Origin of the sequence: Caulobacter sp. BE254 (assembly GCF_031457295.1) — a bacterium.
Classification (GTDB): Bacteria; Pseudomonadota; Alphaproteobacteria; order Caulobacterales; family Caulobacteraceae; genus Caulobacter.
Genome location: NZ_JAVDWJ010000012.1, coordinates 54,407 through 110,381 on the forward strand (window position 1 = coordinate 54,407; position 55,975 = coordinate 110,381).

51 protein-coding genes (1 of these 51 only partly in view) are annotated in these 55,975 nt (G+C 69.2%); 23 read left to right on the top strand and 28 right to left on the bottom strand.

The window, feature by feature from the left end; translation table 11 throughout:
* Nucleotides 1–725 carry the 5' portion of a Coq4 family protein gene (locus J2X41_RS19170; protein WP_310084438.1) on the bottom strand. 10 nt of this gene lie to the left of the window's left edge, so the window shows 725 of its 735 coding nt (coding positions 1–725); it begins with the start codon at nt 723–725; the stop codon falls past the left edge of the window.
* A 169-nt stretch (nt 726–894) separates the two neighbouring features.
* Here J2X41_RS19170 and J2X41_RS19175 point away from each other — a divergent pair, with 169 nt between their 5' ends.
* Nucleotides 895–1,122 carry a ribbon-helix-helix domain-containing protein gene (locus J2X41_RS19175; RefSeq protein ID WP_310084441.1) on the top strand — a complete coding sequence of 76 codons (228 nt, stop codon included), beginning with the start codon at nt 895–897 and terminating at the stop codon, nt 1,120–1,122.
* On the opposite strand, the gene J2X41_RS19180 is transcribed toward J2X41_RS19175, so the two are convergent.
* Nucleotides 1,119–1,355, bottom strand: coding sequence for a hypothetical protein (locus J2X41_RS19180; RefSeq protein ID WP_310084444.1), 237 nt, complete (start codon nt 1,353–1,355; stop codon nt 1,119–1,121). The two genes, J2X41_RS19175 and J2X41_RS19180, sit on opposite strands and share 4 nt — an antisense overlap.
* A 24-nt stretch (nt 1,356–1,379) precedes the next feature.
* The gene (locus J2X41_RS19185) at nt 1,380–1,583 is read right to left on the bottom strand and encodes a hypothetical protein (RefSeq protein WP_310084448.1); all 204 of its coding nucleotides are present in this window, start codon (nt 1,581–1,583) and stop codon (nt 1,380–1,382) included.
* A 127-nt stretch (nt 1,584–1,710) separates the two neighbouring features.
* Here J2X41_RS19185 and J2X41_RS19190 point away from each other — a divergent pair, with 127 nt between their 5' ends.
* The 3 genes from J2X41_RS19190 to J2X41_RS19200 all read left to right on the top strand — a co-directional run bounded on the left by J2X41_RS19190 (nt 1,711) and on the right by J2X41_RS19200 (nt 5,877).
* On the top strand, nt 1,711–4,131 hold the full coding sequence (locus tag J2X41_RS19190) for a UvrD-helicase domain-containing protein (protein WP_310084449.1): 2,421 nt from the start codon (nt 1,711–1,713) through the stop codon (nt 4,129–4,131).
* A gap of 73 nt (nt 4,132–4,204) precedes the next feature.
* Entirely contained in the window at nt 4,205–4,954 is a 750-nt protein-coding gene (locus tag J2X41_RS19195; protein WP_310084452.1) for an exonuclease domain-containing protein, read from the top strand.
* Nucleotides 4,955–5,025: 71 nt separating this feature from the next.
* Entirely contained in the window at nt 5,026–5,877 is an 852-nt protein-coding gene (locus tag J2X41_RS19200; protein WP_310084453.1) for an AraC family transcriptional regulator, read from the top strand.
* 144 nt (nt 5,878–6,021) lie between these two features.
* On the opposite strand, the gene J2X41_RS19205 is transcribed toward J2X41_RS19200, so the two are convergent.
* From J2X41_RS19205 to J2X41_RS19220, 4 genes are all read right to left on the bottom strand, one after another.
* Nucleotides 6,022–6,576, bottom strand: coding sequence for a sugar O-acetyltransferase (locus J2X41_RS19205; protein WP_310084455.1), 555 nt, complete (start codon nt 6,574–6,576; stop codon nt 6,022–6,024).
* A 73-nt stretch (nt 6,577–6,649) separates the two neighbouring features.
* Complete coding sequence (locus J2X41_RS19210; protein WP_310084457.1) at nt 6,650–6,916, bottom strand: hypothetical protein; 267 nt, start codon at nt 6,914–6,916, stop codon at nt 6,650–6,652.
* 89 nt (nt 6,917–7,005) lie between these two features.
* Nucleotides 7,006–7,488: a hypothetical protein gene (locus J2X41_RS19215; RefSeq protein ID WP_310084460.1), complete on the bottom strand. Its 483-nt coding sequence runs from the start codon at nt 7,486–7,488 to the stop codon at nt 7,006–7,008.
* 74 nt (nt 7,489–7,562) lie between these two features.
* Nucleotides 7,563–10,400, bottom strand: a complete 2,838-nt coding sequence (locus J2X41_RS19220; protein ID WP_310084462.1) for an ATP-dependent DNA helicase — start codon at nt 10,398–10,400, stop codon at nt 7,563–7,565.
* 104 nt (nt 10,401–10,504) lie between these two features.
* On the opposite strand from J2X41_RS19220, the gene J2X41_RS19225 reads away from it, so the two are divergent.
* Nucleotides 10,505–11,287, top strand: a complete 783-nt coding sequence (locus J2X41_RS19225) for an SIMPL domain-containing protein (RefSeq protein WP_310084464.1) — start codon at nt 10,505–10,507, stop codon at nt 11,285–11,287.
* Between the two features lies 1 nt (nt 11,288).
* On the opposite strand, the gene J2X41_RS19230 is transcribed toward J2X41_RS19225, so the two are convergent.
* Nucleotides 11,289–12,251: a tetratricopeptide repeat protein gene (locus tag J2X41_RS19230; protein ID WP_310084712.1), complete on the bottom strand. Its 963-nt coding sequence runs from the start codon at nt 12,249–12,251 to the stop codon at nt 11,289–11,291.
* Nucleotides 12,252–12,371: 120 nt separating this feature from the next.
* On the opposite strand from J2X41_RS19230, the gene J2X41_RS19235 reads away from it, so the two are divergent.
* The 3 genes from J2X41_RS19235 to J2X41_RS19245 all read left to right on the top strand — a co-directional run bounded on the left by J2X41_RS19235 (nt 12,372) and on the right by J2X41_RS19245 (nt 16,209).
* The gene (locus J2X41_RS19235) at nt 12,372–14,945 is read left to right on the top strand and encodes a ligase-associated DNA damage response DEXH box helicase (protein ID WP_310084467.1); all 2,574 of its coding nucleotides are present in this window, start codon (nt 12,372–12,374) and stop codon (nt 14,943–14,945) included.
* A 7-nt stretch (nt 14,946–14,952) separates the two neighbouring features.
* On the top strand, nt 14,953–15,672 hold the full coding sequence (gene pdeM / locus J2X41_RS19240) for a ligase-associated DNA damage response endonuclease PdeM (RefSeq protein ID WP_310084469.1): 720 nt from the start codon (nt 14,953–14,955) through the stop codon (nt 15,670–15,672).
* A 69-nt stretch (nt 15,673–15,741) separates the two neighbouring features.
* Entirely contained in the window at nt 15,742–16,209 is a 468-nt protein-coding gene (locus tag J2X41_RS19245) for a hypothetical protein (protein WP_310084472.1), read from the top strand.
* 6 nt (nt 16,210–16,215) lie between these two features.
* On the opposite strand, the gene J2X41_RS19250 is transcribed toward J2X41_RS19245, so the two are convergent.
* Nucleotides 16,216–16,695, bottom strand: coding sequence for a DUF3429 domain-containing protein (locus tag J2X41_RS19250; RefSeq protein ID WP_028040308.1), 480 nt, complete (start codon nt 16,693–16,695; stop codon nt 16,216–16,218).
* Between the two features lie 190 nt (nt 16,696–16,885).
* A complete protein-coding gene (locus tag J2X41_RS19255; RefSeq protein ID WP_310084475.1) occupies nt 16,886–19,807 on the bottom strand; it encodes a peptidoglycan-binding protein in 2,922 nt (973 codons plus the stop codon).
* A gap of 297 nt (nt 19,808–20,104) precedes the next feature.
* Here J2X41_RS19255 and J2X41_RS19260 point away from each other — a divergent pair, with 297 nt between their 5' ends.
* On the top strand, nt 20,105–20,317 hold the full coding sequence (locus tag J2X41_RS19260; protein ID WP_310084476.1) for a hypothetical protein: 213 nt from the start codon (nt 20,105–20,107) through the stop codon (nt 20,315–20,317).
* On the opposite strand, the gene J2X41_RS19265 is transcribed toward J2X41_RS19260, so the two are convergent.
* On the bottom strand, nt 20,277–21,950 hold the full coding sequence (locus tag J2X41_RS19265) for a bifunctional lysylphosphatidylglycerol flippase/synthetase MprF (protein WP_310084479.1): 1,674 nt from the start codon (nt 21,948–21,950) through the stop codon (nt 20,277–20,279). The genes J2X41_RS19260 and J2X41_RS19265 overlap by 41 nt on opposite strands.
* Before the next feature lie 197 nt (nt 21,951–22,147).
* Between J2X41_RS19265 and J2X41_RS19270 the strand changes: the two genes are divergently transcribed.
* The 5 genes from J2X41_RS19270 to J2X41_RS19290 all read left to right on the top strand — a co-directional run bounded on the left by J2X41_RS19270 (nt 22,148) and on the right by J2X41_RS19290 (nt 26,888).
* The gene (locus tag J2X41_RS19270; protein WP_310084481.1) at nt 22,148–23,356 is read left to right on the top strand and encodes an acyl-CoA dehydrogenase family protein; all 1,209 of its coding nucleotides are present in this window, start codon (nt 22,148–22,150) and stop codon (nt 23,354–23,356) included.
* 32 nt (nt 23,357–23,388) lie between these two features.
* A complete protein-coding gene (locus tag J2X41_RS19275) occupies nt 23,389–24,000 on the top strand; it encodes a 2-hydroxychromene-2-carboxylate isomerase (RefSeq protein WP_310084483.1) in 612 nt (203 codons plus the stop codon).
* A 1-nt stretch (nt 24,001) separates the two neighbouring features.
* Nucleotides 24,002–25,150 (top strand): acyl-CoA dehydrogenase family protein, encoded by a 1,149-nt coding sequence (locus tag J2X41_RS19280; protein ID WP_310084486.1) that lies wholly within the window; start codon nt 24,002–24,004, stop codon nt 25,148–25,150.
* 196 nt (nt 25,151–25,346) lie between these two features.
* On the top strand, nt 25,347–25,847 hold the full coding sequence (locus tag J2X41_RS19285; protein ID WP_310084489.1) for a pyridoxamine 5'-phosphate oxidase family protein: 501 nt from the start codon (nt 25,347–25,349) through the stop codon (nt 25,845–25,847).
* A 345-nt stretch (nt 25,848–26,192) separates the two neighbouring features.
* Entirely contained in the window at nt 26,193–26,888 is a 696-nt protein-coding gene (locus J2X41_RS19290) for a Crp/Fnr family transcriptional regulator (protein WP_310084492.1), read from the top strand.
* Nucleotides 26,889–26,895: 7 nt separating this feature from the next.
* Here J2X41_RS19290 and pyk read toward each other — a convergent pair whose 3' ends face one another.
* The 11 genes from pyk to fliL all read right to left on the bottom strand — a co-directional run bounded on the left by pyk (nt 26,896) and on the right by fliL (nt 41,067).
* Nucleotides 26,896–28,329: a pyruvate kinase gene (pyk, locus tag J2X41_RS19295; RefSeq protein WP_310084495.1), complete on the bottom strand. Its 1,434-nt coding sequence runs from the start codon at nt 28,327–28,329 to the stop codon at nt 26,896–26,898.
* 251 nt (nt 28,330–28,580) lie between these two features.
* Complete coding sequence (locus tag J2X41_RS19300) at nt 28,581–29,597, bottom strand: LacI family DNA-binding transcriptional regulator (RefSeq protein WP_310084499.1); 1,017 nt, start codon at nt 29,595–29,597, stop codon at nt 28,581–28,583.
* Nucleotides 29,598–29,728: 131 nt separating this feature from the next.
* The gene (gene glk, locus J2X41_RS19305) at nt 29,729–30,718 is read right to left on the bottom strand and encodes a glucokinase (RefSeq protein WP_310084503.1); all 990 of its coding nucleotides are present in this window, start codon (nt 30,716–30,718) and stop codon (nt 29,729–29,731) included.
* A 12-nt stretch (nt 30,719–30,730) separates the two neighbouring features.
* Nucleotides 30,731–32,542 (bottom strand): phosphogluconate dehydratase, encoded by a 1,812-nt coding sequence (gene edd, locus J2X41_RS19310; protein WP_310084506.1) that lies wholly within the window; start codon nt 32,540–32,542, stop codon nt 30,731–30,733.
* A 5-nt stretch (nt 32,543–32,547) separates the two neighbouring features.
* The gene (gene pgl, locus J2X41_RS19315) at nt 32,548–33,240 is read right to left on the bottom strand and encodes a 6-phosphogluconolactonase (RefSeq protein WP_310084715.1); all 693 of its coding nucleotides are present in this window, start codon (nt 33,238–33,240) and stop codon (nt 32,548–32,550) included.
* An 11-nt stretch (nt 33,241–33,251) separates the two neighbouring features.
* Nucleotides 33,252–34,715 (bottom strand): glucose-6-phosphate dehydrogenase, encoded by a 1,464-nt coding sequence (gene zwf / locus J2X41_RS19320; protein ID WP_310084509.1) that lies wholly within the window; start codon nt 34,713–34,715, stop codon nt 33,252–33,254.
* Between the two features lie 285 nt (nt 34,716–35,000).
* Complete coding sequence (locus tag J2X41_RS19325; protein ID WP_310084511.1) at nt 35,001–37,883, bottom strand: endoglucanase; 2,883 nt, start codon at nt 37,881–37,883, stop codon at nt 35,001–35,003.
* Nucleotides 37,884–37,904: 21 nt separating this feature from the next.
* Complete coding sequence (locus J2X41_RS19330) at nt 37,905–38,693, bottom strand: MotE family protein (RefSeq protein WP_310084513.1); 789 nt, start codon at nt 38,691–38,693, stop codon at nt 37,905–37,907.
* Nucleotides 38,690–39,307 carry a DUF6468 domain-containing protein gene (locus tag J2X41_RS19335; RefSeq protein WP_310084515.1) on the bottom strand — a complete coding sequence of 206 codons (618 nt, stop codon included), beginning with the start codon at nt 39,305–39,307 and terminating at the stop codon, nt 38,690–38,692. The genes J2X41_RS19330 and J2X41_RS19335 overlap by 4 nt, the downstream gene beginning before the upstream one ends.
* Nucleotides 39,304–40,431: a flagellar motor switch protein FliM gene (gene fliM / locus J2X41_RS19340; protein ID WP_310084518.1), complete on the bottom strand. Its 1,128-nt coding sequence runs from the start codon at nt 40,429–40,431 to the stop codon at nt 39,304–39,306. The genes J2X41_RS19335 and fliM overlap by 4 nt, the downstream gene beginning before the upstream one ends.
* Before the next feature lie 27 nt (nt 40,432–40,458).
* Complete coding sequence (gene fliL, locus J2X41_RS19345; RefSeq protein WP_310084520.1) at nt 40,459–41,067, bottom strand: flagellar basal body-associated protein FliL; 609 nt, start codon at nt 41,065–41,067, stop codon at nt 40,459–40,461.
* Nucleotides 41,068–41,291: 224 nt separating this feature from the next.
* Between fliL and flgF the strand changes: the two genes are divergently transcribed.
* The 5 genes from flgF to J2X41_RS19370 all read left to right on the top strand — a co-directional run bounded on the left by flgF (nt 41,292) and on the right by J2X41_RS19370 (nt 44,954).
* A complete protein-coding gene (gene flgF, locus J2X41_RS19350; RefSeq protein ID WP_310084523.1) occupies nt 41,292–42,029 on the top strand; it encodes a flagellar basal-body rod protein FlgF in 738 nt (245 codons plus the stop codon).
* A gap of 14 nt (nt 42,030–42,043) precedes the next feature.
* Nucleotides 42,044–42,832 carry a flagellar basal-body rod protein FlgG gene (flgG, locus tag J2X41_RS19355; RefSeq protein ID WP_310084526.1) on the top strand — a complete coding sequence of 263 codons (789 nt, stop codon included), beginning with the start codon at nt 42,044–42,046 and terminating at the stop codon, nt 42,830–42,832.
* Nucleotides 42,833–42,836: 4 nt separating this feature from the next.
* A complete protein-coding gene (gene flgA / locus J2X41_RS19360) occupies nt 42,837–43,595 on the top strand; it encodes a flagellar basal body P-ring formation chaperone FlgA (RefSeq protein WP_310084528.1) in 759 nt (252 codons plus the stop codon).
* 11 nt (nt 43,596–43,606) lie between these two features.
* Nucleotides 43,607–44,326, top strand: a complete 720-nt coding sequence (gene flgH / locus J2X41_RS19365; protein WP_310084718.1) for a flagellar basal body L-ring protein FlgH — start codon at nt 43,607–43,609, stop codon at nt 44,324–44,326.
* Nucleotides 44,327–44,444: 118 nt separating this feature from the next.
* Nucleotides 44,445–44,954: a hypothetical protein gene (locus J2X41_RS19370; protein ID WP_310084531.1), complete on the top strand. Its 510-nt coding sequence runs from the start codon at nt 44,445–44,447 to the stop codon at nt 44,952–44,954.
* An 81-nt stretch (nt 44,955–45,035) separates the two neighbouring features.
* Here J2X41_RS19370 and manD read toward each other — a convergent pair whose 3' ends face one another.
* On the bottom strand, nt 45,036–46,247 hold the full coding sequence (gene manD / locus J2X41_RS19375) for a D-mannonate dehydratase ManD (RefSeq protein ID WP_310084535.1): 1,212 nt from the start codon (nt 46,245–46,247) through the stop codon (nt 45,036–45,038).
* Nucleotides 46,248–46,392: 145 nt separating this feature from the next.
* Here manD and J2X41_RS19380 point away from each other — a divergent pair, with 145 nt between their 5' ends.
* The 3 genes from J2X41_RS19380 to J2X41_RS19390 all read left to right on the top strand — a co-directional run bounded on the left by J2X41_RS19380 (nt 46,393) and on the right by J2X41_RS19390 (nt 49,348).
* The gene (locus J2X41_RS19380) at nt 46,393–47,154 is read left to right on the top strand and encodes a FadR/GntR family transcriptional regulator (protein ID WP_310084538.1); all 762 of its coding nucleotides are present in this window, start codon (nt 46,393–46,395) and stop codon (nt 47,152–47,154) included.
* Between the two features lie 309 nt (nt 47,155–47,463).
* Entirely contained in the window at nt 47,464–47,904 is a 441-nt protein-coding gene (trxC, locus tag J2X41_RS19385) for a thioredoxin TrxC (RefSeq protein WP_310084540.1), read from the top strand.
* A 76-nt stretch (nt 47,905–47,980) separates the two neighbouring features.
* On the top strand, nt 47,981–49,348 hold the full coding sequence (locus J2X41_RS19390; protein WP_310084542.1) for a sorbosone dehydrogenase family protein: 1,368 nt from the start codon (nt 47,981–47,983) through the stop codon (nt 49,346–49,348).
* Here the strand turns inward: J2X41_RS19390 and J2X41_RS19395 are convergent.
* A complete protein-coding gene (locus tag J2X41_RS19395; protein ID WP_310084545.1) occupies nt 49,345–50,712 on the bottom strand; it encodes a dicarboxylate/amino acid:cation symporter in 1,368 nt (455 codons plus the stop codon). The two genes, J2X41_RS19390 and J2X41_RS19395, sit on opposite strands and share 4 nt — an antisense overlap.
* Before the next feature lie 533 nt (nt 50,713–51,245).
* Between J2X41_RS19395 and J2X41_RS19400 the strand changes: the two genes are divergently transcribed.
* On the top strand, nt 51,246–51,503 hold the full coding sequence (locus J2X41_RS19400; protein WP_028040338.1) for a GlsB/YeaQ/YmgE family stress response membrane protein: 258 nt from the start codon (nt 51,246–51,248) through the stop codon (nt 51,501–51,503).
* A 68-nt stretch (nt 51,504–51,571) separates the two neighbouring features.
* Here J2X41_RS19400 and J2X41_RS19405 read toward each other — a convergent pair whose 3' ends face one another.
* The 4 genes from J2X41_RS19405 to J2X41_RS19420 all read right to left on the bottom strand — a co-directional run bounded on the left by J2X41_RS19405 (nt 51,572) and on the right by J2X41_RS19420 (nt 55,931).
* Nucleotides 51,572–52,084: a CinA family protein gene (locus J2X41_RS19405; RefSeq protein ID WP_310084548.1), complete on the bottom strand. Its 513-nt coding sequence runs from the start codon at nt 52,082–52,084 to the stop codon at nt 51,572–51,574.
* A 46-nt stretch (nt 52,085–52,130) separates the two neighbouring features.
* Nucleotides 52,131–52,667: a hemerythrin domain-containing protein gene (locus J2X41_RS19410; protein ID WP_310084551.1), complete on the bottom strand. Its 537-nt coding sequence runs from the start codon at nt 52,665–52,667 to the stop codon at nt 52,131–52,133.
* Nucleotides 52,668–52,887: 220 nt separating this feature from the next.
* A complete protein-coding gene (locus J2X41_RS19415; protein WP_310084554.1) occupies nt 52,888–54,291 on the bottom strand; it encodes an MFS transporter in 1,404 nt (467 codons plus the stop codon).
* A gap of 284 nt (nt 54,292–54,575) precedes the next feature.
* Entirely contained in the window at nt 54,576–55,931 is a 1,356-nt protein-coding gene (locus tag J2X41_RS19420; protein WP_310084556.1) for an FAD-dependent oxidoreductase, read from the bottom strand.
* Between the last annotated feature and the right edge of the window lie 44 nt (nt 55,932–55,975).

Here is a 55,975-nt window from a genome sequence, read left to right on the forward strand (position 1 = left end):
CGGTTGAAGCGGTCGCGGTGCTGGGGCGGGATGGCCTGGTAGGCGGCGTTGGGCGCTAGCCCGAGAATCCGGCGCGCCTCGTCCAGCGGCAGGGCGAACAGCGCCGGGTAATCGACCGCCGGCAGCCAGGCCGCCGCCCGGCCGTTGCGCCAGGCCTCGCGCACCGCCCGGCCGTAGGGCTGGCCCCGTCCGGCCTTCCGCAATTGGCGCGCCCCGGCCAGGGCAATCACGGCGAAGCCCAGGCTGCGGGTCTGGGCGTAGGAAAAGGCCACCACGCAGACCTCGCCAAGCGCGTCCGTGCCGTAGCCGGTCAGCACGTGCCAGACGTCATGCACGTCGCGCATGCGCCGCGCGTACCAGGCCAGGGGATGGGCGGCGTCGACATCGGCCTCGGGAACCTTGCGGCTTTCCTCGGCCAGGCCTTCGGCGGACAGGCCGCGCGGGGCGATGAAGTCGCGATAGGCGGCGCCAACCGTGCCGGGACTGAACTGGGCCAGCCAAGCCGGATCCGACAGCCGCTCGGCGAACTCGTCGCGCTCGTAGGCGATGCGGCCGCCCTCGGGCGTGCTCATCAGCCGGCGATAACCTCTCGGGATCGCGTCGCCCGACAAGGCGCGCATGATCTCGAACACCTGGGCGGTGTCCTCCTTGTCGGCGATCAGGCGCCGGACGGCCCGGAACGCCCGCAAAGGCTGCAGGTTGAAGGTGTCGCGGGTCCGCGTCATCGGTTGACGTGGCCTTGGCCCACCGAGCACTTGCGTGGCGGCGATCATGAGGCATGCTCCTGCTGAACCCGACAAAGATGACATGGCGTCACTTTTATTCAAGAGGGCTCAGCGACCCCGATCCGGGAACCTTGGCGGACCGCCACATGGACAAATGGGGACTGGCGAGATGGGCAGTTTGAAAAAGCGTTCGATCAACCTGGCCGGCCACGCGACCTCCCTGGCCCTGGAGCCCGAGTTCTGGGCCGTGCTGCAGGCCGCGGCCGGCGCCGACAAGATTAGCATCGCCGGCCTGATCCAGCGGATAGACGCCGGGCGCGGCGAGCGGCCCCTGGCCTCGGCCTGCAGGGTGTTCGCCCTGCGACGGGCTCAGGCCGGCGAGGCGGGCGCCGTCTAGCGCTGCTCGACGCCCGGACCGGGCTTGGGCAGCGGCAGGGGCGCGGGATCGGGCGACCGCCGCGGCAAGGCCGGCCGATCCGGCAGCCGCATCGACAGGTCGGCCGGGCGTACGGTCAGCACGCCCGACCGCCAGCCGCCGATCACCAGGGCGGCGATCAGCAGCAGCACGCCCAGCAGGGTCAGGCCGGCCACGCCCAGGTGCTGCGGCCGAAGATCGTGGTGACGCGCCATGGCGTCCTCCTCAATGGCGGCGGCCTAGTTGGCGGGCTTGGGCGCGTCCGGAACCTTGGGCGCTTCGACCTGCGGGGCGGAGACGTTGATGTCGACCTTCTTCTTCTGGGTCACGCCGCCGGTGAAGACGAAATAGGCGATCACCGCCACGACCACCACCAGGGCGCCAACGATGAACGCCATGCCGCTTCCGCCACCGCCGCTGTTCGTATGGGTCTCTTCAGCCACGTCGGCCTCCTGCGTTGTCCGTCCCTGCCCCAGACAAACGGGAGGCGAAGGTCGAAGTTCCGACAACAAGGGGCGGCGGATCGGCGCAAGGGCTTAAGCCAGACGATCTTTGTGCTACATATGTTCCATGTCCCAAGGCTTCGACTCGTCCCCTTCTTCCGACGGCTTCCCCGGCGATCTTCCCGCCCCCCGCATCTCCGACCTGGCCCGCCCGCGCGGGCCGGAGGGTCCGGCGCGGGCCTATCTGGAGGGGCTGAACCCCGAACAGCGGGCGGCGGTCGAGGCCACCGAGGGCCCGGTGCTGGTGCTGGCCGGCGCGGGCACCGGCAAGACCCGGGTGCTGACCACCCGCCTGGCCCATATCCTGGCCACCGGCCGGGCCCGGCCATGGGAACTGCTGGTCGTCACCTTCACCAACAAGGCCGCCCGCGAGATGCGCGAGCGGATCACCCACATCATCGGCGACGAGGCCGAGGGCCTGCGCTGGCTGGGCACCTTCCACTCCGTGGCGGCCCAGATCCTGCGCCGCCACGCCGAGCTGGTGGGGCTGAAGTCCAGCTACACGATCATCGACACCGACGACCAGGAACGTCTGCTCAAGCAGCTGATCGAGGCCGCCGACATCGACGCCAAGCGCTGGACGCCGCGCGCCCTGGCCGGCCTGATCGACACCTGGAAGAACCGCGGCTGGACGCCCGACCGCGTGCCGCAAAGCGAGGCCGGCGAGTTCGCCAACGGCCGGGGGATCACCCTCTATCGCCAGTACCAGGAGCGGCTGCGCATCCTGAACGCCTGCGACTTCGGCGACCTGCTGCTGCACAACATCACCATCTTCACGGCCAATCCGGACGTGCTGGCCGACTTTCAGCGGCGCTTCCAGTACGTGATGGTCGACGAATACCAGGACACCAACGTCGCCCAGTACCTGTGGCTGCGCCTGTTGGCCCAAGGGCGCCAGAACGTCTGCTGCGTGGGCGACGACGACCAGTCGATCTATGGCTGGCGGGGCGCGGAGGTCGACAACATCCTGCGCTTCGAGCGCGACTTTCCCGGCGCCAAGGTCGTCAAGCTGGAGCGCAACTACCGCTCCACCGAGCACATCCTGGCCGCCGCCTCGGGCCTGATCGACGCCAACAAGAGCCGGCTGGGCAAGACCCTGTGGACCGAGGCGGCCGGCGGCGAGAAGGTCAAGGTCAGCGGCGTCTGGGACGGCGAGGCCGAGAGCCGGATGGTCGCCGACGAGATCGAGAAGGCCAAGCGGGCCGGCCGCAAGTACAGTCACATGGCCATCCTCGTGCGCGCCTCATTCCAGATGCGGGCCTTCGAAGAGCGGTTCGTGATGCTGCAGATCCCCTACAAGGTGGTCGGCGGCCCGCGGTTCTTCGAACGCGCCGAGATCCGTGACGCCCACGCCTATCTGCGCCTAATCCAGTCGCCCGACGACGACCTGGCCTTCGAGCGCATCGTCAACACGCCCAAGCGCGGCATCGGCGACACCTCGGTGCAGAAGCTGCTGCAGATCGCCCGGCTGGAGGGGATCTCCACGGTCGACGCCGCCCGGGTGATCATCGGCGGCGACGACCTGCCGGCCCGCACCCGCACGGCGCTGAGCAACTTCCTGCGCGACCTCGACCGCTGGCGGGCTCTGGCCGCCACCACCCCGCACCAGCGGGTGATGGAGGCGGTGCTGGAGGAGAGCGGCTATACCGACGCGCTTCGCCTCGACAAGGGCCCCACCAGCCAGACCCGGCTGGAGAACCTGAAGGAACTGGTCCAGTCGATGAGCGCCTTCGACACGCTCGAAGGCTATCTGGAGCACGTGTCGCTGGTCATGGACCTGGACAAGGGGGCCGGCGACGACGCGGTGTGGATCATGACCCTGCACTCGGCCAAGGGGCTGGAGTTCCCGCTGGTCTTCCTGCCCGGCTGGGAGGAAGGCGTGTTCCCCAGCCAGCGCAGCATGGACGACAAGGGCGAGAAGGGCCTCGAGGAAGAGCGCCGCCTAGCCTATGTCGGCATCACCCGGGCCCGCGAGGAGGCCCGGATCAGCTTCGTGGCCAACCGCCAGGTCTATGGACGCTGGACCAGCCAGCTGCCGTCGCGCTTCGTCGACGAACTGCCCCTGGCCCACGTCGATGCCGCCTCGGAGACCGGCTATTACGGCGGCGGCCCGGGCATGCAGCAGACGGTCTCGTCGCGCTGGGACGATCCGGGGACCAGCACGTTCACGGCCGGCAGCTATGACAGTCCGGGTTGGAAGCGGGCTCAGGAACGGACGGCCCATTCCGAAAGAGGGGGTTTCGGCGAGCGCGGGTCGACCTGGCGCAGCGGCGGCTCGGCCGCGCGCTCGGCTCCGATCGAGGGCGAGGGCAGGCTGGTGGCGGTCTCGGCCAGCTCAGCGGCCAGCGCCTACACGCGCGGCGACCGGGTGTTCCACGTCAAGTTCGGCTACGGCAAGGTCACCGGCGTCGAGGGCAACAAGCTCAGCGTGTCGTTCGACAAGGCCGGCGACAAGAAGGTCATCGACAGCTTCGTGGAAAAGGCGTGAGGCGACGGGCGTGGGCTCGGGCGCCGCGGCTCCTGCGTTTGGATCGCGGGCCGCCGGCGCCCATATTCCCCTCATGCTCCCTCCCCGCGTCCGCGTCGTCGATCTGGAGACCGCCGGAAATGGCCCGCACGAGGTCTGCGAGATCGGCTGGCAGGACGTCACGCTGGGCTCGGACGGCCTCTGGCGGGTCGATGAGGGGCGCGGGTCGCGACTGGTCAATCCCGGCCGCCCGATCACGCCCGAGACCATGGCCGTCCACCACATCATCGACGCCGACGTCGCCGACGCGCCGTTCTGGAAGGACGTGGCGGCCGGCGTCCTGAAGCCCGAGGGCGAGATCCAGGCGCTGGCCGCCCACCGCGCGGCCTTCGAGCAACGATACTGCACGCCGAGGTTCACGGGCGGCGCGCCCTGGATCTGCACCTGGAAATGCGCCCTGCGGCTCTGGCCGCACCTGGCGAGCTTTTCCAATCAGATGCTGCGCTACCAGCGCATGCCCGAAGGTCTGGTCCGCGAGCTGGGGCTGCCAGCGCATCGGGCCCTGCCGGACGCCTATGTCACCGCGCACCATCTGCGCGACATGCTCAACGAAGCCTCGCTGGAGCAGCTCCTGGCCTGGAGCCGCGAACCTGGCCTGCTGCCGCGCGTGCCCGCCGGCCCTGAACGCGGCAAGCCCTGGGACCGCCTGGCCGCCGAGACCCTGCGAATGCTGGCCCAGGATCGCGACCCCAACATCCGCTTCAGCGCCGAGACCGAACTGCGCCGTCGGGGCGACGCGCTCGAGCCGCCGGCGATCGAACCGGCGCAACGGACTTTGCTGTGAGCGCAATACCGATCAAATAGCCCTTCGAGGCCCGCGCTATCCAGACGCACGCTTCGTCACGAGACCCGCTCATGAACCCCGTCCAACAGGCCATCTGGTTCATCGAGAACCACTTCACCCAACCGATCTGTTTGGACGACGTGGCTCTGGCCGGCGGCGTTTCGCGCTTCCACATGTCCCGCGCCTTCGTGGTCGCCACCGGTCGCCCGGTGATCGGCTATCTGCGCGCGCGGCGGCTGACGGAGGCGGCGCGGCAGCTGGCCGAGGGGGCGCCCGACATCCTGTCGGTGGCCCTGGAGCACGGCTATGGCTCGCACGAGGCGTTCACCCGCGCGTTCCGCGACCAGTTCGGGGTCACGCCCGAGCAGGTGCGCGCGGCGCGTGACCTGGAAACCCTGAAGCTCGTGGAGCCCATCATGCTCGACAACACCCCGCGTACCGACCTGCCCCCGCCCCGCTTCGAGGACGGCCGCCCCCTGCTGATCGCCGGCGTTCTGCAGCACTATGGATGCGAGGACAGCGGCGCCGGCATTCCCAGCCAATGGCGCCGCCTGGTCCCGCATCTGGGCCATATCCCGAACCAGGTCGGTGGAGCGCTCGCGGACGTCACCTACGGGGTCTGCGCCAACAGCGACGATCACGGCAATTTCGACTATCTGGCCGGGGTGGAAGTCACTGAATTCTCCGACCTGCCCGCGGATTTCGCGACGCTGCGCATCCCGGCCCAGCCCTACGCCGTGTTCCGCCACGCCGAGCATATCTCGCAGATCCGTACGACGATGCGCGCCATCTGGACCGTCTGGCTGCCCGCTTGGCCCTACGAGGCCGCGGACGCGCCGCTGTTCGAGCGCTATGGGCCCGAATTCGACCCGCGCACAGGCGAAGGCGGGCTGGAAATCTGGCTGCCGATCAAAGCCAAGTAGAGACGTTCAACCGCTATAAGGGTTGTCATCCCGGAAGCCTCGCAGAGGCTGTCCGGGACGCAGGGGACTGGGCTGAGGCCTTGCGGTTCCCCTGGATCCCGGACAAGCGCTCCGCGCTTTCCGGGATGACAACGGCGAGAACTCCTAGCCCCGAACCCGGGCCGGGTTGCCCACCACCGTCGCGCCCTTGGGCACGTCGCGGGTGACCACGCTGCCGGCCCCGATGATGGCGTCGTCGCCGACGGTCACGCCCGGCAGGATAATCGACCCGCCGCCGATCCAGACGTTCTCGCCGATGCTGACCGGGCGGGCGTATTCGATCCCCGTCCGGCGCTCGACCGGATCGCGCGGGTGCTCGGCGGTATAGATCTGGACGTTCGGCCCGATCGTCGTGGCCGCGCCGATGGTCACCCGGGTGACGTCCAGGATCACGCAGTTGAAGTTGAGGAACACGCCTTCGCCGATGGCGATGTTGTAGCCGTAGTCACAGTGGAACGGCGGCCGGATGCTGACCCTGTCGCCGACCTCGGCCAGCCGCTCGCGCAGCAGGGCGTGACGTTCCGACGGCGGCAGGTCCAGGGCGTTGTAGCGGCTCATCCAGGCCACCGCCGCCTCGTGGTCGGCCATGATCTCGGGGTCGATCGGGCTATAGAGGTCGCCGGCCAGCATGCGCTGCTTGTGGGTGCGGACGTCGGTCACGAGGCGAAGGCTCCTTGCTCGCGCCCTCCATGCCAGACGCCGGACGCCGGGACAAATCTGGCGGTCGGCCGCTCTAGAACCGCTCCAGCGCCTCGCGCACCACCTCCGGCGCATGGTCGATGACCCGCAGATAGGCCGCCAGGGCCGCATCCGACCGGGCCTGGCCCAATTCCAGGGCCGCCAGCTGGGCCAGCGGAATGCCGAAGGCCCGTGCGAACTCGTCCTGCGACAGACCGCTGCGCCACCGCACGCCCTGCACCAGCGCCCGGGCCGACCGCGCGTGGCCGGGGTCGGCCTGATCGTCGACGGCCATGTCGGCGGTGATCTGGGATCTGGTCATGCAACGCTCCTCGCACTGGCCCCGTGCGGGATGTGTAGGCGCTTTGCGTTGCAGGAATTCGACCCCTTTGCGTCGGCCAGGCGACTCTATCAGGGCTTTTTGGACGTGATCACCCTGGGCTGGCCGGCCATGGCCCGGGCCTTGGCGTCGACGGCCTCGACGCCCTTCAGCGGGTCTCCGGCCGCCTCCAGCATGCTGTTGAACACCTTCAGGTCCTTGGTGCTGATCTTCTGGACATCCTTGTCCTTGGCCCATTCCAGGCCGATCAGCTGGCCCAGGCGGCAGGCCTTGGGCAGCAGCGCCGGCTGCTCGCCGGGACCGCCCTTGGCCAGCAGCTTGCCGACGATGTCGTTCCAGTTGGGCGAGCCGGAGAAACAGAACGACAGGTGATCGCAGGTTCCCGTCCAGAACCGCTTGTACCAGCGCAAGTGCTCGTCGGTGTCGAAGCGGATGGCGTCGGTCGGCTTGACCACGGTCCGGCAATCGGCGCGCACGAACTCGCCGGCCCGAGCGGCCGGCGCGAGTCCAAGCAACACGATGGCCGCCAGGGCCGTCCAACCTCTACGCAACATCAAAAGCGGCTTCCCCGAAACGCGACCGAACACGTCCTTTTCGGACGCTCTATCCAAACTTGATATCGCGCTGATTAAGAACGATCTTCCGACAAAAATGCGGCGGTGGCCTCGATCGCCTCGACCAGGCCCAGGCGCTCGATCGTCACGCCGTCCGGCAGGCTGGAAAACAGGCGCGTCGGCGCGGCGGCGTCCAGCATCACGAACACCCCTCGGTCGTCGGCCCGCCGGATCAGGCGGCCGAAGGCCTGGCTGATGCGGGCGCGCGCCGTCGAGTCGTCATAGCCCTTGCCGCCAAATCTCGCGCGGCGGGCCTTGTGCAGCACGTCCGGGCGCGGCCAAGGCACGCGGTCGAAGACCAGCAGGCGCAACGACCGGCCCGGCACGTCGATGCCGTCGCGGATGGCGTCGGTGCCCAGCAGGCAGGCGTCCTCCTCGGCCCGAAAGATGTCGACCAGGGCGCCGGCTTCCAGCGGGTCGACGTGCTGGGCGTAGAGCGCCAGACCCTGGTCGGCCAGGGGCGCGGCGATCCGCTCGTGCACGGCCTTCAGCCGGCGGATGGCGGTGAACAGGCCCAGGCCCCCGCCGCCGGCCGCCAGGAACAGCTCGCGCATCGCCGCCGACACCTGGCGCGGATCGTCCTTGCCCACGTCGGTGACCACGAAGGCACGGGCGTTGTTGGCGTAGTCGAACGGCGAGACCAGGCGCAGCACCTTGGGGCTCTGCGGCAGGCGCGCGGCGCCGGTGCGCATCTCGGCCAGGGCGAACGGATCCTCCAGGGCCGGGTCGGTCAGGGTGGCGCTGGTCACCAGCACGCCGTGGGCCGGCGACAGCACCGCCGCGCGCAGCGGCTCGGTCGGGTCCACCCAGTGGCGACGGCAGGCGGCGTCGACCACCCGGCCGTACAGGAAGGTGGCCTCGAACCAGTCGACGAATTCCGGGTCGTCTTCCGCGTCCTCGTCGATGGCCTTCAGGATCGAGCGCCAGGCCGGCAGGGTCATGCGGGCCCGACGATCCAAGCCGCGCAGCGCGCCCTCGATCCGCGCCCGTTCCGAGGTGGGCAGGGTGTCGGCCTCCTCGTCGAGCACGTCCTCCAGGTGCCGGGCCAGGGCCAGCAGCGGCGCCTCGATGGCCGCCAACGCCTTGGCCGCCTCGCCGGCCCGCTCGCGCACCAGGTCGATGGCCGGGCGAGCGGCGCATTGCAACCCCTGCTCGGCCGCGCCGGGACGGTCGCTGACTCGAGCCCGCAGCTGTTCAATCACCGAGACCAAGTATGTTTCAATAGGCCCGATCGGATTGACCTGGCCGTCCGGCGGCGCGATGCGGCCCGACCAGCCTTCGCCCGGCAGGGCGGCGGCGGCGTGCAGGGCGGCGTTCAGAGCCGCGCGGGCGCCCTCGCGCTCGCCGATGATGTCCAGCAGCCGGGCCTCCAGCCCGCGGCCCCGTCGTCCGCGGCCCTCCGGCCCGCGCAGCCAGCGCCGCAGCTCGGCCGCCTCGGCCCCGGACAGGGCGGCAGAGAAGGCGCTGTCGGCGGCGTCGAACAGGTGGTGGCCTTCGTCGAAGACGATGCGCTTGAGCGAGGTGGTCTCGTTGTCGCCCTTCAGGCCCCGCGCCGCCCGGGCCCCGTCGAAGGCCGCCTGGCTCAGCACCAGGGCGTGGTTGGCGATGACGATGTCGGCGCGCTTGCTGGCCCGCACGGCCTTTTCGATGAAGCAGACGCGATAGTGCTGGCAGCCGGCGTGGATGCACTCGCCGCGCCTGTCGACCAGGTTGGCCGGGCCGGCCTGGACCGAGGGCGGGATGGCGAACAGGGTCGGCAGCCAGGCCGGGAAGTCGCCGCCGGTCATGTCGCCGTCGCGGCTGGCGCGCGCCCAGCGGGCGGCCAGGGCCAGGCCGATCAGGTCGCCGTTGCCGAGCTGGGCGGTGTTGACCTGCTCCTGGAAGTTCAGCAGGCACAGGTAGTTCTCCCGCCCCTTGCGGACCACGGCCTTGCGGGCCCGGACCAGCGGGTCGGGATAGATCGAATGGCTCTCGCGCTCGATCTGGCGCTGCAGGGCGCGGGTGTAGGTGCTGATCCACACCGCCGGGCCGTTCATCTCGGCCCACACCGAGGCCGGCGCCAGATAGCCCAGGGTCTTGCCGACCCCGGTGCCGGCCTCGGCCAGCATCATCTGCGGCTCGCCCTCGCGCTCACGCGGGGCGAAGGCATAGGCGGCCTCACGGGCGAAGGTGTCCTGGGCCTCGCGCACCTCGTCCAGGCCGGAGCGGTGCAGCAGTTCCTTCAGCCGCTCGCTGGCGCGTTCTGGATCGACGGGGCGAGAGCCGGGCTCGCCGGGCGGCGCCTGGTCCTCCCACTCCGTGGCGCGGGCCCAGACGTCGAGGCCGGAGCTGCGGAACTGGTTGCCGACCGGGGCCGAGCGCAGGGCGCCGACCACCGCCGGCCCCCAGGCCCAGCCGGCCCGGGCCAGGGTCTCGGCGACCGCCAGGGCCTCCTCGCGCGACGGCCTGGGCGTCATCGCCAGCTCGTGCAGCAGGGCGGCGGCGGCCTCGCGCAGGGTCTGGGCCTGGGCGGCCGCGCCCTTGGGCTCGACCAGGCCAAGGGCGGTGGCCAGCCCCACCGCCGACGGCGCGCAGAAGGTGGCCGGACGGGTGAAGGCGTACAGTTCCAGCACGTCGAACAGCCCGCGGCCCCGCGTCGGGGCTTGCAGATTCAGCCGCTTGGCCGTCATCGCGGCGTGGGCGACCAGGACGGGACCGTGCTCGAACAGGTCGCGAGCGTCAGGCGTGCGCAGCGCTCGCCCGCCGCCATCGTCGCCCGGCCGGCCTGCGCCGCCATCGGCATAGCCGGCGCGCGGCCCGGGCAGAACCACCAGGGCGGGAGCAAGATCGAGGGCGGGAATCTGTACGGTCACCCTTTCTTTTTAGCGGATCAGCGCCCGAAACGGAACGCGAACATATTCAGGCTTGGCGGGATGGCGGCGGCCTGCCACTTTCGCAACCTCAAATGGAGAAGTTCATGCGTTCCATCCTGCTCGCCTGCCTTTTCTCGGCCGCCTCGCCGTTCGCCGTAGCCCAGACACTCGAACAGCCCACCCCGGCCCCGATGGTCACGGTGATCGGCAACGGCCGCGCCGAGGCGCCGGCCGACTTCGCCTGGCTGAACTTCAACCTGCGGGGCGAAGGCGCCACGTCGCCGGACGCCGTCACCGCCCTGACGACCAGCCGCGGCAAGCTGGAGGCCAGCCTGAAGGCCCTGCCCGGCAAGCCGACGCTGGAGGTGCGTGGCGGCACGCTGTCCATCCGTGAGGTCCGCCCAAAGTCCTGCGTGATCAACTACGCCGCGCCCAATCTCAGCACCGGCGAATGCGCGGTGATCGGCAGCGTCGCCACGGTCGGGCTGCAGGTGAAGGTGACGCCGGCCAAGCAGGTCGGCGACGTGGCGTCCCTCGCGGCCCAGCTCGGCGGGGCCGATGTCAACCTCAACGGCGGCGGCCTGGCCGACGACCAGGCGCTCGAGGACAAGGCGATGCGCGAAGCCGTCGCCGACGCCCAACGCCAGGCGCGGCTGATCGCCGAATCCTCTGGGCGCCACCTCGGCCCGATCCTGCGCATCCAGGACTCCCAGGCCAACGTGGTCAACGGCTTCCCGTCCCCGCCGCCACCTCCGCCTCCACTCGCCTACGCGGCGCGCGAGGAGTACGCGTTTCCGGCCGCCAAGCTGGCCGCGCCGCTGGCCATGACGCCTCCGCCGATCGTGCGCAACGCGCGGGTGACCGTCACCTACAGTCTCCTGCCCTAACCTAGGCGATCGGGCTTTCCGAGGAGCCGCTCTCGAGGCGCTCGACGGCGTCCGAGGCGGCTTGCGCCACCTCGGCGTCGTCGCTCTCGGCGGCCATGCGATACAGCTGCGCCGCCTTGGCGCGGCTGGCCTTCACGCCTTCGCCGTCCTCGTACATCTGGCCCAGCTCGTAATAGGCCGTCAGATTGCCGGCGTTCGCCGACAGGGCGTAGAGCCGCAAGGCCTTTTCCAGGTCGACCGCGACGCCCTCGCCGTCGTGATAGGCGGCGGCGATATTGGCCAGGGCCACCGCCGAGCCTCGCTGGGCCGCGTCCGCATAGAGTTCGAGCGCCCGGGTCTCGTCCACCGGCATGCCATAGCCCTGCGAGGCGTAGGCGCCCAGGTCGTTGGTCGCGTCGACCGAGCCCGCGGCGGCGGCCTTGCGCATCCAGGCGACGGCCTGGGTCTCGTCGGCGGCCACGCCGCGTCCCAGCTGATAGGCCAGGGCCAGCTTGTACATGCCGCCCTCGTCGCCGCCGGCGGCCGCGCGCCAGTACCAGCCCAGGGCCTGGGTCAGGTCCTCGGCGCTGGTCTCGTAGACCAGGCCGGCGTTGTAGGCGCCCAGGGCGTCGCCCTTGGCGGCGGCGGCCTTGTACAGCGACAGCGCCTTGGCCTCGTCCTGGTCCAGGTCCTGGCCATCGAAATAGAGATTGCCCAGGGCGATCATGCAGCCGGTGTCGCCGGCCTTGACCCCGGCGTTCAGCCAGCGCACAGCGGCCTCGACGTCGCGCTGGTCGCCCTCGGCGTTCAGATAGCTGTCGGCCAGCAGGTCGTAGGCGGCGACGTCGCCGGCCTGGGCGCGGCGCAGCAGCTCGGCCCGGGCGGGCTCAGCGGGCGCGGCGGATGCGGCCAGGGACGGCGCACCGACAGCCAGCATCGCCGCCAAGGCCAAGCCTGCAAGGCCGTTCCGAGCCATCCGTCCCATGCGCGTCACGCCCTCGCGATCCTGTCCTTCGGGTAGCCCCGCCTACCATCCTTGTCAAAAGGCCGGACTTAGGCAGGTTGACGCATGGAAACGGAACGGGAACATGCTATAGGGCGGTCAATGGCCGAGGCGACCGCCCTTCCTCCCCGCTTTCAGCAGTGGTTCGCCTCGCGCGGCTGGACGCCGAGGCCGCACCAGCTGGCCATGGTCGAGAAGGGCCGGCAGGGCCGCGACGCCCTGCTGATCGCCCCCACCGGCGGCGGCAAGACCCTGGCCGGCTTCCTGCCCAGCCTGATCGAGTTGGCCGAACGCCCGCCGCGCAACACCCCGGCGGGGGTGCACACCCTCTACATCTCGCCGCTGAAGGCCCTGGCGGTCGACATCGAGCGCAACCTGGCCACGCCGATCCGCGAGATGGGCCTGAAGATCGTCGCCGAGAGCCGCACCGGCGACACCGGCGAGGCCCGCAAGCAGCGCCAGCGCCTGCGCCCGCCCGACATCCTGCTGACCACGCCCGAGCAGCTGGCGCTGTTCTGCGCCTGGGAGGGGGCGCGGACCTATTTCGCCGACCTGTCCTGCGTGATCATCGACGAGGCCCACGCGATGTGGCCGACCAAGCGCGGCGACCTGCTGGCGCTGGGCCTGGCGCGGCTGCAGCTGTTCGCGCCGCGGATGCGCCGGGTGGGACTGTCGGCGACGGTGGACGATCCGGACCTGGTGCGGCGGTGGTTGGGCTTCAACACCCCTCCCCCCATGAGGGAGGCGACGCGAAGCGTCGGTGGGGGGAGTTCTGGTGCGCCCACCACTCCCCCCTCCGTCGATCTTCGATCGACACCTCCCCCACAGGGGGAGGACCTTCCTTCTTCGGCCCACGCGGTCGACCTCGTCCTCGGTTCGGGCGGCGCGCAGCCGATCGTCGAGGTGCTGGTCTCGGGCGGCAAGGTGCCGTGGGCTGGTCACACGGCCGAGCACGCCATGGCCGAGATCTACGAGATCATCAAAGGGGCCAAGACCGCCCTGGTCTTCGTCAACACGCGCTTTCAAGCGGAATTCGCCTTCCAGGAACTCTGGAAGCTGAACGACGACGGCCTGGCCATCGCCCTGCACCACGGCAGCCTGGCGGCCGAGCAGCGGCGCAAGGTCGAGGCCGCCATGGCGCGCGGCGCGATTCGCGCCGTGGTCTGCACCTCGACCCTGGACATGGGCATCGACTGGGGCGACGTCGACCTGGTCATCCAGCTGGCGGCGCCGAAGGGCGCCTCGCGGATGGTCCAGCGGATCGGCCGCGCCAACCACCGCCTGGACGAGCCCTCGCGCGCCATCCTGGCCCCGGCCAACCGCTTCGAATACCTGGAGTGCCGCGCCGCCGCCGACGCCATCCTGGGCGGCCACCTGGACGGCGAGCCGGCCCGGATCGGCACGCTGGACACCCTGGCCCAGCACATCATGGGCTGCGCCTGCTCCGAACCCTTCGCCCTGACCGACCTCTATGACGAGGTGCGCACCGCCGGCCCCTACGCCGACCTGTCGTGGGAGGATTTCGAGACCGTCGTCGATTTCGTCTCGACCGGCGGCTACGCCCTGCGCACCTACGACAAGTTCCGCCGCATCGTCCCAGGCCAGGACGGCCTCTGGCGGGCCCGCAACGCCCAGGCTGTGCTGGCCCACCGGATGAACGTCGGGGCCATCGTCTCGCCGGCCATGATCAACGTGCGGATCGGCGGCGGTAAAAGGCCGATGGGCGGCAGGAAGGTCGGCGAGGCCGAGGAAGGCTTCTTCGAGCAGATGAAACCGGGCGACACCTTCATCTTCGCGGGCCAGGTCTGGCGGTTCAACAGCCTGGTCGGGGCCGACGCCTTCGTCACCCCCGCCCCGGACAAGGATCCGATGCTGCCCAGCTGGGGCGGCTCGAAGTTCCCGCTGTCGACCTACCTGGCCGGCCGCGTGCGGGCGATGATGCACGACGAGGCCGAGTGGCCCGCCCTGCCCCCGGACGTCCAGGAATGGCTGGGCCACCAGAAGGTCCGCTCGATCATCCCCGAGCGCGACGAGATGCTGCTGGAGACCTTCCCGCACGGCAAGCGCTTCCACCTGGTCTGCTACCCGTTCGAGGGCCGCCTGGCCCACACCACCCTGGCCATGCTGCTGACCCGGCGGCTGGACCGGCTGGGCATCGGCCCGCTGGGCTTCGTGGCCAACGACTACGCGGTCAACATCTGGGCGCTGAAACCAATGGACCAGCTGGACCTGGACGAGCTGTTCGCCCAGGACATGCTGGGCGACGACCTGGAGGCCTGGCTGGCCGAGAGCTTCCTGATGAAGCGGGCCTTCAAGGCCTGCGCCCTGATCTCCGGCCTGATCGAACGCCGCCATCCGGGGCAGGAGAAATCCGGCCGCCAGGTGACGTTCTCGACCGACCTGATCTATGACGTGCTGCGCCGCCACCAGCCCGACCACCTGCTGCTGCGCTGCGCCCGCGCCGACGCGGCGACCGGCTCGCTGGACGTGGCGCGGCTGGGCGAGATGCTGGCGCGGGTCCAGGGCCGCATCCGCCATGCGGCGCTGGACCGCGTGTCGCCGATCGCCGTGCCGATTATGCTGGAGATCGGCCGCGAGCGCGCGCCGGGCGACGCGGCCGGCGAAATGATCCTGGCCGAGGCCGAGGAAGACCTGATCGCCGAGGCGATGGCTTGATGAGAGTATGCGCGTGACCAGCCTGGCGTTCCAACTCGGCGATTGCGGCGGCCTGCGGATCGAGATCGCGGGCACGCGCGCGGTGCTGCGCCACTCCGGAGCCCTGTGGCTGGAGGCCGAGCGCACGATGGTCGTGGCCGACCTGCACTTCGAGAAGGGCAGCAGCTACGCCGCGCGCTTCGGCCAGATGCTGCCGCCCTACGACACCCGCGAGACCCTCGACCGGCTGGAGCGCGAGCTGGCCGCCCTGTCGCCCGCCACCCTGGTGTTCCTGGGCGACAGCTTCCACGACGGGGCCGGCGAGGATCGGCTGCCGGGCGAGGACCGGGCCCGCATCACCGCCCTGGCCCTGGGCCGCCGACTGGTCTGGGCGGTCGGCAACCATGACGAGGACGGCCCCCGCGCCCTGCCCGGCGACGTGGTCGACGAGGCCGAGATCGCCGGCCTGACCTTCCGCCACGAGCCCCTGCCCGGCGCACAGCCCGGCGAGGTGGCTGGCCACCTGCATCCGGCGGCCAAGGTGACCAGCGGCCGGGCCACGATCCGCCGGCGCTGCTTCGTCACCGATGGCGCGCGCCTGGTCCTGCCGGCCTTCGGGGCCTTCACCGGCGGGCTGAACATCCTGGACCAGGCCTTCGCCCCCCTGTTCGGCGGGCCGGCCCTGGCCGCCGCCCTGGGGCCCCGTCGGGTGCACGCGGTCGGCTGGAAGTCGTTGCGCCCGGACTGAGGTTCCGCGAGACGGATCACCCTTGCCGTCCGGGCGTTTGATCCCCGGGACGTTGGAAGGAGTATCGTCATGCGACCGATCCTGATCGGCGTCGGCGCCGTTCTGGTCCTGTCGGGCGCGCCCGCGGCCGCCCTGGCCGGAGAAGCCCCGGTCAAGACCGTGGCCAAGCTCGACGCCAAGGACCCGAAGTACGACACCGAAGCCTGCAAGGCCCTGCGCGCCAAGGCGATCGACTACGAAGAGCCCGGCCTGGTCAAAAAGGCGCTGAAGATGGGCGGCAATGCCGTCGTGCCGCTCGCCGGAACCGTGGCCTCGGCGGCCCTGGGCATGAAGCAGGACGGCAAGGCGGAAAAGCTGAGCAAGCAGGTGGCGGCGGCCTGCGTGTCCGACCCGCTCAACGAGGCGACCCCGCTGATCAACGCGCCGAAGGCCAAGACGGGGGCGGCCGTGATCGCGGTCCAGGCGCCGGTGGCCGATGTCGTCACGGGCACAGCGGTGAACGCAGCGGCGACCGAAACGGTGGCCGTCACCCAGTAGGCGTTTCTAAAGGTGGAGGGCTTGCTCCAGGGCGAAGGCCAGCGAGATGGCCGCTCCGGAGGTCAGCAGGGTGCGCAGGCGCGGGCGCCAGGCCGGACCCTCGTGGTTGGTCACGTCCCACAGCCATTGCAGGATGAAGACCAGCAGGAAGCCGGAAAGCTGCCAGGCCGGCTCGAACTTCAGTCCGCCCAGCAGCAGGCCGAAACCGGCCAGGGGAAACAGCAGGGACAGGCCCAGGGTCAGCCAGCGCGGACTGGCGCGCTCGATCTCCAGGCCGCAGCGTATGCCGCCCAGGTACGACATCATGGCCGTCGAATAGGCCAGCAGGCTGATCAGCGCCACCTGGCGCATGTCGATCGGGCCGTAGCAGAACAGCGCCGAGCAGACCACGAACGGAACCAGCGTCGCCAGGCCGCAGACCCATACGGCCAGAGGAACCGGCACGCGATCCTGCGGATGATCGGCCGCTGCTGCTTCGAACGCCATGCCTACTCCTTCGGGCGCGAATTCCGACGCACGCCCTTCCCCCCGGAAGGGACCGACTATTACCGAGGTCAGCCCATAGGTCCACGGACGATATTTGGCCACAGGACACAGCTTTTGAGCGAGCGCCATGGGACGCTCGCTCAAAAAGGCTTCGGAAGCTCGGCTTCAGGGGCTGGAAAGGCCGTCCGGATCAGCGCGCCCAAGCCGATAGGCGGCTCAGGGTCTCGCCGTCCAGGGCGCCGGAGCCCTGCAGGTTCTGGTCGCGCTGATAGGCGGCGATGGCCATCTGCAGGGCCGGCGAGGTGACGCCGTCCTGGGGCCCTTGATAGTAGCCCAGCTTGGACAGGGCGCGTTGAGCGGTGGCCAGGCCGGCGCTGGGCGCGGCGGCCGAGGCGACGGCCTGTACGGGCGCGGCCGCCTGGGAGCGGAAGCCGCTGGCCGAGCGTTCGGCGATCCGCTGGCCTTCGGCGGTCAGTTGGGCGCGCAGGGCCGTGGCTCGGGCGCGGGACGCCGTGTCGCCCGACCGCGCCGCGATCAGGTACCACTTGTAGGCCTCGGTCGGGTTCTGGCTGACGCCCCAACCGCCTTCATAGAGCTGGGCCAGGTTGAACTGGCTGTCGACGAGGCCCAGGTCCGACGCCTTGCGGAACCAGCTGGCGGCCTTGGTCGAGTTCCGTTCGCCGCCCTCGCCCTTGTAGTAGTAGAGGGCTAGGTTGTGCATGGCGCGGGCTTCGCCGGCCGTGGCGGCGCGCTCGGTCCAGCGGCGGGCCTCGACCAAGTTCTTCTTCACTCCGCCCTCGCCGACCTCGTACATCTTGGCCAGGTAGAACTGGGCGCGCGGCAGGCCCAGGTTGGCGGCCTTGCGCAGGCTTTCCAGCCCGGTGCGGTCCTTGGCCTCGATGCGGCGCACGCCGTCGTCGTAGAGAGCCTGGGCGTTTTCGCCGGGCGGCGTGACGGCGGCGGGCGCCGTATCGGGCGAGAGCGCCTCGACGGGGACCTGGGACGTCAGGGCCACAGCGGCCCGGGCGCTGGCCGGGCTGGTGTCGGTCTCGGCGGCGCGGATTTCACCGGCGGTCTTGGTCGACAGCCCCTGGGCCACGCGATCGGGCAGCGGGCCCGAACCATGGGCCGAGCTCATGATGTAGCCGGCGGCGCCGACCCCCATGAAGGCGGCGGTGGCCGAAACCATCAGGGCGGTCTTCACCGCGCCCTTCTTGGCCTTCTTCTCCGACTTCTTGGCGCCGAAGCCGGCGAACAGCGAGGTTCCGGCCTTCTTCGGCTTGTCCTTGCCCCTGGCGTCGCCGGACAGGGCGGCCTGGCGGGCGGCGGCCCGGGCCTGCTCGATCACCTCGCGGGTCGACAGCGGGCGCGACGGCGCGACCGGCTCCTCGGGGGCGGCGAAGTCGGACGTGGCGAACTCGGGAGTCGAAAAGTCGCCGTCGTACTCGGCTTCGGGCTCGAACGCCGTTTCCGGCTCCAGGGCCGAGACGAAGCCGTCGGCGGCCTCGAAATCCTCGTCGCCGAACTCCAGCGCCGGCGGTTCGCTGGCCGGGAAGGCCGGCGCCTCGAACACCGGGACCTCGAAGACAGCCGGCGCGGCCGTGCGGGCCGGCGTGGAGACCGGGGGCGGCGCGTGGGGCGGAATAAATGCGGCCGGCTGGTGGAAGACGTCCTCGGGAACGGCCTCGCCGCCGAACGAGAAGCGCTCGCCGTCGTCGTCGAACGGCGACAGCGCCGGGCGCGCGGGCGGCGGAGGCGTGGCGGCCGCCTGCTCGGCGGCCCGGCGGTGAGCCTCCGCCAGCTTGGTGTCGATCTTCTCGCGCGCTTCTTCCAGCAGGCGCGCGGTGCGCTCCTCGCTCTGGCGGATGCGGTCGACCAGCTCCTGCGAGGTGCGCTCGTGGCGCTGGTTCAGGCGGTCGGTGACGCGGGTGACCTGATCGCCGACGTCGTCGATGGCCAGGGCGTTGCGGCGCTCGGCGTTGCTGATCCGCTCGGCCAGTTTCTCGGTGATCCGGGCGATTTCCGTGCCCAGCTTCTCGAGGGCCTGGGCCTGGACGCTGTCGGCGCGGTTCAGCTTCTGGTCGATACTGGCGGCGACCTGCTCGATGGCGGCGGTGTTGCGGGCTTCCGAGGTCTGGACGCGGCGGTTCAGGGCGTCGGCCATGCCGACCACCTCGCGGCCCATGCGCTCGATGGCCTGGGCCGAGCGCTGCTCGGCGGCCTGCACGTGGGCGGTCATCTCGCCCAGCTTGCGTTCCATGCGGTCGAAGCGGCCGTCGGCGGATTCGCGCAGCTTGGCGGCCATCTCCAGACGGGCGGCCTCCATGCGCTGGGTCAGGCTGCCGGTCAGGTCGTCGAGGCGCTTCTGGACGCCCTCGTCCGGGTTGCTGCTCTCGACGGTCCGCAGGCGGCCGTCCAGGGCGCCGAACGAGGCGTTGAGCGCCTGCAGGGCTTCGGACGTGCGGGCCTCGGCGGCTTCCAGGCGCTGGCCCAGGCGAGCCACGACCTCTTCGACCAAGGCCGAGGGATCGCCGACGCCGGCGCCGGCCTGGCTGTCCAGGCGTTGTTCCAGGTGGGCGATGGTCTCGCGGGTGCGGGCCTCGCCTTCATAGAGGTGGCCGGCGACCTTGCCGAGCGCGCCTTCCAGGGCGCGCAGGGCCTCGGCCGAGCGCGGACCGACGGACTCGGCTTCGATGCGGCGCAACCGCTCGGCGGCGCGGGTCTGTTCGGACTTGATCTCGTCCACCGCGCCTTCGAAACGGGCGGCGACGGCGACCTGCTCGCGTTCGGCGGCGACCAGGCGCTGCAGCGCGCCGCGCACGGACTCGTCGATACCGGAAATGGCCTGGGCCGAACGCTTCTCGGCCGCCTCGATGCGGTCGGTCAGGCGATCCAGGGCGACGGCCACGCGGCCGACCTCGTCGGCGGGATGCTCGCGAGCCTCGATGCGCGACGGCGCGCCGCCGCGGGCGGTCTCGTAGTAGGAAGGATTGGCGCGGTCGTTATTGACCGCCAAGGAGGGACGGCCAGGCTCGCCGAAGGCTTCCAGGGACGCGGCGTCGAAGCCCTCGCCCTCGATGATCATGCGATTGAGCCATTCGCCCAACGTCATGCCGGAGCGACGCGCGAGGTCCTTGGCGACCTCCCGTGCCTTGGGGTCTATCCCCTTAACGCTCCATGGCGCCGCGGCCGTCATGCGAATCGTTCCCTCTGCACCTGGGAACCAACGCTAGTCACCGATTCCTAGCGTGTAAACGCGACCCATACCGCTACATATAGCAATGGTCTAGATTAACTGTGGATGGTTAACAGGCGCACCTTCCCAACGTGTGTACCTAAGATTCGGCTCCTTGTGGTTAATGAACGTTAACCATTTGCACGGCCGATTGTCGCAGGCCATGAGAGGCGCATGGACCTGCCCACGACCCTCGCCATCGCCGTCGCCGCCCTGCTGTTCGCCGTCTTCTGCGGCTGGCGCGGCGCGCGTCCGATCAATGTTTTAAAGGGTCCGCGCATGATGCCGTGGCGTCCGCTGATGGTGATCGGCGCCGTCGTGGCCCTGCTGATGGCGGCCCACGTCCTCAATCTGCTGGGGATGAAGACGGGCGACCCGCGCTACTAGGTCGCGGCCTTTTGGTCAGGCCGGAGACGCCGCCGGACGACAGCAGGCCGATATCGGCGAGCAGAAAAGGGATCGCCCACTTGTGAGGCGCGGCAATGTAGCGCGGCTGCCAGACCGGATCGTACTTGTCCTTGTAGCGGCGAACGCCCTGGAAATTGTAGATTTCCTCGCCGCGTTCGTAGAGCAGCCGGCCCACGCGCGACATGATCGGGGCCAGGGGACGGTCCTCGAGGCCGGCCAGGGGCGCGACGCCGAACTCGAACGCCTGGTAGCCCTGCTCCTTGCCCCAGCCCAGCAGCTCGACGAACAGGTAGTCCATGACGTTCTTGGGCGCGTCGTCGGAATAGCGCATCAGGTCCATCGAGAACGAGACCTTGTTGGCCGTGGTCCACAGGGTGGCGAAGGCCACGATCCGGTCCTCGACCCGCACCAGGGCGACCGGGAACTCGGCCACGTAGCGCTCGTCGAAGCCGCCCATCGAAAAGCTCTTTTCGCCGCCGGCGTGGTGGGCCAGCCAGGCGTCGGAGATCGCCTTCAGCTGCGGCATCACCGTGTGGACCTGGTCGGCGGGCAGGACCTCGAAGGCCGCCCCGCCCTCCCCGGCCTTGCGCCAATTGCGGCGCAGGACCTCGCGGCGGCGGCCGGCCAACGAGAACGCCTCCAGCGGCACCGCGGCGCTCTCGCCGGTCTTCTGGATGGCCAGGCCCAGGTCGACGCTGTCGGGCAGGTCGGCCGGCCCCAGAGCGTAGAAGCCGGCCCGGGCGGCGTGGGCGTCGGCCAGCTCGCGGAATCGCCAGAACAGCTCCATGCGCTCGTCGTCGCGACCGACCGGCGGGCCCATGGCGATCCACGAGCGGCCGCGCACCCCGAACATCAGGAAGCTCTCGCCCGAGGCCGAGAACAGGAAGCGCTTGTCGCCCAGCAGGGCCAGGTTGGACGGCGGCTCGGCGTTCTCGGCCTTGGCCAGGATGGCGCGGACCCGGTCGAACTCCGGGTCGGTGTCGTCGACCACCGGCGGCGTGGCCGGAGTGGCGATCAGCCGCCAGACGCCGATGGCCATCAGCACGATCGCGGCGGCGGCCGACGAGCGGATGGCCCGGGCCACTTCCCGGTCGCCGATCGTCTTCATCACCGACTGGTCGGCATATTCGGTGTGGGCGAAGGTCCACCAGCCGCATAGGGCCACCCCGACCAGGGCCGCGGCCGCCGACAGCAGCCAACCGGGGGTGATCTCCATCCGCGACAGGGCCGCCTTGCGGGGAAAGGCCTCGTGGAACGGCAGCATGGCCAGCATGATGGCCGTCAGGATGACGGTTTCTTCCCAGTTCAGGCCCTTGAACAAGGCCAGGATCGCCCCGCCCGCCAGGGTGAACAGCGCCGCCCACCAGGCCGCGTCCAGGCGCGAGCGCAGGCCGAAGGCCAGCAGCACCAGGACCAGGCCGAGGATCGACGAGACGAAGTGGCTGACCTCGATCAGCGGCCCCGGGGCCACGGCCACCCAGATCGCGAAACGGGTCGGCTCGGACGGTGTCGCGCCCGAGGCCAGCAGCAGGATCCCGGCGCAGGCCGCCAGGATGGCCGACAGCGTCGGCGCGACGGCGAGGAAGGCAGGCCTCAGTTGCGGCGCGGACATCTAGACCCCTGATCGGCGAATCCCGGCGGGACACGTCATCGGGGTCCTCTATAGCGCGGCTTGCCTTCAGCGGGCGCCCGTCGCGTGACGAACGACCGTTTGAATCAGCTTGCCCCCGCCGTTCCATGGCGTAGTCTGCCCGCCGACGACGCCGATAAGCGTCGCAAAACGATGCGGACGCGGTAGGGAGAACGGCCATGGCGGATTTCGGCGGCGGCGGCGACCTGGAGGCTTTCCGGGCCGAGACGCGGGCTTGGCTGGAGGCCAACTATCCCCCATCGCTGAACGCACCGATGAGCGAGGACGACGCGCCCTGGGGCGGCAAGCGCTTCCAGTGGAAGAACCCCGACGCCAAGCTGTGGCTGGACCGAATGGCCGAGCGCGGCTGGACCGCGCCGATGTGGCCCAAGGAATATGGCGGCGGTGGCCTGTCCAAGGCCGAGAACAAGGTGCTGGAGCAGGAGCTGCGCCGCCTGAAGGCCCGCCCCGCCTTGATGAGCTTCGGCGTCTGGATGCTGGGCCCGGTGCTGCTGGAATACGCCACGGAGGAACAGAAGCAGCGGTTCCTCCCCGAAATCGTGCGCGGCGAGACCCGCTGGTGCCAGGGCTATAGCGAGCCGGGCGCGGGCTCGGATCTCGCCTCACTCCAGACCAAGTGTGAAGACAAGGGCGACCACTGGCTGATCAACGGCCAGAAGGTGTGGACCAGCTATGCCGACCAAGCCGACTGGATCTTCTGCCTGGTGCGCACCGACACCACCAAGAAGCACGAAGGCATCTCGTTCGTGCTGTTCGACATGGCCTCGCCCGGCGTCGAGGCCCGGCCGATCAAGCTGATCAGCGGCTCCTCGCCGTTCTGCGAGACCTTCTTCGACAATGTGAAGGTCCCCAAGGACCAGCTGGTCGGCAAGGTCAACGGCGGCTGGGACATCGCCAAGCGGCTGCTCCAGTACGAGCGCCAGAACATCTCGGCCTCGGGCTTCGGCGGCGGCGGCGGGCTGGACCTGGTGGAGGCGGCCAAGACCGAGGTCGGCGTCGATGCTTCCGGCAAGCTGGCCGACGGCGACCTGCGGGCCCGCATCGCTCACCACCGCATGGACGCCCACGCCTTCATGCTGACCGTGCGCCGGGCCGAAGCCGAGTCCAAGCAGGGCTCGGGCCCCAGCGCCGCCGTCTCGATCATCAAGTACGCCGCCGCCAAGATGAACCAGGAGCGCACCGAGCTGCTGGTCGAGGCCCTGGGCCTGCAGGGCCTGGGCTGGGAGGGCGAAGGCTTCACCCAGGACGAACTGGCCGCGCCGCGCGCCATGCTGCGCGCCAAGGGGAACTCGATCGAGGGCGGCACCAGCGAGGTCAATCTCAACGTCGTCGCCAAGCGGGTGCTAGGCTTGCTGGATCACCAGTAGGGACGCCGAGGGACCATGATCGAGTTCTGGCCATGATCGAGTTCTGGTACGAGTTCGGCTCCACCTACAGCTACCCCGCCGCCATGCGAGTCGAGCGCCTGGCCCAGGCGGCCGGCGTGGCCGTGGCGTGGCGCCCCTTCCTGCTGGGGCCGCTGTTTCACGAGCAGCAGGGCCTGACCGACAGCCCCTTCAACGCCTTTCCGGTCAAGGGCGACTACATGTGGCGCGACCTGCAGCGGGTCTGCGACCTGGAAGGCCTGCCGCTGGTCCATCCCAGCCAGTTCCCGCGCAACGGGCTGCTGGCCGCCCGCGTGGCGATCTGCGGGTTGGAGGACGGCTGGACCCCGGCCTTCAGCCGCGCCGTCTACCAGGCCAATTTCGTCGACGACCAGGACATCTCCAAGGCCGAGGTGCTGGCCCCGCTGATCGCCTCGGTCGGGGCGGGTCCAGAGGAGGTCCTGGCCACCGCCGCGACCGATCCCGTCAAGAGCCGCCTGAAGGACCACGTCCGCCAGGCCCAGGAGCGCGGCCTGTTCGGCGCGCCCAGCTTCGTCACCGCCGACGGCGAGCTCTTCTGGGGCAATGACCGTCTCGAACAGGCCCTCGCCTGGGCCGTCCGCCATCAATCCCTGGAGCAAGCCTGACATGGCCGTCCTGACCGAAGAACAGACCATGCTGCGCGACGCCGCCAAAGGCTGGACGCAGGACAGCGCCCCCGTCGGCGCCTTGCGCAAGCTGCGCGACAGTGGCTCGAAGCAGAGCTTCGACCCAGCGGCGTGGCACGAAATGGGCGCCATGGGTTGGGCCGGGGTGATCGTGCCGGAGGAACACGACGGCTCGGCCTTCGGCTATCTGGGCCTGGGCCTGATCCTGGAGGAGACCGGCCGCAACCTGGTGGCCTCGCCCCTGCTGTCCACCGCCCTGGTCGCGGCCTCGTCCCTGGTCCTGGGCGGTTCGGACGCCCAGAAGGCCGCTTGGCTGCCGAAGATCGCCACTGGCGAGATCGTCGCCACCCTGGCGATCGACGAAGGCGCGCACCATGCGCCGCTGAACACAGCCCTGTCGGCGACGCCGTCGGGCGACGGCTTCGTCCTCAGCGGAACGAAGACCTTCGTCCTCGACGGCGACGCCGCCGACCTGCTGGTGGTCGCCGCCCGCACTTCGGGCGCGGCCGGCGACAGCGACGGGATCACCCTGTTCCTGGTCCCGGGCGACGCTCCGGGCGTCACCCGCACCCACCTGGCCCTGGTCGACAGCCGCGGCGCGGCCAGGATCGCTTTCGACGGCGTGCAAGTCGCCGCCGACGCGGTGCTGGGCGAGGTCGACAAGGGCTGGGCGATCCTCGAGCCGGTGCTCGACCGCGCCTATGCAGGCCTGGCCGCCGAGATGCTGGGCACGGCGACGGCGGCGTTCGAGATCACCCTGGACTACATCAAGACCCGCACCCAGTTCGGCCAGGTGATCGGAACCTTCCAGGCCCTGCAGCATCGCGCCGCCAAGCTGTTCACGGACCTGGAGACCACCCGCTCCTGCGTCGAGGCCGCCCTGGAAGCCGCCGACGCCCATTCTTCTTCAGGGGGCGCGGATACCCGCCTGCTGGCCTCCTTGGCCAAGGCCAAGGCCAGCGAAGTGCTGCACCTGGCCTCCAACGAGATGGTCCAGATGCATGGCGGCATCGGCATGACCGACGCCCATGACGCCGGCCTCTACATGAAGCGCGCCCGCGTAGCCGAGGCCCTGTTCGGTTCGGCCTCGTTCCATCGCGACCGCTACGCCAAGCTGTCGGGCTTCTAAGGCGCGTTGCGTCCTTCGAGGCTTCGCCTGCGGCTCGCACCTGAGGATGAGGAAGGCGAGCTGCTGTTGAATTCCTCATCCTGAGGAGTCCGCGCAGCGGGTCTCGAAGGACGCACGATGCTCCAACCTTCACTCTAGGAACCGCCCTCGCCCAGACCGGTTCTCCCCTCCTCCCCAGCGAGAAGGAAGAGCCGCCATGAGCACCGATCCCAACGACAAGGCCGCCGTCGAGAAACGCCTCTGGAAGGAGCTGGACGACGCGCGGTTCGGCATGCTGGGCCTGATGAACGCTCACCAGCACTTCCAGCCGATGACCGCCTTCGCCGAACCGGAGGGCGGCCAGGTCTGGTTCTTCACCAGGGAGGACACCGACCTCGCCAAGAGCGCAAGCGGAGGGGCCGAGGCCATGCTGATCGTCCAGTCGAAGGACCAGGAGTTCCAGGCCTGCATCGGCGGCGTTTTGTCCACCGCCCGCGACACCGCCCGAATCGACAAGTACTGGAATCCGATCGTCGCCACCTGGTTTCCGGACGGCAAGGACGATCCCGCCCTGACCCTGCTGCGGCTGGACGTTCGGGACGCCGAACTGTGGATCTCCAAGGGCGGCCCGGTGCGCTTCGCCTGGGAGGTGGCCAAGGCCAACCTGACCGACAGCCCGCCCGACCTGGGCGACAAGGCCCACGTCAAGCTGGCTTAGACGCCAGTGCGCTGGCGAGGCGGGCGCATCAAGGCCTCGTCAAGCGATGGCTGCTCATGGCTTTGACGAAGCTGGTCCGTCGGAAGTCTCGGCTTCCGCTGGCCGCCGGAATGACGGCGCTTCGATAAGCGAGCGATAGTGTACTCAGGACGACAAGAGAGACAGGATGGCGACGAGCTTCCAACTATTCCGGTAACGTCGGATAGGCGACCAACTTACTTTTGAGGGCTCTTGGCGCATCACATCTGTGTCGACTACTCGACAGCGCGGCGGCGACTTCCAACCTAGGTTTCTAATCCCTTCCGCCTACCGATGGTCGATTCGTTCGACGGGGCCGCCGCCACCTTGAAAAATCGTCTGCTTGCCGCCCTGCCGACGGAGGATTTCGGCCTGATCTCGCCCCACCTCGTCCAGCAGGAGCTGGAAAAGGGCCGTCATCTGTACGATCCGGGCGATCCGATCGAGGCCATCTATTTCCCGCATGATTGCGTCATCTCGCTGATGACCTTGATGGAGAACGGGGCGGCCATCGAGTCCGCGCCGATCGGCCGCGAAGGCGCCTTGGGTTTGATGGCCGCGGTGGCGCCGCGCCAGTCGCTGGTGCGGGCCATCATCCAGACCTCCGGCCAGGCCTCGCGGATCAGCGTCTCGGCCCTGCATGACGCCTGGACCCGCAGCCCTGCCCTGCGCGACCTCGTCGATCGCCATAACGAGGCGCTGTTCGGTCATGCGATCCAGTCGGTCGCCTGCAACGCGCTGCACGGCGTCGAGGCTCGGTTCTGCCGCTGGCTGCTGTCGTGCCGTGATCGCATCGAAGGCGACACCATCAGCCTGACCCAGGAATTCCTGGCCGACATGCTGGGCGTCCAGCGCACCACGGTCACGGCCGTTGCCGGTTCGCTGCAGGCCAAGGGCCTGATCCGCTATCGCCGGGGCGTGGTCGACATCCTCGACCGCGCCGGTCTCGAGGCCATCACCTGCGAGTGCTACGCCGCCGTGCGGCGTGGCTATGAGCGCCTGCTGCCGCTGCCGTTCGGCTGAAACGTCCCTAACGCCGCTTGCGGGTCGGGAACGGCGCGTGGGCCAGGCGCAGCAGGTTGGCCGCGCCCGGCGCGCCGAACGGGGTGCCCGCGACGATCAGCACGCGCTCGCCCGGACCGACCAGTTCCAGCTCGACCGCCTTGGCGACGGCGTCCGAGGTGACGACCTCCAGGCTGTCGGGCTGGCCGCTGACGCGGGCTTCCACGCCCCAGACCAGGCACATGCGGCGCACGGCGTTGATCTGCGGCGACAGGGCCAGCACCGGCTGCAGCGGCCGCTCGCGCGACAGGCGGCGGGCGGTGGCGCCGGTGGTGGTGAAGGCCACCAGGCACTTGGTCGAGCCGGCCTTGGCGGCCTGGGCGGCGGCGACCACCAGGACATCGGCGTCCTCGTCGTTGTGCGGCTGCTCGGCCTGCATCAGCTCGGGCCAGCGCGGATCGCGCTCCACCCGCTCGATGATGCGGCTCATCATCGTCACGGCCTCTTCCGGATATTCGCCCGCCGCGCTCTCGGCCGACAGCATGACCGCATCCGCGCCCTCGTAGACGGCGTTGGCGACGTCCGAGGCCTCGGCCCGGGTCGGGGTCGGCGAGTTGGTCATCGATTCCAGCATCTGGGTGGCGACGATCACCGGGATGCCGCGCTCGCGGGCGGCGCGCAGGATGACCTTCTGGGCCACCGGCACCTCTTCCGGAGCCATCTCGACGCCCAGGTCGCCGCGGGCGACCATCACGCCGTCGCAGAGGTCGAGGATCGGGCCCAGCACTTCCAGCGCCTGGGGCTTCTCGATCTTGGCCAGCACGGCGGCGCGGCCTTCGACGATGCGGCGCAGCTCGGCCATGTCTTCGGGGGCCTGCACGAACGACAGGGCGATCCAGTCGACGCCCAGGCGCAGGGCGAAGGCCAGGTCCTCGCGGTCCTTCGGCGTCAGCGGCGACATCGGGATCACCACGTCGGGCACGGCCACGCCCTTGCGCTCCGACAGCTTGCCGCCGTTGACCACCGTGGTGTTGGCGTAGCCGGGGCCGGCGTCGGTCACGGTCATCCGCAGCTTGCCGTCATCCAGCAGCAGCGTCGCGCCTGGGCGCATGGCCACCAGGATCTCGGGGTGCGGCAGGTGCACCCGGGTCGCGTCGCCGGGCGTCGGGTCATTGTCGAACCGGAACGCCTGGCCGGCCTTCAGGGTGACCGGACCGTCAGCGAACTTGCCCACGCGCAGCTTCGGCCCCTGCAGGTCGGCCAGGATGCCCAGCGGCCGTCCGACCACCGCCTCGGCCGCGCGAATGGCGTTGTAGGCGGCGGCGTGGTTGTCGTGGCTGCCATGGCTGAAGTTCAGGCGGAAGACGTCGGCCCCGGCCTTGGCGAGGGTGACGATCATCTCCGGCGAGCTGCTGGCCGGGCCGATGGTGGCGACGATGCGGGAGCGGCGCGCGCGGATCATGAACCTGCTCCGGAGAGGCTAGAAAATGCTGCAATGCGGCAATATATACCGCACAGCGGAAAGGATTTGCTCTTGGCGAACGTCATTCTCGACTTTCACGCCTGACAACGTTGTCTAGCGGCCCGAGGCTGGATTCGCCATTGCTGACTTAGCGTCAACGCCGAAGCCTTTCCACCTCCATCGAAAAAATGGGCGCGAAAGGCTTGGGATTCCGAACGCTTGAAGCGCGCTTCGGATCAGAGAAACCTGATCTAGCCGACCGGTCCGGTGGATTCGCGGACCACCAGTTCGAAATCCAGCAGGCGCGACGGCGGCGCCTCGCCTTCCGTCCGGGTCGCGCCGGTCAGCAGCAGATCGGCCGCCGCCGCCGCCATGGCCTGGATGGGCTGGCGCACGGTGGTCAGCTGCGGCCAGACCACCTTGGCGCCGGGCGTGTCGTCGAAACCCGCCACCGACAGGGTCTGGGGCACCTCCAGGCGCAGGCGGTTGGCGACCGCCATCACGCCCAGGGCCATGTCGTCGTTGGAGGCGAAGATCGCGGTCGGGCGGTCGGGACGGTCCAGCAGCCGCTCGGCCGCCTCGAAGCCCGAGCGGAACGAGAACCAGCCCTGCTCGACATGGTCCTCGCGCACGGGGCGACCATGCTCCTTCATCGCGGTCACGTAGCCTTCGTAACGCAGGTGCGAGGCGCCGTGCTCGGGGTGGCCCTTGATGAAGCCGATGTCGGTGTGGCCCAGGCTGATCAGGTGGGCGGTCATCTCGTAGGCGGCGCGCACGTCGTCCATGCGCACATGGGCCGAACGCTCCAGGTCCTGGTCCGGCGACAGCCGCACATAGGGCACGCCCTCGGCTTCCAGCACGTCCAGCACCGCGACGTTGTCGCAGACCGGCGGGGTCAGGATCACGCCGTCCATGCGCAGGGTGTGCAGCATCGGCTCCACCTGGGCGGCCACGTCGCCCTCGGAGTCGAGCGGTTCGACGATCAGGTGATAGCCCTCCTCGCGGCAGCGGGCGATCGCTCCCAGCTGCACGTCGGTGACGTAGGCAGGGCTGGGGTTGTCGAAGAACACGCCGATCAGATAGGCCTTCGAGCCCGCCAGGCTGCGGGCCGAGATGTTGGGCCGATAGTTCAGGGCCGCCACGGCTTCCTGGACCCGCGTGCGGGTGTCGGTCTTCACGTTCGGCTCGCGGTTCAGCACCCGCGAAACGGTCTTGATCGATACGCCCGACAGACGGGCGACCTCGTGGATCGTAACCTTGGAACTCAAGACCGGCCTCGCGAAGCGTCGGAAATCGACAAGCGACGCAATAAAGGCATGACAACCTTGTCAAGGCGAGCCCACTTCCAGTGGAAATCTCGCCTCGCAGGATGGGAAGCCGCGCTCGCGGGGAGAAAGCCCTACGAAATGGCGGCCTTGCCGTCCGGGGTCATGGCCACGGCCGCGCCGATCAGGGCGGTGTGGGGGTTCATCACCACGTGGGTGGGGATGGCGCGGGTGTAGTCGCTGAGCCGGCCCTTCGACTCGAATCGGCTGCGGAACTCGCCCTGCTCCAGGAGATCGACGATCCGGGGCGCGATGCCGCCGGCGATGAACACCCCGCCCCGCGCGCCCAGCGCCATGGCCAGGTCGCCGGCCGCCGAGCCGAGGATGGCGCAGAACCGGTCGATCGTGACCTTGCAGCACTCGTCGCCGGCCACGCCGTGCTCGGTGATCTGCTTGGCGGTCAGTTCGTCGGCCTTTCGGCCTTCGACCTCGGCCAGGATGAGGTGCAGGTCCTCCATGCCGGGGCCCGACAGGATGCGTTCGATCGAGCAGCGGCCGAAGCGCTTGTTCAGCGCCCGGAGGATCTCGATCTCGACGTCGTCGAACGGCGCGAAGGCGATGTGGCCGCCCTCGGTGGTCAGGGGCGTCTCGACGCCGTGCCGGCGCACCATGCCCGCGGCGCCGAAGCCGGTGCCTGGGCCGATGATCGCCAGGTCGCCCTCGCCCGAGGTCTGCAGGGGACCGATCTGGCGCAGGTCCTTGGGCGCCAGGCGCGGGGCGGCCAGGGCCTGGGCGGTGAAGTCGTTGATCAGCCGGGCCGTACGGAAGCCGCCGGCCCGGCGCAGGCTGTCCTCCGACAGCTTCCAGTCGCTGTTGGTGAACTGCACCGCGCCATGCTCGATCGGACCGGCGACCGCGACCACCGCCTGGTCCGGATGGCGCACGCCCATCTTGTCCAGATAGGCCTCGACGGCGTCCTCGGCCTGGCCGTAGTCCTCGCCCTTGTACGAGGTCGGCTCGATCAGCTTGGGGTCGACCCCATCGAAATCGACCAGGGCGAACCGCGCGTTGGTTCCGCCGATGTCGCCGACCAGGCCTAGTCCGATGGAGTTCAAGCCGCTCATATCCGTCATTTCCTAAGCAAACAGCACCGATGCGCCGTGGTCGGAAGCGCCGACCCCCGAACGCAACAGGCCGAAGAGTTCCCGTCCAAAGCCCGGCTTGGACGCCGGGACTTGCGCCGGCGTGCGGGCGCGCAGGGTCGCCTCGTCCACCAGGATTTTCAGTTCGCCCGTGTGGGCGTTCAGCGAGATGACGTCGCCATCCTCGACATAGGCCAGGGCCCCGCCCTTGGCGGCTTCCGGCGTGATGTGGATGGCCGCCGGGGTCTTGCCCGAGGCGCCCGACATCCGGCCGTCGGTGACCAGGGCCACCTTGAAGCCGCGGTCCAGCAGCACCGAGATCGACGGCGACAGGTTGTGCAGCTCGGGCATGCCGTTGGCCGACGGGCCCTGGAAGCGGACCACCACCACCACGTCGCGGTCCAGCTCACCGCGCTTGAACGCGGCGATGAAGTCTTCCTGCTCCTGGAACACGGCGGCCGGGGCGGTGATCACCTGGTGCTCGGGCTTGACGGCCGAGACCTTGATCACCCCACGGCCCAGATTGCCGGTCAGCAGGCGCAGGCCGCCTTCCGGGCTGAACGGGTCGGAGGCCGGACGCAGGACGTTGAGGTCCAGCGACTCTTCCGCGCCCTCGCGCCAGGCCAGCTCGCCGTCGACCAGGATCGGCTCCTGGGTGTAGCGCGACAGGCCGGGGCCGGCGACGGTCAGCACGTCCTCGTGGGCCAGGCCGGCCTTCAGCAGTTCCTTGACCACGAAATGGATGCCGCCGGCGGCGTGGAAGTGGTTCACGTCGGCCGAGCCGTTCGGATAGACCTTGGCCAGCAGAGGCGTGGCCTTGGAGATGTCGTCCAGGTCTTCCAGGGTCAGGATGATGCCGGCCGCATGGGCCATGGCCACCAGGTGCAGGGCCAGGTTGGTCGAGCCGCCGGTGGCCATCAGGCCTACGACGCCGTTAACCACGGCCTTCTCGTCGATCACCCGGCCGACCGGGATCCAGTCGTTGCCCTTGTGGGTGATGGCGGCGACGCGCTTGGCCGCCTCCTTGACCAGGGCGGTGCGCAACGGGGTGTTGGGATGCACGAAGGCCGAACCCGGCAGGTGCAGACCCATCAGCTCCATCAGCATCTGGTTGGTGTTGGCCGTGCCGTAGAAGGTGCAGGTGCCGGGGCCGTGATAGCTGGCGCTCTCGGCGGCCAGCAGCTCCTCGCGGCCGACCTTGCCCTCGGCGTAGAGGGCGCGGATGCGGGCCTTTTCCGAATTGGGCAGGCCCGAGGTCATCGGCCCTGCCGGCACGAACATCGCCGGCAGATGGCTGAAGGTCAGGGCCCCGATCAACAGGCCCGGCACGATCTTGTCGCAGACACCCAGGTACAGCGCGCCATCGAAGGCGTCGTGGGTCAGGGCGATGCCCGTGGCCATGGCGATCACGTCGCGCGAGAACAGCGACAGCTCCATGCCCGGACGGCCTTGAGTCACGCCGTCGCACATGGCCGGCACGCCGCCGGCGAACTGGGCCGTGGCCCCGACCTCGCGCGCCGCGTCCTTGATCAGCGCCGGATACTCCTCCAGCGGCTGGTGGGCCGACAGCATGTCGTTATAGGCCGAGACGATGCCCAGGTTGGGGGCGTTGACGTCCAGGGCGCGGACCTTGTCCACCGCCGGCGAGGCGGCGAAGGCGTGGGCCCAGTTGGCGCAGCTGAGCTTGGCCCGGCCCGGCTGGGCGGCGGCGGCGGCGTCGAGATTGGCCAGATAGGTCGCGCGGCTGTCGCGGCTGCGTTCGATGATCCGCGCGGTGACTTCAGCGATGACGGGGTTCAAGGCCATGGGGATTACTCCGCCCAGAGGATACGGACCGGGGCGCGGTCCTGGTTCAGAATCGCGGCGATCGGCAAGCCTTGATCGACCGGACCTTCAAGCAACGTCTTCTTGGCGCCGCCGGTGACCAGCAGCACGATCAGCGACGACTGGATCAACGCCTGAAAGGTCAAGCTGATCCGGGGCAGGTCCGGCGCGGGCTGGCCGGGCGGCACGGCGATCACCGTGCGCTCGGACCCGGGGTCAAGGCCTTCCGCCAGCTTCGGGTTGCCGGGGAACAGCGACGCGAAGTGGCCGTCCGGCCCGACGCCCAGCAGGGTCACGCCGAACGGCAGCGCCCCTGCGACGCCGGCCTCGGCCTTGGCTGCGACCGCGTCCTGGGGCACGCCGTCGAAATAGAGCGGCGCGAAGCCGGCCTTGGCCGCCTCCCCTTGCAGGAGGTGGCGGCGAACCAGGCCCTCGTTGCTGCTGGGGTCGGACGGCGGCACGAAGCGCTCGTCGGTCAGGGTGACCACGACCTTGTCCCACGGGACGGTCATCGTCGCCAGTCGGTCATAGACCGGGGCGGGCGTCGAGCCGCCGGTGGCGGCGAACCCGGCCTGGCCGCGCTTGGCCACCGCGTCGGTCAGGGCCGAGGCGACGACCGAGGCGGCGGCGTCGTACAGCGCTTCGCGGGTGGCGAAGGCCTCGATCTTGGGAAGGACCATGGTCGTCACGCCTATTCGTTCCACGCTCGGCCCTGGGGCGAGATCAGCGCCGTGGCGCTGTGCGGCCCCCAGGTGCCGGCGGCGTAGGGCGCGGGCTCGATCTTGGCCTCGGCCCAGGCGGCCGAGACGCCGTCCACGAACTTCCAGGCCTGCTCGACCTCGTCGCGGCGCACGAACAGGGTGCGGTCGCCGCGGAACACGTCCAGCAACAGCTTCTCGTAGGCGATGCGGCGGCGGCTGCCGGCCGCGCTCATGGCCAGGGACAGCGGCAGGGACTGCAGGCGCATGCCCTCCTCCGACAGGCCCGGACGCTTGGTCATCACGGTCAGCGAGATGTCTTCGTCCGGCTGCAGGTCGATGACCAGGCGATTGGCCTTGGTCTCGGCCTGGGCGGCGCTGCCGAAGATGTTGTGCGGCACGGGCTTGAACTGCACGACGATCTGGGTGCGGCGGTCGGGCAGGTTCTTGCCGGTGCGCAGGAAGAACGGCACGCCGGCCCAGCGCCAGTTGTCGATGTCGACCTTCATGGCCACGAAGGTCTCGGTTCTGGACGCCTTGCCGACCTCTTCCAGGTAGCCCTCGCGCGGCGTGCCCTCGACCACCCCGGCCACGTACTGGCCGCGCACGGTGTCATGGGCGACATTGGCCTTGGTGAAGGGACGCAAGCTGCGCAGCACCTTGACCTTCTCGTCGCGGACCGCGTCGGGATCGAAGCCCGACGGGGCCTCCATGGCCACCAGGCACAGCAACTGCAGCAGGTGGTTCTGCAGCATGTCGCGCAGGGCGCCGTACTCGTCGTAATAGGGCCAGCGCTCGCCGACCTTCTCGGTCTCGGCGATGGTGATCTGCACGTGGTCGATGAACTTGTTGTTCCAGAGGGGCTCGAACAGCACGTTGCCGAAGCGCAGGGCGGTCAGGTTCTGGACCGTCTCCTTGCCCAGATAGTGGTCGATGCGGAAGATCTGGCTCTCGTCGACCACCGCGCCGACCGCGCCGTTGATCACGCACGAGCTGGCGAAGTCCTTGCCGATCGGCTTTTCCAGCACCAGGCGCGTCTTCGGCCCGGTCAGACCGGCCGACTGCAGGGCGGTGCAGACCGAGCCATACAGGCTGGGTGACAGGGCGAAATAGACGACGAGGTCGCCGTGCGGACCCACCTTGTCGGCCAGGGCCTTGGCGCCCTCTTCCTTGGTGATGTCGACCGACAGGTAGTCCAGGCGGGCGGCCAGGCGATTCCACGCCGATTCCTCGACGGTGGCCCGCTTGCCCAGCTGCTCGCGCACTAGCTTACGATAGCTGTCGGGCGTGTGGTCGTGACGGGCCAGGCCGACGATCCGCAAGTCATGCGGCAGCAGGCGGTCGACTTCGAGAAAGTACAGCGAAGGCAACAACATGCGCAACGCGAGGTCGCCCGCGCCGCCCAGCAGAACCAGCACTTCGCGACCGGTCTGGTCGGCGTTCGTTTCTTTGGCCAAAGTTTCCACCCTATGACAACGTTGTCATGACACGCCCTTTCGAGCAATGCAAGCGGGCCCATGACGTCAGGGGCCGATGTCCCGTGTCGACGTCCCGACAGGACCGCGTGCGCGGCGTCTAACTAAGGCGTTTGGGTCGAGGCCGCCAGCAGACCAATCGCTTTTCCCGCGCGAAGGTTCACCGCCTGGGCAGACGAAACGCGGTCGCGCGGCAAATGACGACCGCCTGGGCAGGGTGGAAGGAAAGATTCGACCCGATTCGTGATTGGGGAGCGGCCGGCCGCCCTAGCTGCTCGCCTGCGCCCGGAAGCGGTCCTTCATCTTGGCCACCCAGCCGTTGAAGGCCTCGTTGTCGGCGGTGACCTTGCTGAAGTCGGTGCTGGACAGGCTGCCCGGATCGGCGCCGGCCAGGGCCACGCGCAGCCCGTCGGGATTGCGGGCGCCCTCGACGAAGGCGCCGTAGCGCTGGCGCAGTCGACCCAGCGAAGCATCGTCGTCGGCCAGGCTGAAGGCCACGGCCGAGCGCAGCAGCTTGGATTCGTCGGCCGGGTTCAGCACGCCCGGAGTCTTCCAGCGGTCGGCCAGCGAGCGTTCGTACAGGGCGCCGGCCTGGGGCCAGGCATGTTGTTTCCAGGCGATCTCGGCGCGGACGTCCTCGGCGTCGCGGCTCTTGTCGGCCTCGATCACCTCCAGGGCGGCGTCGTAGCGGCCCAGGCCCATCAGGGCGCGGGCCGTGGCCAGCCGGCGTTCGGCGTTCAGGGCCGGCGGCAGGATCGTGGTGCGCGTCGCGTTGATGGTGTCCAGCGCGCTCTCGGGCTTGCGGTCCATCAGGTAGATCCAGGCCAGGTCGGTGGCCACCTGGGCCTTGGGCACGCCGTTCAGGCGGTTGTCGACCTGGTACTTCAAGAGCTTGGCGGCTTCGTCCAGCAGGTCGACGTCGACCAGGCGGCGGACCAGGTTGCGGACCATCTGGTCGCCGTCGGCGCCGATCGGGGTCAGGTCCTGGAAGTCATAGAACAGCCCTACCGCCTGGATCGGCTGCATGCCGTCGGCCAGGCCGTCCAGGAACAGGCTGCGGAAAGCGGTGTTGAGGTCGTTGCGCAGGGCGACGGCCTGCGGCAGGTCGGACTGCACGTTGCTGGCCGAGTGCAGCACCTCCAGCGCCTCGCGATAGCGACCCTGCTTGATCTGCAGTTGGCCCAGGGCGCGGATGGTGTCCAGCTCGACCCCGTCGCCGCGCCAGTGGAAGCGCAGGGCGTCCAGGCCCTTGGCGGCGACGTCGGCGCTGATCTGGTTCTTGGCCAGGCGCAGCTGGATGGCGTGCAGGGTGGCCGGCGCGGCCAGGCGATCGATGCCGCAGCGGGAAATGGCCTGGAACACCGGCAGGGCGCGGACGTCGTTCTTGGCCTCGAAGGCCTTGGCCAGGGTCAGGCGCAGCTCCAGCTGGTCCTCGACCGGGATGTTCGGCAGCTTCAGGGCCTGATTGACCAAGCGGATGGCGCTGTCGGGCGCGCCGACGCCCACCGACGCCTCGGCCTGGGCGCCCAGGAAACGGGCCTGCCACAGGGCCGGGAACATGTTCAGCGCGCGGGCGCCCTCGGCGAACCGCTGATTGGCGTCGACCCACTGACCGGTCTTGCTGGCGATATAGCCCCGCCACATCGCCGCCGAGGGGTCGTCGCTCAGCACCGGCGAGGCGAAGTCGGTCTCGGCCTCGGCGTAGCGCCGCGCCAGCACCTTGGCCACGCCGCGCAGGCCGCGGAACTCGCCGTCGCCCATCAGGGTCTGGTGGGCGCGGCCGGCGGCGTTGAGCACGCCGATCGCCTCGAACGACAGGTTGGAGCCGACCAGGAAGCGGGCCAGGGCCATGCGCGCGGCCGTGTCGTCGCCCTTGCCGTCGTTTCCGCCGGTCGCCGGGATCGCGCCCAGCAGCGCGTCATACCGGGCCATGAAGCCGCCCGAGCCGGTCTTGGACCAGTGCTCGGAATCGATCAGGGCCGGCATGGCCATGGCCTGGGGCGCGCCGGCCCCGGCGTCGGCCTGGGCCTGACCGCTGGACGACGAGGACAGCAGCAGGCCCTTGGGCCGGCCGATGCGGACGATGTCGCCGTCGGCGACCACCTGCAGGTCGCCGGCATAGCTTTCGACCGCCAGGCCGGTGGCAGACTGCAGCAGAGCCATTTCGACATAGTCGCGGCGCGACGGCAGGCCCTTGGACGGAGCCAGGGCGGTGGCGACCGCGACGCGGTCGCCGACCGCGGGGTCGGTGACCCAGGCGATCTTCGTCGCGCCAGCGACATTGGCGGTCAGGGTGACGGGGCTGGCGTTGTCGTCGCGGGCCACATGGACCAGGTCCGGAGAGTCCTGGGTCCCCGCCCCCAGGGCGATCGTCCAGTTGGAGCCGACGCCGTCGGCGTAGAACAGCGCGCCTTGCGGCGTGCTGATGCGCAGCGCCGCATAGTCGGGCCCCTTGAAGGCCTGGATGGTGCGGTACTGCGGCGTGCTGACGGGCAGCTTGCCGATGTCCAGCCGGGCCGGCGTGTCGAACACCACCCAGACCGCCTCGCCGCGCCGGAACACCGCGGCGCCGGCCGGATTGGCCCAGTCGAAGCTGAGCTGCACCTGGCCCGCGACCCTGGAGAACTTGACCGCCACCGCGCCGCTGGCCGGCATCGGGTTGGGACGCCGCGCGACCACGGCCGCGGCGGGCGCCGGCGCCGAAGCCGTCTCGGCCCGGGCGAACAGGTTGATGAAGTCGTCGCCGTCGGCGTTGCCGGCTCGGAAGTCGGCGTCGTCGCTGAGCGCGACCACGATCTCGACCACGCCGCCGACGTGGCGCGCCTGGGCGCCCTTGACCCAGCGCGGCGGGCCGACGTTCAGCGGCGAAAGATTGGGATTGGCGTCGCGGGGAAAGCGCAGCACCACCGCCGTCCCCTCGCGACGGGCCTGCATGCCACGCGAGCCGGGGAACTCCAGCCGCGTGAAGTCGGGGGCCTGGGCGACCCTTACCTGGAGGCCCGCGGAAGCGGCGGGACGCGGCGCGGCGGCCTTGCGGGGGGCGGACTTGGAGACCTGGCGCGGCCCGGCCGAGATCGACACCGCCGGGGTCGCGACCCCGAGGATGCAGATCGCCGCGACGGTCGATCTCAGGATCCCTCCCAGCTTCATGCCCCCGCCCGCGCTCCCGTCCTAGCCGGCCTTCTTGCCGCCGGCCTTGCCGGCCTCGGGACCCGCGCCGGCCAGGGGCGCGGCCGCGGCCTGAGCGGAAGGAGCGGCGGCGGCGGGCTTGTCGGCGGCCGCCAGGGCCGCCCGTTGCTTGGCGATGGCGTCGGCCGACAGCCGATTGGCCAGGCGCTCGGTCAGGATCTTGGCGTCGTTCGGCGACATGTTGGCCAGGATCATCGAGAGCGTCCGCTCCTTCATCTTGGCGGCGATCGGCAGGCGCACGCTGTCGTCCAGCACGCTCATGCGGGCGGCGGCGTCCTTGGGCTTCATGGCCGAATAAACCGTGACCATGCGCATGGCCTCGGCCTCCTTCTGGGCGTCAGCTTGGCCCAGCAGGCCCTGGATCTCGCCCTTCATGCCGTTCAGCGCCTTCATCTTGGCGTCGAGCTTGGCCTCGGCGGCGGCCAGCAGCTGCAGTTGGACGTCGATGTCCTGCTCGCGCTGGTCCAACTGGCCGCGGCGCTGGCCCAGGCTCTGCAGCACGCGCAGCTCGGCCGGCGACAGGCCGGCTTCCTTGGCCAGTTCGCTGGACGACGGCGCACAGACCGCCGGCGGCGTCTTGGCCGCGGCGTCCTTGCCGGCGTCGGCGGCCGAGGCGGCCTTGTCGGCGTCGGGCTTGGCCACGCCCTCGGCGAAAGCCTTGGCGCCGCTCAGCATGTCGGGCACGGACTTGGCGCCGGCCAGGGCGTTGACGGCGAGCACGCCGACCACGGCGACCCCGACGATCGGCAGGATGCGCGGAACGTTTTTCATCGACGGCCCCTAAAGGTCGAACCGGGACGCGGCGGATCTTCCGGGCCCTCGAACAGGTCATCATCTATCCGCGCCCGTGAACGCGGAGTTTCCTTTGGCGCCGAAGACCGCGCGGGGGAAGGCGGCGGGGCGTCGCGGGGGATGCGGGCCTCGCGGTCCAGCAGCTTCTCGAAGTCTTCGGCTCGCAGCCGGCGCGGGGTTTCCGGCGGACGCTCCGGCTCGGCTGCGCGGATCGGACGCGGCGCGGCGCGGGGCTCCGGCGCGATAGCGCGCGGCTCGACGGGCGGGCGCGCGCCTGGTTCCCTTGAAGAAGACATTGGCGGCGGCGTGACGATCGGCCGGTTCAGGCGTTCGTCTAGCTGGGCGGCCAGGGCCTGGGCCCGGGAAATGCGGTCGGCCAGGGTGTCGGCGGCCTCGTCGGTCGCGGCGCGCAGATCGGCCAGGCCCTGCTCGGCGCGCATGGCGGCGCGGTCGAGGTCGGCCACGGCCTTGGCGAAGCCCTCGTGGCTGTCGCGCAGGGCCTTCAGCCGGCGCTCCAGGCGCACGCCGAAGGCCAGGGCGATCAGCAGCAGGATCGCCAGCAGACCGTTGAGGGCGATGGCCGTCACGCTCATTTCAGCTTCTGAACCGCCTTCTTGGCCGCCATGCTCAGGGGCGCGTCGGCCCGCACGGCGATCGAGTGGTTGCGGCGGCCCATGCGCCCGCGGGTCAAAGGGATGGAACCGGCGCGCAGCTCCACCGGGCTGTCGGGCGTGGCGTTCAGCATCAGGGTGTCGCCGACCTTCAAGTCCAGGACCCTGGAGAGCGGCAGCTGCTGCTCGTCGAGCACGGCGCGGACTTCCATCTGGGTGGTCCAGAGCTCGGTGGCCAAGTGGCCTTCCCAGATGTTGTCGCGGCCGAACTTCTCGCCCATGAACTGCTGCAGCAGCATCTTGCGGATGGGCTCGAGGGTCGCATAGGGCAGCAGAAGCTCGATTCTGCCGCCGCGGTCTTCCATGTCGATCCGAAGCTTCACCAGAATCGCGGCGTTGGCCGGCCGGGCGATGGCGGCGAAGCGCGGGTTGGTCTCCAGACGGTCCAGGCTGAACGACACCGGGTGCAGGGGCTCGAAGGCCGCCTTGGCGTCGTGCAGCACCACCTCGACCATCCGCTGCACCAGCACCCGCTCGATGGTGGTGTAGGGACGGCCTTCGATGCGCATGGCCGCGGTGCCGCGACGGCCGCCCAGCAGCACGTCGACGATCGAGTAGATCAGGTTGGAGTCGACGGTCAGCAGGCCGTAATTGTCCAGCTCCTCAGCCCGGAACACCGCCAGGATGGCCGGCAGCGGGATCGAGTTCAGATAGTCGCCGAAGCGGATCGAGCTGATGTTGTCGAGGCTGACCTCGACGTTGTCGGAGGTGAAGTTGCGCAAGCTGGTCGTCATCAACCGCACCAGGCGGTCGAAGACGATTTCCAGCATCGGCAGGCGCTCGTACGAGACCAGGGCCGAGTTGATGATCGCGCGGATGCCGGTGCGGTCGTCGTTGCCGTCGCCGGACATGTCGAAGCCCAGCAGACTGTCGATCTCGTCCTGGTTCAGGATGCGCTCGGCGCCCATGCCGTCGCCGCCGCCGTCGTCCCAGCCGCCCATGCCGCCGCTGAAGTCGCCAAACTCGTTGGCGCCAGCCTCGCCGCCTGGCGGGTTCTCCGAGGCCCACTGGGCCATCGCGGCCTGATCGTCGATGTCTTCCGCCATGTCGGTTCGCCTCAGCCAGCCCGGGGGCTAGTTGATCAGCATCTCCTCGATCAGCACCGCGTTCACCTTGGAGGGCGCGGCGACCAGATTAACGCGACGCAGCAGCTCGGCCCGCAGCTGATAGCTGCCCTGGCTGCCATTGAGGTCTTCCGGACGCAGTTCGCGCAGGAAGGTCTGGAACATGTCCTGCAGGCGCGGGAGGTTCGGCGTCAGGGCCTCGGCCGTCTCCTCGTCGGGCAGTTCGAAGGTCAGTTTCAGCTTCAGGAAGGTCGACTTGCCGTCGGCGGCCTGCATGTTCACCACGATGTCCGGCAGAGTGTAGAACACCACGCCGTCGGGGCCTTCCTTGATCACCGGCGCGCCGGCCGCGGGCGCGGCTTCGCCGCCGCCATGGCCGCCCTTCTCTTCCTTCTTCTTTTCCTTCTTCTTCGGCTTTTCGTGGCCCGCCTCGCCGTGGGCGTCGGGCTTGGGCTTCAGGAGCAGGAAGGTCGTCACGCCGCCGCCCACCAGCACGACGGCCGCCGCGGCCGCGATGATGATCATCATCGGCGGCTTCTTCTTAGCCGGAGCTTCGCCCTCGGCAACGCCCTCTTCGCCTTCCGGGGCGGGAGCGTCCTTGGGGGGTTTCTTGGCCACGCGCGCGGTTCCTTGGAATCTACGGATCTACTCATGCGTGGAGCATGGTTAACGATGTCTTTTGAAGGCCATTTCGCCGCAGGCTGAATCTGCCCGGCAGACTCCGTCACACGAGCCTCATTAACCTTTCTCTTCGTTGAAATTCCTGGTCTTTTCGAGTTGGCACGAGGGTTGCTTGCGGAGTTGCGGCGCATTTGTCGCGCCAGCCGTCTCGGTAACCGGTCATGGACAACGCTCTGTATGTGGGACTTTCGCGGCAGATGACCCTGCGCCGCGAACTCGACATCGTGGCCAACAACATCGCCAACGCCAACACCACCGGCTTCAAGGTCGAGGAGCTGATGGTCCGCACCGAGCCGGCGAAGCCGGCCCGCACCGCCGGCGGGGCGAACCCCGTGAAGTTCGTGCTGGACGACGGCGTGGCGCGCGACTTCGGCCAGGGCGCCCTGACCCAGACCGGCGGCGACTTCGACCTGGCCCTGGAAGGCCAGGGCTTCTTCAAGGTCTCCACAGCCGGCGGCGAGCGCTACACCCGCGACGGCCGTTTCACCATGAACCCGGAGGGCAAGCTGGTCACCCAGAACGGCCAGCCCGTGCTGGACGACGGCGGCGGCGAGATCCTGCTGGACCCGCTGAAGGGCCCCGTCACCATCGCCCGCGACGGCACGGTCAGCCAGGGCGCCGAACTGCTCGGCAAGATCGCCGTGGTGCGCCCCACCGACCTGGCCAGCTTCCGCAAGGACGGCGACAACCTCTATCGCAACACCACCAACGACACCCCCCAGGCCGCCCCGGACGCCACGATCCACCAGGGCATGCTGGAAGCCTCCAACGTCCAATCGATCACCCAGATCACCAAGCTGATCGAGGTCAGCCGCGCCTACGAGAGCGTGGCCAAGATGATGGATCAAACCTCGGAACTGTCCCGGTCCGCCGTCGAGCGGATGGGCAAGGTCCAGTAAGGGATAACTGAACGATGCAAGCGCTTCGCACCGCCGCGACCGGCATGTCGGCCCAACAGCTGAACGTCGAGGTCATCTCCAACAACATCGCCAACATGAACACCGTCGGCTTCAAGCGCCAGCGGGCCGAGTTCCAGGACCTGATCTACCAGACGATCGAGCGGGCCGGCTCGCAGTCGTCGGGCGACGGCAACGTGGTGCCGACCGGCGTGCAGATCGGCGGCGGCGTGAAGGCCGGCTCGGTCTACCGCATCCACGAGCAGGGCACCCCGACCATGACGAACAACGAGTTCGACGTGGCCATTCAGGGCAAGGGCTTCCTGCAGATCCTGCTGCCCTCGGGCGAGACCGCCTACACCCGGGCCGGCAACTTCTCGACCAACGACCAGGGCCAGATCGTCACCGAGGACGGCTACACCGTCCAGCCGGGCATCACGATCCCGCAGAACGCCGTGTCGACCACCATCGGCAAGACCGGCCTGGTTCAGGTGAAGCTGGACGGCAACCCGACCCCGCAGACGGTCGGCCAGATCGAACTGGCCAACTTCATGAACGAAGGCGGCCTGGAAGCCATCGGCGACAACATGTTCATGGAAACCGCGGCCTCGGGCGCGGCCAACATCGCCGCCCCCGGCCAGCCCGGTTTCGGCACGTTGCTGCAGAACTACACCGAAGCCTCGAACGTCGACTCGGTCAGCGAAATCACCGCCCTGATCGTCGCCCAGCGCGCCTACGAGATGAACTCCAAGGTCATCACCACGGCCGACCAGATGCTCCAAGCCACGTCGAACCTGAGGTCATAAGCCGATGAAAGTCCCGACTTTTGCCCTTGGCGTCCTTTCCTTCGCCGCCCTGCTGATCGCCAGCCCGGCCCTGGCCGGCCAGGCCGTGTCGCTGCGGTCCGACACCACCGACGCCGACGGCCGGATCACCCTGGGCGAGCTGTTCGACGGGGCCGGCGCGGCCTCGGACGTCGTCGTCGCCAGCCGCGTGGGACCCTCGGCCGTGCTCGACGCCGGCGCGGTGCAGATCGCCGCCCGCCGGGCCGGGCTGGACTGGGCCAACAGCAACGGCGTGCGCCGGATCATCGTCCGCCAGGGCTCGGACGGCGCGCTGGCCGGCGCCTCGCGCGGCAATGTGGAAGTTCTTGCCTACGCCCGCAGCCTGGCGAGCGGCGAGATGGTCCAGCCGGAAGACCTGGTCTGGATCAAGGTCGCGGCCGGCCCCTCGGACGCGCCGCGCGACGCCGACGACCTGATCGGCATGACCGTCAAACGCCCGCTGCGCCAGGGTGCGGCCGCCAGCCTGCGCGACGTCTCGACGCCGCAGGTCATCAAGGCGGGCGATATTGTCGCAGTCACCTACGAAGACGACGGCGTGGCGCTGACCTTGCAAGGCAAAGCCATGGCGGCGGGGGCGGTCGGCGAAAGCCTGATGGTCCAGAACACCGCCAGCAAGAAGATCATCGAGACCGTGGTCATCGGGCCCGGCTCGACCGCCGTCGGCCCGCAGGCGATGCGCCTGAGGGCCAACCGTAACAACACGCTGCGCTACGCCGCTCGCTGAGAAGGTCACGTCTGATGCGCCCCGCCCTCGCCGCCCTCCTGCTGCTCGCCCCGCTCGCCGCCTGCTCGACCGTCAAGGAAGCGGTGAAGGGCCCGGAACTGGCGCCCGTCGGCTATCCGGCCCAGCTGGCGCCGATGACCCAGCAATATGTCGCCACGCCCCAGCCCGCCTCGGCCAATTCGCTGTGGCGCACCGGCGCGCGCACCTTCTTCAACGACCAGCGCGCCAGCAAGGTCGGCGACATCCTGACCGTCAACATCGACATCGACGACAGCGCCACCACCAAGAACCAGACCTCGACCTCGCGGGCTTCCAACAGCTCGCTGGGCGTGCCGAACTTCCTGGGCCTGGAATCTAGCCTCGGGAAGGTTCTGCCGGGCGGTTTCGACCCAGCCAACATGATCAACACCAAGTCGGGCACGTCCAACGCCGGGGCTGGCGCGGTGAACCGTTCGGAAAAGATCAGCCTGACCATCGCCGCCGTCGTCTCGGGCGTGATGCCCAACGGCAATCTGGTGATCCAGGGCACCCAGGAGGTGCGCACCAATGCCGAGGTGCGTCAGCTGACCGTGGCCGGCATCGTGCGCCCCGAGGACATCTCGTCGGCCAACACCATCAAGCACACCCAGATCGCCGAGGCCCGCATCAGCTATGGCGGCCGTGGCGACATCAGCCGCGTCCAGAAAACCCCGGCCGGCCAGTCGCTGGTCGAGAAGTTCTCGCCGTTCTAGGCGCTCGGCGGCGGGACAGCCGAGGCGGACGCCTTGATCGGACGGGCGCGCGGGGCCAGATTGGTTGGCGTCACAGCGTTCGCCCGGTCTCGCCGGGCCTGACCCCGGAGCCGACCCCATGAACAAGCGCGCCCGCGCCTTTTCCGCCTTGGTCGGCGCCGCTCTCCTGGCGATCGCCCTCCCCGTCGCCGCCAGCGCCCAGCCGTTCAGCGGCCCGATGGGCGTGACCGGGCGATGGGCCATCGACCTGTCGCGCTCGAAGTTCAACGCCGCCCTGACCGGCCCGCCGCCGCTCAGCGGCGAGCTGGACGTCACCATCGACGACGGCAAGGCCCTGGCCTGGACCCTGGTCGAGGTGGACGAGGCCGGCGTCGCCGCCCTGCAGTTCGCCCACGCCGTGCTCGACGGCCCACCGACCCAAGCCGTGGTCAACCTGAACCTGGTAAAGATCAGCGTCCAGCGCGTCGGCCAGAGCGCGGTGACCGTCACCACCCACGGCGAGCAGGGCTCGCGCCATCAGTCGATGAAGGTCACCCGCACCGATCCCGACACCCTGCTGGTCGAGCAGGACATCGACGGCCGCCCCGGCCCGCCGGATCAAACGCTGATCCTGACGCGGGTGAAGTAGCGCCCTCCCCTTTTTCGGGAGAGCGACAGCCGAGGGCTCACGGAGTCTTCGCGCCGCCTCGAGACGGCGCGAACGAGCGCGTCACCAGTTGAACATGGTCCCGTCCTCCAGCCGGTTCACCGGCAGGTAGGCGCGCTTATAGGGATATTGCTGCGCCAGGACCTCGTCGATCTCGACGCCCAGGCCCGGCCGCTCGCCGGGATGCAGCATGCCGTCCTTGAAGGTGTAGCCGTGCGGGAAGACCGCGTCGGTCTCCGGCGTGTGGCGCATGTATTCCTGCAGGCCGAAGTTGGGGATCGACATGTCGAAATGCAGGGCCGCGGCCATGGTCACCGGCGACAGGTCCGTGGCGCCGTGGCAGCCGGTCTTGACGTGGTGCAGGTCGGCGAAGGCTGCGATCTTCTTCAGGTTGGTGATGCCGCCGGCGTGCAGCACCGTGGCCCGCAGGTAGTCGATCAGCTGTTCCTGGATCAGGATGTTGGCGTCCCAGACGTGGCTGAAGATCTCGCCGACGGCCAGCGGGGTGGTGGTGTGCTGGCGCATCAGGCGGAAGCCGGCCTGGTTCTCGGCGGGCACGGCGTCCTCCAGCCAGAACAGGCGGTAGGGCTCCAGGTCCTTGCCCAGGCGGGCGGCCTCGATCGGCGTTAGGCGGTGATGGACGTCGTGCAGCAGGTGCACGTCCCAGCCCAGCACCTCGCGCGCCTTCTCGAACAGCTTGGGCGCGTGGCTCAGATATTTGGCCGTCGACCAGACGTTCTCGGTGGGCAGGTCGGCGTCGGCCGGCTCGTAGAACATCTTGTCGCCCGAGACGCCGTAGGTGCTGGCCAGGCCCGGCACCCCGGTCTGCAGGCGGATGGCCTTGTAGCCGAGGCCCTTGTACTTCACCGCCTCGGCGATGGTGTCCTCGATCGTCTCGCCGTTGGCGTGGCCATAGACCGTGACGCCCTCGCGACAGGCGCCGCCCAGCAGTTGGTAGACCGGCAGCCCGGCCACCTTGCCCTTGATGTCCCACAGCGCCATGTCGACGGCGGCCAGGGCGGTCATGGCCACCGGGCCGCCGCGCCAGTACGAGCCGCGATAGAAGAACTGCCAGATGTCCTCGATCCGATGGGCGTCGCGGCCGATCAGGCAGGGGATCATGTGGTCGCGCAGATAGCTGACCACCGCCAGCTCGCGGCCGTTCAGCGTGGCGTCGCCGATCCCCGTCACCCCGTCCGAGGTGGTGATCTTCAGGGTGACGAAGTTGCGGCCAGGGCAGGTGACGATCACCTTGGCGTCGACGATCTTGAGCATGGAGGGTTGGTCTACCTTTGTCGCGTAAGTGGCCTGACCAATCCTTAGTCCAGATATTACAATTGCGCTAGAGCATCGTGGCGCCTTTCGCCGCCATGCTTTAGGCTGCCGGGGACCCCGCGACGCGCGTGGGCGGGAAAGTCTCATGACCACGTCGACCGCAGAAACCCGCAAGCTCTACCAGCAGGTCGCCAACGCGATCGCCGAATCCATCCGCGAAGGCGCGTTCCAGCCCGGGCACCGCCTGCCCTCCGAACGCGACCTGGCCGAGGAATACAAGGTCAGTCGTCCCACGGTGCGCGAGGCGATGATCGCCCTGGAGATCCGCGGCTTGGTCGAGGCTCGCCACGGTTCGGGCGTCTATGTCACCGAGGCCGCCTCAGCCGAGGTTCCCGCCCCCGAGCTGGACATCGGCGCCTTCGAACTAACCGAGGCCCGCCGCTTGATCGAGGGCGAGTCCTGCGCCCTGGCCGCCACCACCATCACCGACCAAGAACTGGTCGACCTGGAAAAGATCCTCGACGACATGGTCGAGGAGAACGACCACGACGTGCGCGGCGATCTGGCCGACCGCCGGTTCCACGTCACCATCGCCCGCGCCACGCGCAACAGCGCCTTGGTCACCGTGGTCGAGAACCTCTGGGATCTGCGCTACAAGTCGCCGCTGTGTCGGGCGATGCTGGAACGCGCCCGCCAGGTCGGCGTGCGACCGCTGATCGACGACCACCAGGAAATCCTCAGCGCCCTGAAGGCCCGCGACCCGAAGACCGCCCGCAACGCCATGCGCGAACACCTGGGCCGGGTGATCGACAATCTGCTGACCGCCACCGAGATCGACGCGATGCAACAGGCTCGCAGCGAGGTCGCCGCCCGCCGCAGCGAACTGGCGCGCCGCTCGCTGATCTGACAGCGCTGCATTCCGGCCGAAATCAAAGCCTGAGGGTGGGCGGCTGAAGGGAAGGCTCCAGCCGCCCGTCGCCGGCCGGCCCCGGGAGGAGGTGCGATGACGGGCAAGGTCATCGCGTAGGCCGACGAGGTTCGTCGACTATCAGCATAGCCCATCCACGGGTTGGCGCAAGACAATTGGTCTGACCATTAAATCGCGCAAAAGTATATTTGGTCAGGACTGTCTAGTGGCGCGGATCGGACCCGCCGGGTTTTAGCAAGTCGGCGCCGGTAGAACCCGAACGCCCGCTGTTTCGTTGAGACAAGCACCATGGCCGAGACCGTCAATATCGTCTGCCCGCACTGCGACGCCACCAACCGGCTGCCCGCCGAGCGCGACGCCAAGGCGGCCAAGTGCGGCCGCTGCGCCCGGCCGCTGTTCACGGGCCAGCCGGTGGACCTGACCACCGCCCGGTTCCGCAAGCATGTGGCCGGCAGCCAGATCCCGATCGTCGCCGACTTCTGGGCGGCCTGGTGCGGGCCCTGCAAGGCGATCGCCCCGATCTTCGCCCGTTCGGCCGCCGAGCTGGAGCCCCGCGCCCGGTTCGTGAAGGTCGACGTCGACGCCGAGCCCGCCCTGGCCCAGGCCTATGGCGTGCGCGGCATCCCCGCCCTGTTCCTGTTCAAGGACGGCAAGGTCGCCGCCAACCAGGCCGGCCTGCCCGACCCCGGCTTCTTCCGCCGCTGGCTGGACGAACACGCGCCGGCCTGAGAGACGACAGGCCAAGCCGGAGCTTGCCGCCCGGTCCCGCGTTTATCCTCATTCAACAAAGGGAATGAGGCCGACGATGCCCAAAACCCATCACGCCCTCCTGGTCGCGGGTCCGGTCGCCCTGCTGCTGGCGGCCTGCGGCGGCGGTCCGGCCTTGCCGCCCGAGCAGGGCTATGGTCCCAACCCCGTCCTGCCCGCCGCCAAGAAACAGATGATCCCGGTGATGAAGATCGCGCCGGCGGTCGGATGGGCCGACGGCCAGACCCCGGACGCCGCACCGGGCTTCATCGCCACCGCCCTGGTCCGCGGCCTGGACCACCCCCGCTGGCTCTATGTGCTGCCCAACGGCGACGTGCTGATCGCCGAGACCAACGCCCCGCCCAAGCCCGAGGACGGCAAGGGCCTCAGGGGCTGGTTCCAGAAGATCATCATGAAGCGGGCCGGCGCGACGCCGCCTTCGGCCAACCGCATCACCCTGGTGCGCGACGCCGACAATGACGGGACGCTGGAGGTCCGAACCCCCTTCCTGTCGAACCTGCACTCGCCGTTCGGCATGGCCCTGGTCGGCGACACCTTCTATGTCGCCGACAGCGACGCCCTGCTGGCCTTCCCCTACCAGACGGGCCAAACCCGGATCACGGCCGCGCCGCGCAAGGTGGCCGACCTGCCGGCCGGGCCGATCAACCACCACTGGACCAAGAACGTCATCGCCAGTCCCGACGGCTCCAGGCTGTACGTGACCGTCGGCTCCAACAGCAATGTCGGCGAGAATGGCATGGCCGCCGAAGAACGGCGGGCGGCGATCCTGGAGATCGACCCGGCCACCGGCGCCAGCCGCGTCTTCGCCTCGGGCCTGCGCAACCCCAACGGCATGGACTGGCAGCCGCAGAGCGGCGCCCTGTGGGCGGCCGTCAACGAGCGCGACGAGATCGGCAACGACCTGGTCCCCGACTACATGACCTCGGTTCGGGACGGCGGCTTCTACGGTTGGCCCTACAGCTACTACGGCCAGACGGTGGATACGCGCGTGAAGCCCCAGCGGCCGGACCTGGTGGCCAAGGCGATCAAGCCGGACTACGCCCTGGGCGCCCATACCGCCTCGCTGGGCCTGACCTTCTACGACGCCGACGCCTTCCCGCCGCGTTACAAGGGCGGCGCCTTCGTCGGCCAGCACGGCTCGTGGAACCGCAAGCCGGTCAGCGGCTATCGCGTTGCGTTTGTCCCGTTTTCGGGCGGCAAGCCGTCCGGCCCGGCCGAGCCGTTCCTGACCGGCTTCCTCGACGCCAAGGGCCAGGCCCTGGGTCGCCCGGTCGGCGTGGGAGTCGACAAGTTCGGCGCCCTGCTGGTGGCCGACGACGTCGGCAACGTCGTGTGGCGGGTCGCGGCCAACACGCCTCCGCCACCCAAGAGCGAGCCTTCGCCCGCCGCCAAGCCTGCCCCCTAGGCGGGCACGGGCTCGTCGACGCCCACCTCGCGCGGCGGGGCGTTGAAGACCGCCTCGTCCAGGATGCCCTCGCGCTTGGCGACAATGGTCGGCACCAGCGCCTGACCGGCGACGTTGACGGCCGTGCGGCCCATGTCGAGGATCGGGTCGATGGCCAGCAGCAGGCCCACGCCCTCCAGGGGCAGGCCCAGGGTCGACAGGGTCAGGGTCAGCATGACCACCGCGCCGGTCAGCCCCGCCGTCGCCGCTGAGCCCAGCACCGACACGAAGACGATCAGGCCGTAGTCGGTCAGCTGCAGCGGCAGGTGGTAGAACTGGGCGATGAAGATCGCCGCCACGGCCGGGTAGATCGCCGCGCAGCCGTCCATCTTGGTGGTCGCGCCCAACGGCACGGCGAAGGCGGCATAGGCGCGCGGCACGCCTAGCCGCGTCTCGGTCAGGGCTTCGGTCACCGGCAGCGTGCCGATCGACGAGCGCGAGACGAAGCCCAGCTGGATGGCCGGCCACGCCCCGGCGAAGAACCGCAGCGGGTTCAGGCCGTTCAGCGCCAGGATCGTCGGATAGACCACGAACAGCACCAGGCCCAGGCCGATATAGATCGCGCCCGCGAAGGCGCCCAGCTGGCCCAGGGTGGTCCAGCCGTATTGCGCCACGGCGTTGCCCAGCAGGCCGATGGTGCCGATCGGCGTCAGGCGGATCACCCACCACAGCACCTTGCGCACCACCGCCAGGGCCGAGGCGTTGAAGGCCAGGAAGCCCTCGGCGGCCGGACCGACCTTGATCGCCGCCACGCCCGCCACCAGGGCCAGGACCAGGATCTGCAGCACGTTGAACGAGGCCGTCGTCGTGGCCGCGCCGTCGACGATCTTGGTCGAGGCCTGAAGGCCCAACATGTTGGATGGAATAAGGCCCGTCAGGAAATCCAGCCACGAGCCGGTCGTGCGCGGGGCGTGGGCCGTCGCCAGATCGACCACGGCGTGATCGCCGGGACGCAGGACCAGGCCCAGGGCGATGCCGATGGCCACGGCGATCAGGGCGGTGATCGCGAACCACAGCAGGGTGCGCCAGACCAGCCGGGCGGCGTTCTGCAGCTCGCGCAGGTTGGCGATGCTGGCGACGATGGCGGTGAACACCAGCGGCGGGACCAGGACGCGGAGCAGCTGGACGAAGATCGCCCCCACCTGGTGCAGGGTTTCGGCCAGGCCGTAGCCGGGCTGGCCCTCCGCCGGTCCCAGGGACCGGGCCAGCAGGCCGAGCCCCAGGCCGACGACCATGGCGACCAGGACCTGGACGCCGAAGCTGCCGATGAAGCGCCCGGCCTTCGTGGCGGGGGGCGAGGATGGAGGAGTCTGGGTCTGGGCCATCTGGGTCCTCTCGAAAGCCCGTCCGGGCGCTCCAGCATAACGTCGCAAGGCCCCGACCGGGTCAAATCAGGGGGCCGTCCGCCCTCGGTTCTGACGCCGACGGGTGGAAACGCCCAACCAGAATTCATCGACGCCGGCTCAATGCATCTGGATTGGCCGGATCGCGCAAGACGGCGCCCGGCGTCGGCATGTCACATGGTCAACGCCCGGCCGTCGGCTCTAGAAGGGTGTTGGTCGCAGCCTCCAGTACCCGGGGATTCCATGAGCCTGTCCTTCGTCATCGGCGCCGTCATCGGCTCCGGCGCCTTCATCCTGCTGGGGCGCGCGCCGGCGCAGAAGCTGGTCGAGGCCGTTCAGGCCCGCATCGGCAAGCCGCGCTAACCGCGACCGAAAGCAACGCGCGAACGGACCGGAAGTCTTCGCCGTACTTGCGGGCCCGAACACGCAAGCGTGTCGGAACGAAAGTCTTGGCCAACGCCTTTATTTGGTATCGGCGCGCAGCTCGCACGCCTTTTGATGCCAAGGAGGCGTACATGTCTATTCTTGCGTGGATCGTGCTCGGCCTCGTGGCCGGCTTCATCGCCAGCAAGCTCGTCAGCCGCACCGGCGGCAGCCTGGTGGTGGACCTGGTGCTCGGGATCGTCGGCGCCGTGGTGGGCGGGTTCCTGTTCAACCAGTTCGGTTCCGCCGGAGTCACTGGCCTGAACCTCTACAGCCTGCTGGTCGCCGTCATCGGCGCGGTCGTCGTCCTGGCGATCTACCACGCCTTCACCGGCCGCCGAGCGCTCTAGCTTCCAACACGTTCGACACGGGAAAAGCGCCTCTGGCCCGGCCGGAGGCGCTTTTTCATGGCCTGCGGTCAGAGCGCCACCGCCTGCTGCAGCATCTGCAGCGCCACGCGCAGGCATTCGATCCGCAGAGGACCGCGGCCGATGTCGCCGAACTGAGCGTGGCGATGGTGGGTGTAGCCGCCGCGGCGCGCACAGGCGAAGTGGACGAGGCCGCCGGGCCGCTCGGGATCGCCGACCTCCTCGGCCCAGCCGGTGATCGACACCGCCACATCGGCCTTCGACCGCTTGATCGCCCCGTCCGCCATGGCGATCGCCGTCGATTGCGAGACCGAGCCGCCGTGCGGCAGGAGCGACGGCGGCACGTCGAGCAACGCGATCTTGGCGTCGTCGGTATAGACCACGAACCCGCGGTCAAAGGCGTGCGAGCATCCCGGCACGTCGGTCAGCAGCGAGGCCAGCAGGCCGCCGGTGCAGCTTTCCGCCGTCGCCAGGGTCAGTTCGCGGTCGCAGGCGGCCTCAAGGACCGCCCGCGTCAGTTCGTCGATGTCCGGTGGCAGGATCGGATCAAGCGCCTCGGGCATGAGCACTCCGAAAAAGGGGGAAGGCTAACCGCCCTCCCCCGGGACATCAGTTCGGCTGTTTTCCGCCCAGTTCGGCCATCAGCTCTTCCTTGCGGGCCTTCAGGCGCTCGCCCATCGCCTCGAGATCCTCTTCGCCCTTCTTGGCCTGGGCGAAGATGCCGCCGGGCTGCTCTTCCTCCTTGACGTGGTGCTTGATGTACTCGCCCAGCACCTTGACCTTGGCGTCGTAGAATTCGTCGCCCGGCCGCATCGCCTCGATCTCGGCGATCAGCTTCTTGGCGCCGTCATGCTCGACATAGGCTTCGTCCAGCATGTCGTCCTCGACCTCGCCGCGCTCCTCCGGATAGAAGATCTCCTCCTCGATCCGCGTGTGGACCTTGAGGGCCAGGGCGATCTTATTGAAGAGCGCCAGCTTTTCGGACTCCGCCTCCAGCTGTTCGTATTCGTCGAACCAGCCTTCGACCTCGCGGTGGTCCTTCTTCAGAAGGGTGATCGCCAACGGATCGCGGCGACCGGTGCGGCGCGTGCGACGAGGCTTGGCGGACTTGGCCTTGGTCGATGAGCTCTTGGCGGAGGTCGCCATGGTGTCTCTCCCTGAATGCTTGGTCGCCGAAGTTGGCGGATCACAAACACTTGGCGTCGGGAGGGCGTTCCCGTTTCAGAGCTTTTCCGCTCAAGTAACGCGCTTTAGGTCGACTGCCCGACACCTGTAACCGCAAGTCACTCTCATTCTTATATCAAGGCACGAAAAAGCCCGGACGCAGCGCGCCCGGGCTTTGCCGTCTTTCCGCCGAAGCGTCGGTTCAGTGGCCGCTGGCCACGGCGTCTTCCTGGATCTCGTGGACCTTGGCGCCCCGCGCCGCGAACGAGAACCACAGGACGTACAGGTAGCAGATCAACGGCACGATGAAGGCCAGCGAGCGGGCCCCCACCGGGAAGTGATGGATGAAGGCGTCGACTGTGGCGCCATACACGATCGAGATGAACCCGCCGCCGCAGATCGCCATGCACATCAGGCCCGAGGTCGCCGAGGCCGGGGCCGACGAGCGTTCCAGGGTGATGGTGAAGATGGTCGGGAACATGATCGAGTTGAACAGTCCGATCAGGATCGCCGCGATGCCCGGGATGAAGCCCATGGTCAGGGGCGCGATGTAGTCGCCCGGCAGGTGGACCGATCCGCCCAGCGGCGTGGCCGGCATGTGGTAGGTGGCGATCACCAGGGCGCAAAGGCCCGTGGCGCAGGCCGCCACGATGCCCAGCATCGTCGTGGCCTTGACGTAGCGCAGTAGCACCGAGCCGCCAAAGCGGCCGAACATCGCGAATAGCATGAAGATCGGGCCGACGAAGCCGGCGACCTGCGACGGCACGTTCAGGATCTGCTTCTGCTCAAGGAAGAAGATCATCCCCGAGATCACGCAGACCTCCGCGCCGACATAGAGAAAGATGCCCAACGAGCCGAGATTGGCCCACTTGGACTGCAACGCCTTGAACGGCGACTCGGCGTGCTCGGCCATCTTCGGCGCGTGATGGGTGATGGTGTTGCGCACCAGGAACACGGCCAGGGTGAAGAAGGCCAGGATCACGGCGATCAGCAGGTAGACGTTGGTGACGAAGCCCAACCCCGTGGCCTTCATGGCCTCGGTGACCACCACGTCCTTCTCGAACAGCGGGCCCTTCAGCAGGAAGCTCGCGCCGAAGATGCCGCCTGCATAGGCGCCCATCGAGTTGAAGGCCTGCGAGAGGTTGAGGCGGAAGTGCGAGCCCTTGGGGTCGCCCATCGACGCGATCAGCGGGTTGGCCGCGACCTGCAGCAGGGTGATGCCCGAGGCGGCTACGAACAGGCCCAGAAGCACGGTGATGAAGTTGTGCGAGAAGGTCGTGGACCAGGCGATCAGGCAGCCCAGGACGATGCCGCTCAGACCCAGCACGATAGACTTGGCGTAGCCGTTCTTGGCCAGATAGGCTGCGGAGGGGATCGACATGATCCCGTAGGCGATGAAGAACGCGAACTGGTTCAGCTGCGTCTCGAAGTCCGTCAGCGTGTAGATGACCTTCATGCTCTTCACGAGCGGGTCAATCAGATTGGTGACGAACGCCCAGATGAAGAACAGCGCCGTGACGTAGACGACGGCCAGGATCAGGCCGCCTCCCCCGGTCTTGGGCGCCGCTCCGGTCGTCGGAGCCTGCGCCGCACCCATACCTGCCATGTTGTTTCACTCCCTGTCCGACATTGCGGGACGCGCCATCCACCCCAACCGTGACAACGTTGTCAAGCGTCGAGGCCGAACGTACGCCGCGAAGATCTCGCCTAGCCGCCGTGTGGGAACCGATTTCCCCGATTCGACGACAAATCGAAAACTCCGACAAATCCCCGCCAATGGGAAGTGGCGATGTCGATCATCGCCATTCTATGCGTGTCGGGCTGGGATCGTGATCGCTGTAAGTTGGCCTGGCCGACGCTTGCACGTCCCGGCTGCGCCGAGCCGGCCCCCTACGCCGCCCGGCGGCCCGCGTTGGGCGCGGGCGAGACGTCCCACACGTCGTGAGCGGTTTCGCCCGTGAGGATGTTCTCGGCGGTCAGGAGGCCGCTGAGCGGGGCCTGATCGCGGTCGCCGTCGCGGTGCAGGCCGTTGCGGCCGGCCAGGTGCAGGCTGGGGAACTGCATCTTCAGGTCCAGACGGATCATCGCCCGGTGCTCGGCGCAGTCCTCATCCTCGATCGGCAGCACCTTGCGCTGGCGCACGACGCGGGCGTCACTGACGGCGGTCGGGTCCATCAGCCCCATCACCGCGGCCTCGCGCCAGGCCAGGGCCACCAGGTCGGCGTCGCTGGTGGTCCACAGGCCGTCGCCCTCGAAGCAGAAATAGTCCAGGCCCAGGCAGCTGGCCGTCTCGCCTTCCGGCGCCATGTCCGGCGACCAGGCGCGATAGTTCTGCACCCGGCCGACCTGCAGGTCGGTGTCGTGGACATCGATCGCGGCCTCGCGCAGCGGCTTGCGGGTGCGCCCCACCAGGGCGACGGTGATCTGGTCGCGGTACATCAGTTCGCCGGCGTGGAACAGGCTGATCGGCGCCGGCCGCAGCATGGCCATCAGCTCGCGCAACGGCGCGGTCGAGACCACGTGGTCGGCGGTGCGCACCTCGTGGGCGCCGTCGTCGCGCAGGATGGTCACCGTCCACAGCCTGGTAGCGGCGTCGAACTTCAGGGCCTCGACACGCCGACCCAGGACGACTTCGCCGCCAAAGCCCGCGATCCTGTCGGCGCAGGCCCGCCACATCGAGCCGCCGCCCTGGCGAGGATAGCGCAGGCGGGCCGCTGGCCTGGCGGGGCCGGCGCGACCGGCCGGCATCTGGTCGCGGATCAGGCCTGACACCTTCTCGGCGAACGGCAGGAACAGCATTGACGACAGCCGGGCGCCGACCTGGTTGCGGATTTCGTCGCTGAAGGTGCGAGGCGTCCTGATCGGACGGATCTTGGCCACGCCGAACGAGGCCGCGCAGGCCGCGGCGCCGCGCAGGCCCAGATGCGTCAGGGTCTCCAGGGTCTTCAGCGGATAGGCATAGAACCGCTCGCGGTGATAGATCCGCGCTGTGCAGGGCTGCTCGACAAAGCCGTCCGGCAGCAGTTCGGACCACAGCGCCAGCACGCTGGGCGAAGCCGAGGCGTAGGCGCCGCCGTTCAGGTCGATCTTGAAGCCGTGATGGTCGATCGTGCGGCTGGAGCCGCCGACCGCGTGGGGATCCATTTCCATGACGGCGACGTTCCGTCCCGCCTTGGCCAGGGCATAGGCGGCGGTCAGGCCGGCCGGCCCGGCCCCGATCACCAAGGTTTCGACGTGCTGCCCCATGGCCGATGGTCCTCGTTCGAGAACCATCCTGGCCCGAGAAGGTT

Bases quoted from the DNA above. Each gene is read 5' to 3' on its own strand.
- J2X41_RS19405 (WP_310084548.1), bottom strand. From the start codon at position 52,084: ATGCCCGAGGCGCTTGATCCGATCCTGCCACCGGACATCGACGAACTG.
- trxC (WP_310084540.1), top strand. From the start codon at position 47,464: ATGGCCGAGACCGTCAATATCGTCTGCCCGCACTGCGACGCCACCAAC.
- flgG (WP_310084526.1), top strand. From the start codon at position 42,044: ATGCAAGCGCTTCGCACCGCCGCGACCGGCATGTCGGCCCAACAGCTG.
- J2X41_RS19250 (WP_028040308.1), bottom strand. From the start codon at position 16,695: ATGGCGTTCGAAGCAGCAGCGGCCGATCATCCGCAGGATCGCGTGCCG.
- pgl (WP_310084715.1), bottom strand. From the start codon at position 33,240: ATGGTCCTTCCCAAGATCGAGGCCTTCGCCACCCGCGAAGCGCTGTAC.
- flgF (WP_310084523.1), top strand. From the start codon at position 41,292: ATGGACAACGCTCTGTATGTGGGACTTTCGCGGCAGATGACCCTGCGC.
- J2X41_RS19400 (WP_028040338.1), top strand. From the start codon at position 51,246: ATGTCTATTCTTGCGTGGATCGTGCTCGGCCTCGTGGCCGGCTTCATC.
- J2X41_RS19275 (WP_310084483.1), top strand. From the start codon at position 23,389: ATGATCGAGTTCTGGTACGAGTTCGGCTCCACCTACAGCTACCCCGCC.
- J2X41_RS19270 (WP_310084481.1), top strand. From the start codon at position 22,148: ATGGCGGATTTCGGCGGCGGCGGCGACCTGGAGGCTTTCCGGGCCGAG.
- J2X41_RS19370 (WP_310084531.1), top strand. From the start codon at position 44,445: ATGAACAAGCGCGCCCGCGCCTTTTCCGCCTTGGTCGGCGCCGCTCTC.
- pdeM (WP_310084469.1), top strand. From the start codon at position 14,953: ATGCGCGTGACCAGCCTGGCGTTCCAACTCGGCGATTGCGGCGGCCTG.
- J2X41_RS19390 (WP_310084542.1), top strand. From the start codon at position 47,981: ATGCCCAAAACCCATCACGCCCTCCTGGTCGCGGGTCCGGTCGCCCTG.
- pyk (WP_310084495.1), bottom strand. From the start codon at position 28,329: ATGATCCGCGCGCGCCGCTCCCGCATCGTCGCCACCATCGGCCCGGCC.
- J2X41_RS19260 (WP_310084476.1), top strand. From the start codon at position 20,105: ATGGACCTGCCCACGACCCTCGCCATCGCCGTCGCCGCCCTGCTGTTC.
- glk (WP_310084503.1), bottom strand. From the start codon at position 30,718: ATGAGCGGCTTGAACTCCATCGGACTAGGCCTGGTCGGCGACATCGGC.
- J2X41_RS19285 (WP_310084489.1), top strand. From the start codon at position 25,347: ATGAGCACCGATCCCAACGACAAGGCCGCCGTCGAGAAACGCCTCTGG.
- J2X41_RS19180 (WP_310084444.1), bottom strand. From the start codon at position 1,355: ATGGCGCGTCACCACGATCTTCGGCCGCAGCACCTGGGCGTGGCCGGC.
- edd (WP_310084506.1), bottom strand. From the start codon at position 32,542: ATGGCCTTGAACCCCGTCATCGCTGAAGTCACCGCGCGGATCATCGAA.
- manD (WP_310084535.1), bottom strand. From the start codon at position 46,247: ATGCTCAAGATCGTCGACGCCAAGGTGATCGTCACCTGCCCTGGCCGC.
- J2X41_RS19410 (WP_310084551.1), bottom strand. From the start codon at position 52,667: ATGGCGACCTCCGCCAAGAGCTCATCGACCAAGGCCAAGTCCGCCAAG.
- J2X41_RS19210 (WP_310084457.1), bottom strand. From the start codon at position 6,916: ATGACCAGATCCCAGATCACCGCCGACATGGCCGTCGACGATCAGGCC.
- J2X41_RS19200 (WP_310084453.1), top strand. From the start codon at position 5,026: ATGAACCCCGTCCAACAGGCCATCTGGTTCATCGAGAACCACTTCACC.
- J2X41_RS19265 (WP_310084479.1), bottom strand. From the start codon at position 21,950: ATGTCCGCGCCGCAACTGAGGCCTGCCTTCCTCGCCGTCGCGCCGACG.
- J2X41_RS19380 (WP_310084538.1), top strand. From the start codon at position 46,393: ATGACCACGTCGACCGCAGAAACCCGCAAGCTCTACCAGCAGGTCGCC.
- J2X41_RS19330 (WP_310084513.1), bottom strand. From the start codon at position 38,693: ATGAAAAACGTTCCGCGCATCCTGCCGATCGTCGGGGTCGCCGTGGTC.
- J2X41_RS19325 (WP_310084511.1), bottom strand. From the start codon at position 37,883: ATGAAGCTGGGAGGGATCCTGAGATCGACCGTCGCGGCGATCTGCATC.
- J2X41_RS19190 (WP_310084449.1), top strand. From the start codon at position 1,711: ATGTCCCAAGGCTTCGACTCGTCCCCTTCTTCCGACGGCTTCCCCGGC.
- J2X41_RS19245 (WP_310084472.1), top strand. From the start codon at position 15,742: ATGCGACCGATCCTGATCGGCGTCGGCGCCGTTCTGGTCCTGTCGGGC.
- J2X41_RS19255 (WP_310084475.1), bottom strand. From the start codon at position 19,807: ATGACGTTGGGCGAATGGCTCAATCGCATGATCATCGAGGGCGAGGGC.
- J2X41_RS19420 (WP_310084556.1), bottom strand. From the start codon at position 55,931: ATGGGGCAGCACGTCGAAACCTTGGTGATCGGGGCCGGGCCGGCCGGC.
- J2X41_RS19415 (WP_310084554.1), bottom strand. From the start codon at position 54,291: ATGGCAGGTATGGGTGCGGCGCAGGCTCCGACGACCGGAGCGGCGCCC.
- J2X41_RS19215 (WP_310084460.1), bottom strand. From the start codon at position 7,488: ATGTTGCGTAGAGGTTGGACGGCCCTGGCGGCCATCGTGTTGCTTGGA.
- J2X41_RS19335 (WP_310084515.1), bottom strand. From the start codon at position 39,307: ATGAGCGTGACGGCCATCGCCCTCAACGGTCTGCTGGCGATCCTGCTG.
- fliM (WP_310084518.1), bottom strand. From the start codon at position 40,431: ATGGCGGAAGACATCGACGATCAGGCCGCGATGGCCCAGTGGGCCTCG.
- flgA (WP_310084528.1), top strand. From the start codon at position 42,837: ATGAAAGTCCCGACTTTTGCCCTTGGCGTCCTTTCCTTCGCCGCCCTG.
- J2X41_RS19230 (WP_310084712.1), bottom strand. From the start codon at position 12,251: ATGGGACGGATGGCTCGGAACGGCCTTGCAGGCTTGGCCTTGGCGGCG.
- J2X41_RS19225 (WP_310084464.1), top strand. From the start codon at position 10,505: ATGCGTTCCATCCTGCTCGCCTGCCTTTTCTCGGCCGCCTCGCCGTTC.
- J2X41_RS19235 (WP_310084467.1), top strand. From the start codon at position 12,372: ATGGCCGAGGCGACCGCCCTTCCTCCCCGCTTTCAGCAGTGGTTCGCC.
- J2X41_RS19280 (WP_310084486.1), top strand. From the start codon at position 24,002: ATGGCCGTCCTGACCGAAGAACAGACCATGCTGCGCGACGCCGCCAAA.
- J2X41_RS19395 (WP_310084545.1), bottom strand. From the start codon at position 50,712: ATGGCCCAGACCCAGACTCCTCCATCCTCGCCCCCCGCCACGAAGGCC.
- J2X41_RS19195 (WP_310084452.1), top strand. From the start codon at position 4,205: ATGCTCCCTCCCCGCGTCCGCGTCGTCGATCTGGAGACCGCCGGAAAT.
- J2X41_RS19175 (WP_310084441.1), top strand. From the start codon at position 895: ATGGGCAGTTTGAAAAAGCGTTCGATCAACCTGGCCGGCCACGCGACC.